45 protein-coding genes (1 of these 45 cut by a window edge) are annotated in these 41075 nt (G+C 35.9%); 21 read left to right on the top strand and 24 right to left on the bottom strand.

Annotated features, from left to right (window positions below):
* Positions 1-83: 83 nt before the first annotated feature.
* From IEV85_RS16465 to IEV85_RS16445, 5 genes are all read left to right on the top strand, one after another.
* A complete protein-coding gene (locus tag IEV85_RS16465) occupies positions 84-239 on the top strand; it encodes a hypothetical protein (RefSeq protein WP_188465416.1) in 156 nt (51 codons plus the stop codon).
* A 227-nt stretch (positions 240-466) separates the two neighbouring features.
* Positions 467-1081 (top strand): hypothetical protein, encoded by a 615-nt coding sequence (locus IEV85_RS16460; RefSeq protein WP_229712623.1) that lies wholly within the window; start codon positions 467-469, stop codon positions 1079-1081.
* Complete coding sequence (locus IEV85_RS16455) at positions 1082-1375, top strand: winged helix-turn-helix domain-containing protein (protein ID WP_188465414.1); 294 nt, start codon at positions 1082-1084, stop codon at positions 1373-1375. It abuts the gene before it with no gap.
* A gap of 49 nt (positions 1376-1424) precedes the next feature.
* Positions 1425-2777, top strand: coding sequence for a cell envelope integrity protein CreD (gene creD, locus IEV85_RS16450; protein ID WP_188465411.1), 1353 nt, complete (start codon positions 1425-1427; stop codon positions 2775-2777).
* A gap of 160 nt (positions 2778-2937) precedes the next feature.
* Positions 2938-3510: a pentapeptide repeat-containing protein gene (locus IEV85_RS16445; RefSeq protein WP_188465409.1), complete on the top strand. Its 573-nt coding sequence runs from the start codon at positions 2938-2940 to the stop codon at positions 3508-3510.
* Between the two features lie 245 nt (positions 3511-3755).
* Here the strand turns inward: IEV85_RS16445 and IEV85_RS24905 are convergent, their stop codons facing one another.
* From IEV85_RS24905 to IEV85_RS16430, 4 genes are all read right to left on the bottom strand, one after another.
* Positions 3756-4388, bottom strand: a complete 633-nt coding sequence (locus tag IEV85_RS24905; protein WP_229712622.1) for a carbonic anhydrase — start codon at positions 4386-4388, stop codon at positions 3756-3758.
* A 15-nt stretch (positions 4389-4403) separates the two neighbouring features.
* Positions 4404-5975, bottom strand: coding sequence for a SulP family inorganic anion transporter (locus IEV85_RS16440; protein WP_229712621.1), 1572 nt, complete (start codon positions 5973-5975; stop codon positions 4404-4406).
* 55 nt (positions 5976-6030) lie between these two features.
* Positions 6031-6387 carry a hypothetical protein gene (locus IEV85_RS16435; RefSeq protein WP_188465407.1) on the bottom strand — a complete coding sequence of 119 codons (357 nt, stop codon included), beginning with the start codon at positions 6385-6387 and terminating at the stop codon, positions 6031-6033.
* A 240-nt stretch (positions 6388-6627) separates the two neighbouring features.
* On the bottom strand, positions 6628-8094 hold the full coding sequence (locus IEV85_RS16430; RefSeq protein WP_188465405.1) for an SDR family oxidoreductase: 1467 nt from the start codon (positions 8092-8094) through the stop codon (positions 6628-6630).
* 145 nt (positions 8095-8239) lie between these two features.
* On the opposite strand from IEV85_RS16430, the gene IEV85_RS16425 reads away from it, so the two are divergent.
* Entirely contained in the window at positions 8240-8716 is a 477-nt protein-coding gene (locus IEV85_RS16425) for a hypothetical protein (RefSeq protein ID WP_188465403.1), read from the top strand.
* Here the strand turns inward: IEV85_RS16425 and IEV85_RS16420 are convergent.
* Positions 8709-9965 carry an aspartyl protease family protein gene (locus tag IEV85_RS16420; protein WP_188465401.1) on the bottom strand — a complete coding sequence of 419 codons (1257 nt, stop codon included), beginning with the start codon at positions 9963-9965 and terminating at the stop codon, positions 8709-8711. The two genes, IEV85_RS16425 and IEV85_RS16420, sit on opposite strands and share 8 nt — an antisense overlap.
* A 20-nt stretch (positions 9966-9985) precedes the next feature.
* Between IEV85_RS16420 and deoC the strand changes: the two genes are divergently transcribed.
* Positions 9986-10630, top strand: coding sequence for a deoxyribose-phosphate aldolase (gene deoC / locus IEV85_RS16415; protein WP_188465399.1), 645 nt, complete (start codon positions 9986-9988; stop codon positions 10628-10630).
* Between the two features lie 19 nt (positions 10631-10649).
* On the opposite strand, the gene IEV85_RS16410 is transcribed toward deoC, so the two are convergent.
* Both IEV85_RS16410 and IEV85_RS16405 read right to left on the bottom strand, forming a co-directional pair.
* A complete protein-coding gene (locus IEV85_RS16410; protein ID WP_188465397.1) occupies positions 10650-11153 on the bottom strand; it encodes a hypothetical protein in 504 nt (167 codons plus the stop codon).
* Positions 11154-11214: 61 nt separating this feature from the next.
* Positions 11215-11598 carry a hypothetical protein gene (locus IEV85_RS16405; RefSeq protein WP_188465395.1) on the bottom strand — a complete coding sequence of 128 codons (384 nt, stop codon included), beginning with the start codon at positions 11596-11598 and terminating at the stop codon, positions 11215-11217.
* Between the two features lie 204 nt (positions 11599-11802).
* Here IEV85_RS16405 and IEV85_RS16400 point away from each other — a divergent pair, with 204 nt between their 5' ends.
* Entirely contained in the window at positions 11803-12276 is a 474-nt protein-coding gene (locus IEV85_RS16400; protein WP_188465394.1) for a cytidine deaminase, read from the top strand.
* 19 nt (positions 12277-12295) lie between these two features.
* On the opposite strand, the gene IEV85_RS16395 is transcribed toward IEV85_RS16400, so the two are convergent.
* Complete coding sequence (locus IEV85_RS16395; protein ID WP_188465392.1) at positions 12296-13702, bottom strand: sensor histidine kinase; 1407 nt, start codon at positions 13700-13702, stop codon at positions 12296-12298.
* Between the two features lie 316 nt (positions 13703-14018).
* On the opposite strand from IEV85_RS16395, the gene recJ reads away from it, so the two are divergent.
* From recJ to IEV85_RS16380, 3 genes are all read left to right on the top strand, one after another.
* A complete protein-coding gene (recJ, locus tag IEV85_RS16390) occupies positions 14019-15725 on the top strand; it encodes a single-stranded-DNA-specific exonuclease RecJ (RefSeq protein WP_188465390.1) in 1707 nt (568 codons plus the stop codon).
* A gap of 69 nt (positions 15726-15794) precedes the next feature.
* A complete protein-coding gene (gene lptB, locus IEV85_RS16385; protein WP_188465388.1) occupies positions 15795-16526 on the top strand; it encodes an LPS export ABC transporter ATP-binding protein in 732 nt (243 codons plus the stop codon).
* Between the two features lie 4 nt (positions 16527-16530).
* Positions 16531-18054 (top strand): GH3 auxin-responsive promoter family protein, encoded by a 1524-nt coding sequence (locus tag IEV85_RS16380; RefSeq protein ID WP_188465386.1) that lies wholly within the window; start codon positions 16531-16533, stop codon positions 18052-18054.
* A gap of 56 nt (positions 18055-18110) precedes the next feature.
* On the opposite strand, the gene IEV85_RS16375 is transcribed toward IEV85_RS16380, so the two are convergent.
* The 3 genes from IEV85_RS16375 to galK are packed head-to-tail and all read right to left on the bottom strand — an operon-like array spanning position 18111 to position 22022.
* Positions 18111-19784: a sodium/sugar symporter gene (locus tag IEV85_RS16375; protein ID WP_188465383.1), complete on the bottom strand. Its 1674-nt coding sequence runs from the start codon at positions 19782-19784 to the stop codon at positions 18111-18113.
* 8 nt (positions 19785-19792) lie between these two features.
* Positions 19793-20833 carry a UDP-glucose--hexose-1-phosphate uridylyltransferase gene (locus IEV85_RS16370; RefSeq protein ID WP_188465381.1) on the bottom strand — a complete coding sequence of 347 codons (1041 nt, stop codon included), beginning with the start codon at positions 20831-20833 and terminating at the stop codon, positions 19793-19795.
* Positions 20834-20843: 10 nt separating this feature from the next.
* Positions 20844-22022, bottom strand: a complete 1179-nt coding sequence (gene galK, locus IEV85_RS16365) for a galactokinase (RefSeq protein WP_188465378.1) — start codon at positions 22020-22022, stop codon at positions 20844-20846.
* Positions 22023-22107: 85 nt separating this feature from the next.
* Between galK and IEV85_RS16360 the strand changes: the two genes are divergently transcribed.
* Positions 22108-22827, top strand: coding sequence for an NUDIX hydrolase (locus IEV85_RS16360; RefSeq protein WP_188465376.1), 720 nt, complete (start codon positions 22108-22110; stop codon positions 22825-22827).
* A gap of 283 nt (positions 22828-23110) precedes the next feature.
* Here the strand turns inward: IEV85_RS16360 and IEV85_RS16355 are convergent, their stop codons facing one another.
* The 5 genes from IEV85_RS16355 to IEV85_RS16335 all read right to left on the bottom strand — a co-directional run bounded on the left by IEV85_RS16355 (position 23111) and on the right by IEV85_RS16335 (position 26777).
* Entirely contained in the window at positions 23111-23539 is a 429-nt protein-coding gene (locus IEV85_RS16355; protein ID WP_188465374.1) for a hypothetical protein, read from the bottom strand.
* 69 nt (positions 23540-23608) lie between these two features.
* The gene (locus tag IEV85_RS16350; protein ID WP_188465372.1) at positions 23609-24205 is read right to left on the bottom strand and encodes a thioredoxin family protein; all 597 of its coding nucleotides are present in this window, start codon (positions 24203-24205) and stop codon (positions 23609-23611) included.
* A 5-nt stretch (positions 24206-24210) separates the two neighbouring features.
* Positions 24211-24696 (bottom strand): TlpA family protein disulfide reductase, encoded by a 486-nt coding sequence (locus IEV85_RS16345; RefSeq protein ID WP_188465370.1) that lies wholly within the window; start codon positions 24694-24696, stop codon positions 24211-24213.
* Between the two features lie 51 nt (positions 24697-24747).
* Positions 24748-25890, bottom strand: coding sequence for a hypothetical protein (locus IEV85_RS16340; protein ID WP_188465368.1), 1143 nt, complete (start codon positions 25888-25890; stop codon positions 24748-24750).
* Positions 25891-25898: 8 nt separating this feature from the next.
* Positions 25899-26777 carry an outer membrane beta-barrel protein gene (locus IEV85_RS16335; protein WP_188465366.1) on the bottom strand — a complete coding sequence of 293 codons (879 nt, stop codon included), beginning with the start codon at positions 26775-26777 and terminating at the stop codon, positions 25899-25901.
* Between the two features lie 123 nt (positions 26778-26900).
* Between IEV85_RS16335 and IEV85_RS16330 the strand changes: the two genes are divergently transcribed.
* Positions 26901-27929, top strand: coding sequence for an RluA family pseudouridine synthase (locus IEV85_RS16330; protein ID WP_188465364.1), 1029 nt, complete (start codon positions 26901-26903; stop codon positions 27927-27929).
* Between the two features lie 58 nt (positions 27930-27987).
* On the opposite strand, the gene IEV85_RS16325 is transcribed toward IEV85_RS16330, so the two are convergent.
* Entirely contained in the window at positions 27988-29145 is a 1158-nt protein-coding gene (locus tag IEV85_RS16325; RefSeq protein WP_188465362.1) for a 1-acyl-sn-glycerol-3-phosphate acyltransferase, read from the bottom strand.
* A 186-nt stretch (positions 29146-29331) separates the two neighbouring features.
* Here IEV85_RS16325 and IEV85_RS16320 point away from each other — a divergent pair, with 186 nt between their 5' ends.
* From IEV85_RS16320 to map, 4 genes are read left to right on the top strand one after another with little or no spacing between them, the layout of a single operon-like run.
* A complete protein-coding gene (locus tag IEV85_RS16320) occupies positions 29332-29559 on the top strand; it encodes a hypothetical protein (RefSeq protein ID WP_188465360.1) in 228 nt (75 codons plus the stop codon).
* Between the two features lie 46 nt (positions 29560-29605).
* Complete coding sequence (locus tag IEV85_RS16315) at positions 29606-29908, top strand: hypothetical protein (RefSeq protein WP_188465358.1); 303 nt, start codon at positions 29606-29608, stop codon at positions 29906-29908.
* Positions 29909-29910: 2 nt separating this feature from the next.
* On the top strand, positions 29911-30312 hold the full coding sequence (locus tag IEV85_RS16310; RefSeq protein ID WP_188465356.1) for a BT0820 family HAD-type phosphatase: 402 nt from the start codon (positions 29911-29913) through the stop codon (positions 30310-30312).
* A complete protein-coding gene (map, locus tag IEV85_RS16305) occupies positions 30309-31097 on the top strand; it encodes a type I methionyl aminopeptidase (RefSeq protein ID WP_188465354.1) in 789 nt (262 codons plus the stop codon). Before IEV85_RS16310 ends, map begins: the two co-directional genes overlap by 4 nt.
* Before the next feature lie 53 nt (positions 31098-31150).
* Here map and IEV85_RS16300 read toward each other — a convergent pair whose 3' ends face one another.
* Positions 31151-32023, bottom strand: coding sequence for a TraB/GumN family protein (locus IEV85_RS16300; protein WP_188465352.1), 873 nt, complete (start codon positions 32021-32023; stop codon positions 31151-31153).
* Positions 32024-32143: 120 nt separating this feature from the next.
* On the opposite strand from IEV85_RS16300, the gene IEV85_RS16295 reads away from it, so the two are divergent.
* Entirely contained in the window at positions 32144-32626 is a 483-nt protein-coding gene (locus IEV85_RS16295; protein WP_188465350.1) for an RNA polymerase sigma factor, read from the top strand.
* Positions 32616-33209, top strand: a complete 594-nt coding sequence (locus tag IEV85_RS16290) for a hypothetical protein (RefSeq protein ID WP_188465348.1) — start codon at positions 32616-32618, stop codon at positions 33207-33209. Before IEV85_RS16295 ends, IEV85_RS16290 begins: the two co-directional genes overlap by 11 nt.
* Here IEV85_RS16290 and IEV85_RS16285 read toward each other — a convergent pair.
* The 3 genes from IEV85_RS16285 to IEV85_RS16275 are packed head-to-tail and all read right to left on the bottom strand — an operon-like array spanning position 33206 to position 35437.
* Positions 33206-33604 (bottom strand): VOC family protein, encoded by a 399-nt coding sequence (locus IEV85_RS16285; protein ID WP_188465346.1) that lies wholly within the window; start codon positions 33602-33604, stop codon positions 33206-33208. The two genes, IEV85_RS16290 and IEV85_RS16285, sit on opposite strands and share 4 nt — an antisense overlap.
* A gap of 31 nt (positions 33605-33635) precedes the next feature.
* Complete coding sequence (locus IEV85_RS16280) at positions 33636-34694, bottom strand: lysylphosphatidylglycerol synthase transmembrane domain-containing protein (protein WP_188465344.1); 1059 nt, start codon at positions 34692-34694, stop codon at positions 33636-33638.
* The gene (locus tag IEV85_RS16275) at positions 34691-35437 is read right to left on the bottom strand and encodes a segregation and condensation protein A (protein WP_188465342.1); all 747 of its coding nucleotides are present in this window, start codon (positions 35435-35437) and stop codon (positions 34691-34693) included. The genes IEV85_RS16280 and IEV85_RS16275 overlap by 4 nt, the downstream gene beginning before the upstream one ends.
* A 182-nt stretch (positions 35438-35619) precedes the next feature.
* Here IEV85_RS16275 and dxs point away from each other — a divergent pair, with 182 nt between their 5' ends.
* Together dxs and IEV85_RS16265 are read left to right on the top strand one after the other, a co-directional pair.
* Positions 35620-37545, top strand: coding sequence for a 1-deoxy-D-xylulose-5-phosphate synthase (gene dxs, locus IEV85_RS16270; protein ID WP_188465340.1), 1926 nt, complete (start codon positions 35620-35622; stop codon positions 37543-37545).
* Positions 37542-38315 (top strand): alpha/beta fold hydrolase, encoded by a 774-nt coding sequence (locus IEV85_RS16265; protein ID WP_188465338.1) that lies wholly within the window; start codon positions 37542-37544, stop codon positions 38313-38315. Before dxs ends, IEV85_RS16265 begins: the two co-directional genes overlap by 4 nt.
* A 39-nt stretch (positions 38316-38354) precedes the next feature.
* Here the strand turns inward: IEV85_RS16265 and galE are convergent, their stop codons facing one another.
* The 3 genes in view from galE to IEV85_RS16250 are tightly spaced (at most 4 nt apart) and all read right to left on the bottom strand, a layout consistent with a single transcriptional unit that may run on beyond the window.
* Positions 38355-39386 carry a UDP-glucose 4-epimerase GalE gene (gene galE, locus IEV85_RS16260; protein ID WP_188465336.1) on the bottom strand — a complete coding sequence of 344 codons (1032 nt, stop codon included), beginning with the start codon at positions 39384-39386 and terminating at the stop codon, positions 38355-38357.
* Positions 39386-40378, bottom strand: a complete 993-nt coding sequence (locus IEV85_RS16255; protein WP_188465333.1) for a UDP-glucuronic acid decarboxylase family protein — start codon at positions 40376-40378, stop codon at positions 39386-39388. The genes galE and IEV85_RS16255 overlap by 1 nt, the downstream gene beginning before the upstream one ends.
* 4 nt (positions 40379-40382) lie before the next feature.
* Positions 40383-41075, bottom strand: the 3' portion of a protein-coding gene (locus tag IEV85_RS16250) for a UDP-glucose dehydrogenase family protein (RefSeq protein WP_188465331.1). The gene runs 606 nt beyond the window's last position; the window shows 693 of its 1299 coding nt (coding positions 607-1299); its start codon lies beyond the right edge, outside the window; its stop codon occupies positions 40383-40385.

Raw genomic sequence — 41075 nt, 5'->3', positions numbered from 1 at the left:
TAATGCAAAGATCAAAGCCTTTAGAGCTCAGTTCAGAGGGGTCAAAAACGTAGCTTTCTTCCTCTATAGACTCTCAAGAATCTATGCTTGAAATTACTACTCCCCAACTTTTCGGGTTGATCCCTAAAAAAGAGGCTATCATTGTAGAAAGGAAAATTAAAAGCTTTAAGAACAAAGCTACTATTAAGAATATAATTGAAAAAGGATGGCAAAAAGCCGAGCCTGGTGAGAGCAGCTGATCCCGTTAAACGGGAAGGGTCCTTGGTTCGAGCCCAAGAGGAGGAGCTAAGCCTCGCAGAAATGCGAGGCTTTTTTATACCTATCATTTTCCCTTGTTTAAGGAAGAAAATTTAAGAGAGACAAACATTCATAGTTTCATATTCAAACAATTCCCTGGCTATTTCACCACTAACGCTTGGATATTAAAATATATTAGGCTTACTTTGCTTTTCAAAGTGCTTTTACCATGAAAACACCTCAACAAGAACTATCGGAAATAAAAGCTATTATGGAAAGGAGCACCCGCTTTATTTCTTTAAGCGGAATATCCGGTGTAATGGCAGGAATATATGCCTTAATAGCTTCAGCTTTAGCTTACTATTGGGTATATTATCCAAACTCACCATTTGGCTTCAGGATATCCTATGTAAACAATGAGCTAATACTAATGAAGCTTGTGATTACAGCTATAATTGTGCTGGCACTTTCTGTCGGAACAGGAGTGTACCTCACTAAGAAAAAAACTCAGAAACTCAACACTAAATTCTGGAGCACTACCAGCAGAAGATTCCTTTTCGCCTTATTTATACCAATTCTTGTAGGTGGTTTTTTCACTTTGGCACTTATAATAAGAGGTTACCTTATAATAGTAGCTCCGGCCACTTTAATCTTTTACGGAATGGGGCTATTAAATGCTTCTCATTTTACACTGAGCGATATAAAGTACCTTGCCTATTGTCAAATAGCCTTGGGAATATTATCTGCTTTTTTCCCGGGTTATGGATTAATATTCTGGTCGCTTGGCTTTGGAGTATTACACATTGTGTATGGAGTAACTATGCATTTAAAATACGATAGATAATTGAAAGAACAATTCGATAAGGCTTTTGAAAACGTTGTACGACTTCGTATTATGTCCGTTTTGATGGTAAACGAAGAGTACGACTTCAACTCATTTAAAGAGCTTTTAGATGTTACTGACGGAAACCTTGCTTCACATCTAAAATCTTTAGAAAAGCAAGAGTTCATTATTGTCCGGAAATCATTTGTTGGCAGAAAAACACTGACAACTTACAGAGCTACTTCTCCTGGCAAAGAAGCATTTCAGTCACATCTTTCATTTCTTGAAAATCTAATTAAGGAAAACAAAAGCTAAAAAAATTTATCAACACACTTTGTTTTACAAAGTACTTTTAAATTAAAACATGAAAGAATCAAAATCAGTACAGGAAAAATTTCTAGAATGGACAGGCAAATCAGTAAGCCTAAAATTACTGACAATTGGTTTCATTATTCTATTACTACTCATCCCTCAATCTTTTATAAATAGTTTAATTAGGGAAAGACAGATACGTCAAATTGATGTAGAGCAAGAAGTCACAGAAAAATGGTCTCGCCAACAAACGCTTATAGGCCCCTACCTTTCTCTTCCTTTTTTTACTACCAAAGAAGTAATCATTGATAAAGAGGTAAAACAAATCAAAGAGCACAAAACAGCCTACTTTTTCCCTTATAATTTAAGTGTAGATGGAAAAGTAGATGGTAAAGCACTCCACAGAGGCATTTTTGATGTAGTCGTTTACAATTCCGATCTCCACCTGAAAGGAAATTTCAATAAAGCTAATATTGCGGCATTGGGAATAGATTCATCCCACGTGAGCTGGGACAAACTCAAAATGCATGTGAGTTTAAGTGACATGAGAGGGATAGGAGAAAATACAAATATTAAAATAAATGGGAAGGAAAAAGTAGCAGACCCCTACCATGACGACACCAACAATTTATCAGGTTTGGTAGTGAACCTGGAAGACAGTTACCAAAAAGAAGCTATTCAATTTTCCTGTAAAATAGCTTTAAAAGGAAGTAAAGGAATATTCTTCACTCCTGTTGGTAAAACAACAAATGTTACCTTAAAAGGAGATTGGAACTCACCTAGCTTTCAGGGCGAATTTATCCCTGAAAACCGAAATATTAATGAAAATGGTTTTGAAGGAGAATGGAAAGTATTGCATTTTAACAGACCTTTCGGGCAGGAATTCATTAATAAAATACCAGATATAGAGCAATCAAGCTTCGGCTTAACTCTCAATATGCCTGTGGATCAGTATCAAAAAAGTACCAGAACGGCCAAGTATGCATTATTAATTATAGTCTTGAGTTTTCTCTCAATGTTTTTAATGGAAATTATAGGCGGGAGTAAAATTCACCCATTACAATATATCTTAGTAGGGTTAGCTTTAATTCTTTACTATACTTTGCTGATTGCTTTATCAGAACATATAGGCTTTAGCAAAGCTTATTTAGTTTCTTCAGCTTCAACTATTTCTTTATTGGCACTTTACTCTCTCACTCTGTTCAGAAAAAAAATTAATACAGCCATTTTCTTTGTTATTCTTTGTGTATTTTATCTTTTCATCTTCATCATTACCAAAGAACAGGACTACGCACTGCTTATTGGCAGTTTCGGACTGTTTATAGCTTTGGCCACCACGATGTTTGTATCCAGAAAAATCGATTGGTATAAAATAAATATAAGTAGCAAGACTACAAACCAATAGCTGGTATTCCATAAAGACCAAAGAAACATCAGAATAAGTAATTAGAAACATTCTTACTTCTAATTGCTTATTCTACTTTTCTACATCAATCTCTAAATATATTTTCAAATCTTTCCCTGATTCCTAATCATTTGTTGCGAGTGATAATTAATTTTAGGTCATGGAAGATATTTACATAACAGAAAAATATTTTGATAAAATAGACTTTACCTCTGAAGCTTTGCAAAAAGGAGAGTATGAGCAATGCACTTTCACAAATTGTGATTTTTCAAATACTGATCTCTCAGAATTTAAGTTCCTATCCTGTGAATTTAAACTATGTAACTTAAGTCTGGCAAAGTTAAACCATACCAGCTTTTCAGAAGTGACATTTTCGGAATGTAAAATGTTGGGCCTTGATTTTGATGCCTGTAACCACTTTGGATTTACTGTAAGTTTTTATAACTGCTTGCTTAACAATTCTTCATTCTATCAGCTAAATCTAAAAAAGACTGTGTTTAAGGAATGTAAATTAGTTCAGGTGGATTTTACACAAAGCGACCTTAGTCAGTCACAATTTTTGAACTCCGATTTAGGCGAAGCTGTTTTTGACAATACAATCATTGAAAAAAGTGATTTACGTTCTGCTTTCAATTATTCCATTGACCCTGAACGCAACAGAATTAAAAAAGCAAAATTCTCGCAAGCAGGTATTCAAGGCCTTTTACACAAATACGATATCATTGTAGAGTAAAAAAATCATCCATCCTACCGGGACGAAACTTTAGCAACAAAGATGAATGGGGTTAAAACCTCTTAGGGATGGCATTTCATAAGAAAGTTCTCTAATGAATATTGAGAGACATACAATATCGTCCTTACAGGACTTTATAGTGAGTTCATTATTATCATAATAATGTAATACTCCCCACATTACATCCCTGCCATAAGGCTGTCTCAAAAGTAAGAGGGTCTCATCCTGCTTTGTTACAATGAAGATCACTCAATTCTGTACAGATCAAAATCTGGAAACATTTTCTCATGATCAATTTCGAGATCGTTCAATAAACCATCGCTTAAATCATATACCCAACCATGCACCTGTAATTCCTGACCGGCTTTAATAGCATTTTGCACATAGTTGGTCATGTATAGGTTAAAAACCTGTTCCTTCACATTGCTTTCAACCAGCCTTCTGTGTCTCATGTTGTCATCTTCTGCTGAGTCCACAAAAGCTCTATTCTTCCTATAGGAGTCTTTTATGTTTCTTAACCAGGTATCTATAAGGCCTAAACTTTTATTACTCATTGCCGCCATAACTCCTCCACAACCATAATGACCACACACAATTATATGCTGTACTTTAAGTACCTGCACCGCATATTGCAAAACTGACATCAGGTTCATATCCGTATGAACAACCATATTAGCAATGTTTCTATGAACAAACATTTCTCCCGGATCAGTACCCGTAATTTCATTGGCCGGCACCCGGCTATCAGAGCAGCCGATAAATAAATATTTAGGATCCTGCCCATTAGCCATTTTTTTAAAATAATCAGGATCAAGGTTCAGTTTATCGCTGACCCATTTTCTATTGTTCTCAAATAATTTTGAATATGTTTGTTGCATTGGTTTCTCTTTTAACTAATTATATTTTTCATAAAACTTTTCTATCCCTACCAATTCGACTTTAATATTTTTGTATTTCGCCCCCTCATTTTTAAATGTTGTAATTGCTTCCAACACATCGTAATCAATATAAGTAGAATTACTTGCATCAATAATTACAGTTGAATCTGCAGGTAGAGTATCTAAAGTTTTAATCATGATGCCTTTATTAAGAAATGTAACTTCTTCAGAAAGCATCAGCCTTACCGGATCGCCCTCTAAATAATCCTTTTTGTTGAATGAATAAGTGTTTCTCATGTTATTCAGAAGAATATTTAATATCCCAACCACAAGACCTATGATAATTCCAATTAGCAAATCCGTAAAAACTATAGCCACAATAGTTACAATAAACGGAATAAATTGGCCTTTTCCCGCTCTATACACTTGCCTGAATATACTAATATTTGCTAATTTATAACCAGTAACTAATAGTATAGCCGCTAAGCTGGCGTATGGAATCATATTTATTATCTGGGGAAATACTAAAACCGAAAGCAGCAAAAGTACACCATGTACAAGAGCAGAGAGTTTAGTCTTTGCACCGGCATTGATATTAACAGAACCTCTTACTATTACTGCCGTCATAGGTAAGCCCCCGATTAGTCCTGCCACAATGTTCCCCATTCCCTGTGCTTTTAGCTCTCTGTTCAAGGGTGTTCTTCTTTTTTGAGGATCCAACTTATCTACTGCTTCAACACTTAACAATGTCTCCAAACTGGCCACAATGGCAATGGTTACAGCAATTGTATAAACCTGAGGATTAGAAATAACGCTCCAATCTGGGAATGTAAGAAGTTCAGAGAATTCTGCATCTGCGCCCAAAATAGGTATAGTAACCAAATGATCCTGAGATAAAGCCATTCCATTACCTAAAACAACAAATAACTGGTTTAAACCTACACCAACCAAAACCACTAATAAAGGAGCTGGGATCGACTTAATTGTATTATTCTTTAGATAGCTCCAACCAATAAGCAAAACCATTGAAGCAATAGTAATAATCAAGGCAGTTAAGTTGATTTCAACCAATAAACTGTTTAAAATACTAAATATATTCTCCTCATTGGTTTGCCAAAAATCCAGACGCCCCAGATAGTCAGTATTATACCCCAAAGCATAAGGAATCTGCTTTCTAATTAGTAGAATACCGATTGCAGCTAGCATGCCTTTAATTACAGACGAAGGAAAGAAATTACCTATAGTGCCCGCCTTGAGAAACCCCATCGCCAATTGAATAAAGCCGGCTAGCACTACTGTTACCAGAAAACCCTCAAAGAACCCTATGTCCTCTATAGCATTAAGAACTATAACTGCTAAACCTGCTGCCGGACCGGACACAGCCAATTGGCTACCACTCAACATACTTACCAATATCCCGCCTACAACCCCGCTGATAATTCCTGAAAAAAGAGGGGTGCCGGAGGCTAATGCAATTCCCAGGCAAAGCGGCAAAGCCACAAGAAAAGCTACTATTGCTGCAAGGGAGTCGTTTTTTAAATACTTAAAATTAAGCCCTGTAATCTTATTAAACTTAGATTGATCCATACAAAAATGGTATTAGAAATTTAGATTTAAGAAATTTTGAAAGGAAAGTATTTAATTAGCCTAAATCTGGTGGAGGAGAAAGAGGGGTAAGAATTAAAGATGTATATTTAAAATAAGCCACACCTGAAACAAAAAACATAGGTGAATAATATAAAAATTGGAAGAAATGTTTTTCAATAAATTCTACAGAACTTTCTAAAAAACTATCTCTATCAAGTTGGTTATCTTCACGTGCTTCTTTAGACTCTTCCTCAGAAATGCGCGAACTTCTATTTACTGTTGGCAGATCAGCTTTTATCAACTGATTGAAAGGAAAAAGTACCTGAACTGTACTTGAAAAATACTGTTGAAGAAATACAACATTGAAGAGAGTTGTGATAAAAAACAGCGATATGTATTGAAATATCTCCATAGAATGAAACAAAAATACATCTTTTTATTGCAATTTAAGCTGTATTCAACAGATTATAAGTTACTGCAATTCCTTATAGCTGTGAGTTTGTGAAAAACTAAAATGAGCAACGTAATAATATTGGAGTTAAGAGACCATTATTAGGTCTGCTTTTTAGATATGAAGATTAAATAGACACTTATAGAAGGGCAATTTAATTTATTACGGCTGAAAATTCTCACAGCCTTGCAGGTAATCACTTTACGCAACAGTTTCTTCTTTACCGGGTTCTTTATAATTAATTATTTTATCTAACATCCCATTAAATATAAATTCATGAAATATGTAAATACTATACCAATAAAGCCTTCCCAATAAACCATGTGGCCTGAAAGTGGCTGTTTGTGTTAGCTTATTTTCACCTTCCTCTCTGCTAAATCGAAATTCCAGCCAGGCTTCTCCGGGAAGTTTCATTTCAGCATATAAAAGCAGTCTTCCCTCTTTCTTATCCGCTACTAAAACACGCCAAAAATCCAGAGAATCTCCTGCTACTAAATGATCAGGACTTCTTCTTCCTCTTCTTAAGCCTACACCACCTAGGGCTTTATCCATGTAGCCTCTAATTTTCCATAGAAAGTTCCAATAGTACCAACCACGTTCACCACCGAGGCTCCATACATTTTTTAGCACTTCACTTGTTGGTCGGTCAAATGTTTTTGAACGCTTATCGAATAAACAACCGTGCACCGGAATCTGTACAAAATCCAATAAAGAAGTATTTATTTTAGAACTTGCCAACGCGTCTTTCCAACTGGAAACCACTTCATTTTGAGCAATTCTATCGAAAGCTAATTGCACTGCCTCTTTATAACTGATTAGTTCAAGTGGTACAATCTCATTAATTCCTTTATTTTTCACTATTACTTCGTTCTTCATACTATCTACTAAGCTACTAGCTATCTTGTAGGAAGTAGAAGTAACAAAATGGAACCAATAGGAACTTAAGCGAGGGGTAAGTACCGGAAGCGTTATTATAAATCTTTTTAATTGACGGACTTCAGCAAAAGTAAGCAACATCTTTCTGTAGGTTAGAATATCCGGTCCACCAATATCAAACACCTGATTAAAAGCTTTTTCTTTCATGAGAACCCCAGAGAGATACTGAATAACGTTTCTGATAGCAATGGGCTGACATTTTGTTTTCAACCACTTTGGCGCTACCATTATGGGCAATTTCTCTACTAAATCCCTAATAATTTCAAAACTTGCTCCTCCGGATCCTATAATGATAGCTGCTCTTAAAACAGAGGCAGAGGCTTTAGCATTTTGAAGAATACCTTCAACATTTTTGCGGGAACTTAAGTGGTCCGAAAGACCTTCATCATTGGAAATCCCACTCAGGTAAATTATGTGTTTACAATCCGTTTTATTTATAGCCTCTACAAAATTAGTAGCTGTCTCCTTTTCCAACTTGCTAAAGCTTTTAGAAGAACTGCCTAATGAGTGAATCAAATAATATGCGGCATCTATATCTTTAGGAAGGTTTTCAAGCTGCTCAGAATACTGTAAATCAGCTTCATAAAACTCAACTTTAGAAGCCAGATTTTCCTCTAATTGAATTCTTCGTTTATCCCTTACCAGGCATACTACATTATGACCCTGAATAATTAAAACAGGTAATAACCTTCTTCCAATATATCCATTTGCTCCTGTTAATAATATCTTCATAATATTGTAACAACTACCAATCTCAAATGTTAAATAATCCGTTGAATGATAATAATTTCACCCATTTAAAAGTTAATTAGTTTATTCACTTTAATTGAGTAAATTTGAATATACTTATATAAAATATTGTTTTAATGCTGAAAGAATGAAAAACCTATCTTTAAATTATATAAAACCAAACCATTCGCAAGAATCAATTAGTGTATTATTGGTGGGTAATAATCCAATTGAGATGAGCCGGGTTTATGAAAGCTTGACCACTTTAAAAGAAAAAATCTTTAAGATTGACACTTCTTTTTCAGATGATGACACCATGAAAAAAATAGCTTCCTCAAACCCAAACTGCATCATTATTGATGATAATTTAGGCATTGCGTCACTAAAACACTTAATTGAGAAAATTAATCTTTTAGGGAAAGAAGCTTTATCAATCACCCTACTTAAAACCAAAAATTCACAAGAAGTACTTTATGGGGTGCAGGAATATTTAATGAAGGAATCTTTGACTCCTGATCGAATTTATTTTTCTCTAGTGAATGCACTTAGATTCAGAAAGACTCAAAAATATTTAAAGATTAAGTATTACGCAGGAAAGAAAAGGTTGAAAAGAATGTTTATATAAATTCTTCAAGGTAAAATTCCGTCTCAATAACCTCGTCATTTCTTTTTACCTTTATTTTTATTTTCTTTCCCGCTTTTTTGCTCAAAGTATTGTTGATCATATCCAGGTCCAAATTTTTACTTTTTGTATTATTTAATGAAAGTAAAATATCCTTAGCTCTAATACCTGCCTCATATGCAGGCGTACCTTTTCGTACTTCTTCAATTTCATAATACGGTTCAAGAAAAATTTCTCCTTTCGCTACAATTGTTAAACCACTTTTATCGTATTCAAATGGTTCTTTAAAGTTTTTGCTCCTTTTATAATAGAGTTTTTCATTCTGGTAGTCAAAAAATAATTTAAACCTTTTCAATATTCCCCCACCCAATGTACCTACTCTACCGGTACTTTTTATTACATCATTATAAGTACCGGAATCAGGAAAGTTACAAATCACATCGTCCAACATGTACTTCCCGATTGATAAATTGTCCACCCTGCCTACATGGCCTTCAATTGTACCTGCAATACCGGCTCCTAAAATATCTCTTATATTCTTCTTAGGAACATGGATGTTTTGGTTGCTATTTTGGTGTAACATCATTGAGTGCGATGCTCCGGTATCTATTAATAATTTTGCTGAAAGCTGGAAAGAATCCTTTAAAACAACCGGAATTGTAATGTAGGGTTTAGTATTTTCTACCTCCATATTCAGTTGAGAATACCATTTCAAACTTCTATTAAACTGTATTGGGTCGTAAAAGGAGAGCACTTTACTGGCGTAGTCAATTTTAACAATAAAATTTTTGAATAAATCATATCCTAAAATACCGTGAATTTTAACACCCAGTGTTTCCTGTAACTTTAAGTAATCTTCTTTTAATACTAATAAGGGAATATTATTTCCAACTATTTCAAAGACATTTATTGATATGCTGTTAACAATATATGCTTCCACCTCCTTGCCACCAGCTGCCCCAATCAGGCTTATTTTTCTGTCGGGCACAATATCCAGTATGTCACTGTAAACTTTATCAATTAAAACAGTATTGGTAACCCCTGTATCAACAATAAATTTTAATGGGATTACCCCCTGAAAAAGCACATTTACCACTATTAAATTGCTGTGAATATCGAAAGGAATAACTGCTTTTCTATTTTTATCCCGAATTTCAAATCCAAATTTTCGTGTTTGCCCAAGGGCATTGTATCTTTCTGAAAGAAACAATAATGCAGATAATAGAGTACATAAGTAAAACTTTTTAATCATACATGATTGAATTATAGGATATGAGAAATATACAAAAATTCATTGAACATACTAATCTGAAACCAACAATTACTTCCGATGATGTAGAGAAGCTTCTTAGGGAGGCACAACAAAACCACTTGTTTGGGATTTGTGTTCCTCCATTTTGGGTAAAAAAAGCAAAAAGGGATATAGGAAAATCAGAAGTAAAGCTAATCACTGTTATAGGCTTCCCTTTAGGTTATCAAATGAGCCAGACAAAGGAGGCAGAAACTCACCAGGCCATAAAAGATGGAGTTGACGAATTAGACATGGTAGTAAATATTTCTGCAGTAAAATCAGACATGATGTGGCCGAAAATAGAAATTGCTAAACTGGGAAAAATAGCTCATGAAAATAACAAAATCCTCAAAGTAATAATTGAAACGGCTTACCTTACTGAGAAAGAAATTGTATCACTTTGCAAAATAGCTGCAGATGCAGGGGCTGATTATGTCAAAACCTCAACAGGCTTTGCCTCCGAAGGAGCTAAAGTAGAAAATATTGCTTTAATGAGGAAATCTTTGCCCGACCATGTAGGAATAAAGGCTAGTGGCGGCATAAAAACTTACCATGAGGCCATATCACTTATTGATGCCGGGGCGGATAGAATTGGAACTTCAAATGGACCGGGAATTATAAGATAAGAAGAGCACCTAATGTATTTTAAGCAATCTTCATTGGCACTATGCCTTTGTACTTATAGATTTTAACCCCAAATTGTTCCGAGATAAAATTCTTTAACCTGCTGTAGGCCAGTTGAGATTGCCTGTCTTTCGGATAAAAAATAGCTGTTTCAAGTACAGCTTTAAGGAAATTCTTTGATTTAGAGAATTCTATAATCCAATTTGTAAAGGCAGCTTTCCAATCGTCTTTATATTTTTCCAGATGATCACGCCCATCAAAAAGCAACTCTAACTGGTTGGAGCTAAATTTATACCTATACACCCCGCACATTTCTTCGTAGAGTTCAGAAAGCTCTTCCAAATTAAACTCTTTGGTTTCTACAATCTTCTCAATTGAAGCATCCATTAAACCTAATGGATTATAACGCAAAAGGTATATTTCCTTCACCATATGCACTAACTGGTTTAATAAAACCGCTTTCATTTCCAGCTGAGCCTGCTCAAGCAAATAGTTTTTGTCGAAAGGAAAAAATTTACGCTTCATCAATAGAATTTTGACAAAGATAATGCTTAAATGTAAAAACAGAAGTATTTATATGAAAAACCTAGTGCCTGATGCCACACTCTTTGCAAAATTTCATTTTATCGGGAGATCTCTTCTTAGGCTTTTTCTTATGTCCAAAATAGGAGGGGTCAGAATACTGAGGTTTCTGCATTTCCTTTTCTCTTTTGCGAGCTTCCTTTGCATTCTCTTTCATCCTTTCTTTATATTCTACAATTAGTTGATCTCCAAAAGGCGATTTCTGTTTTTTCTTAAACAGCCCAAAGAAAACCCTTTGCTGCCTTTTTGGTGATCTTCCATAATTGGGATCAGCTTGACCAGGATTTAAGCTCGAAGGATTCTGATAAGAATTACCACTTTGGCTTATTGGCTTTTTAGCACAAGAGGCCATTAAAATAACTACTAAGAGAAAATAAATAATTCGCATAACATTTCTTTAACGCAATAGGCTGTAAATATTGTATTTTTATGAGGGCAATAAAAAAATTGAAACTTATATGTAAGGTAATTGTAGATTTAAATAATTTATATCCGTTGATGAAGATCTAATAAGATACGTTTAAACAAATGATACAGGAATTCGTTTCTCGGAACACATCTTTTTAAAATTTATAAGAAAGCATTTATCAGTTTGGAAAATTTAAATATCAATATACCCTATCAAAAATTCGCTTCTTTTGAAGATCTTCCTGAAAAGCATCAAATATTATGGAAGGAAGCTCTTGAAGCTCGAAAAAGTTCCTACTCACCTTATTCTAATTTCACTGTGGGTAGTGCCATTGAATTGGAGAATGGCGAAATTATAACGGGTACCAATCAGGAAAACGCTGCCTTTCCGGCTGGCCTATGTGCTGAAAGAGTAGCAATGTATCGTTCAGGCATTCAGGCACCTGAGCAAAAATTTGTTAGAATGGCTATTTGTGCCACAAAAGGTAAAGAAGAAAATTTACGAAGTGCTCCACCATGCGGAGGATGCCGTCAGGTAATGCTTGAGTTTGAGAAAAGGCACCAGCAAAGCTTTGAGCTTCTGTTTACTGATGCTAATGGCGATTTTATTTTAATAAATAGCCCATCAGATTTATTCCCTTTCTCTTTTGTATTTTAATACAATTAAAAATACGCAATTACTCAAAATCTGGCCATTGTATAATAAATTTCGACCCTTTTTCCCATTCTGATTCCAGCTTTACTATACCTCCTATTTTCCCCAATACATCGGAAACAATATATAGGCCCAGGCCAGACCCTTTTGATTTATTTTGAGTAACAAAGAACATTTCAAATATTTTTTCTTTGTGTTCAGGCTTTATTCCTATGCCATTATCAGAAATTTCAAGATGAATTTTACCCTCCTGCCGTTTAAGTTCTATTCTAATAAATTTATTTAACTTTCTTGAATCATGATATTTGATGGCATTGGAAACAAGGTTATTAACAATGATCATAAATCTTGATTTATCCATTTTCAATTGAGAAATTTCTATCTTTTTTTTGAAAGATATTTTTTTGGCATTCTGCATAAACTGATGGTTCTCTATTACCTGATCAATTAAAGGTCCCGGTTTAAATACAGATAATGATACCTCAATCCTTTTATTTCTGGAAAGGTCAATGATCTCACTAATAAAATTATCCTGTCGCTCCAATGACTCTGTCATCAATTTAAAATAAGTCTTTAAATTTTCCGGATCTTTCTCTCTGCATGCTAAATACACTAACCCTTTTAAAGAACTGATGGGAGCGCGCAAATCGTGAGAAGTACTGTACACAAATTTATCCAGCTCGTGATTAATAATTTTGAGCTTTCTATTTTGATTGTCCAGTCTTTTTAAAATAAAATAAATTACTACCAGCGTACTGAACAGAATGATAATAATAACAATGAAATTAAAATACAATAGGTATTTTTCAACTTTTCTTCCAACCTCCGCTAATGTGGCTGAAAATTTATACTGTTCAGAAGAGAGCTCTGTATTTAAGGAGGATAGTTTACCCTGATAGAATTTTTTTTCATCCTTGTTGGCCAATTTACCACCCTCTGTTTGGGAAAAAATATCATCCGCTAATCCACTTAACTCCTCAATATTTGAGTCTGCTTCAATCCATATTTTAAGTATCTCCTGGAAAAAACCAACTTCATTGAAGTTTTTAAATAACCATATCATGTTATCTATATCTTCCGGATGGTTATTACCCTGTATAAAATACTTACGCACCAATTGCTCATCGCCATCATTTTCCAATATTACTCTGGCCATTTTATCTCCAACAGGAATAGATATAGCCTTTTGATATTGTGAAATGTAAGAACTATCTGAGAAATAAAGGTATTTACTCAGGTAATACGTTGCGTCTTTTTGGCCTTTGGCATAGAGAGATTCACCATTAATATAAGCCCTTATAGAGGCATTTATTTTTAATGAGTAATAATTTATGGTAAGAATAGTGACTGAGGCTGTAAGAATTAGGATCATAAAAAGGATGAGTTTTCCTTTTATCACATTAAATTTCATCATTACAGAACTATTCATTCTAACTTCTTAATCAGCTTTAAAATAATTAAATACAACATTTATTTTAGAAATGTGTAGTACAACCCTTCGGGCAAAAATTATAATCTCATTAATTTGTGAAAAATATACCACTTAAGCTAGATATTTTAAATTATATAGCCTATCCATCCTGTTTTGCAGATAAAAACTTTAACTCTATTAACTTCAAGCAATCTTTTCTTGATGCTTTACAATCACGCGGGTATTATGTGAGTTTCCCATGAATAATATGTAAATTCATTTTTATTCAAGCTTCAAGGCTTCAATTTATCATTTAGCCTTTTAATTTTGCTACATGGAAGTCAAAAAATGGATTTTTTCTCAAGTTTCAGAAGCTAATAAAATAGAAAGTCTCTCTCATCAGATTAACGTTAACCCAGTACTCACAAACATCCTGTTACAGAGAGGGATCGATACTTTTGAAAAGGCTAAGAACTTCTTCAGGCCTGAACTTGACCAGCTTCATGATCCTTTTTTAATGAAGGACATGCAAATAGCAGTGGAGAGAATTCAGCTGGCAATTGAACAGCAAGAAAGCATTTTGGTATATGGTGATTATGATGTAGACGGAAGTACTTCTGTAGCTATGATGTACAGTTTTCTATGCTCTATTTATGATAAAGTAGGTTACTATATTCCTGACAGATATGCAGAAGGTTACGGAGTTTCATCTCAGGGTATTGATTATGCTGCTGAAAACGGATACAAGCTCATCATAAGCCTGGATTGCGGCATTAAAGCGATAGATAAAGTAGCTTACGCTGCCGAGAAAGATATTGACTTCATCATTTGCGACCACCATTTACCAGGTGAGACTTTACCAGCAGCTAAGGCTGTACTTGATCCTAAAAGAGCTGATTGTGTTTATCCTTTTAAAGAGCTTTCCGGTTGTGGAGTAGGTTTTAAGCTTATTCAGGCTTTTTGCATAAGTAATAACTTACCAGAACATAGAGCTTTCGAATTCCTTGACTTAGTTGCTGTAAGTATTGCTGCTGATATTGTTGCCGTAACGGGTGAAAATAGAATTCTGGCATTTTATGGATTAGAAAAAATCAATTTCAACCCACGACCAGGAATTAAAGCATTACTGGACTCTGCAGACTTAAAAGGAAAAATCACTATTTCAAATCTTGTGTTTCAACTAGGCCCAAGAATTAATGCTGCAGGAAGAATTGACCATGCTCACCTGGCTGTTAAACTTTTAGCCTCTATAAACGAGGATGAGGCTGCCATCATTGCCACGCAGGTAAGTGAAAAAAATAACAGAAGGAAAGATTTTGACCAGAATATAACCGCAGAAGCTATAGAAAAAATTAATTCAGATGAGGTGCTTAAGTCTGCCAAATCAACAGTACTTTATCAGGAAGGTTGGCACAAAGGAGTAATTGGAATCGTAGCTTCCCGATGTATTGAACAGTTTCATCGCCCTACCATTATTCTAACAGAATCAAATGGAAAAGCTACCGGATCTGCACGATCTGTAAATGGATTTGATATTCATGCGGCCATAGAATCCTGCGCTGAATTACTTAGCCAGTTTGGTGGCCATACACATGCTGCAGGCCTTACCATGCCTATAGAAAACATTGCCGCGTTTACTGAAAAATTTAATTCAGTGGTAACTTCTACTATTACTGAAGAACAACTACAGGCAAAAGTCCATATTGACAGTTATGTTGAACTTGAGCAAATCACCCCCCGCTTCTATAATATACTCACACAAATGGATCCTTTTGGGCCGGGTAATATGCAACCTGTTTTTGCGGCCAAAAACCTGGAGCTGTGTGAAAGCGTGAGAATTTTGAAGGAGAAGCATTTGAAAATTACAGTGAAAGACAAAAATGGCGCTAAGAGTTTACAAGCAATAGGCTTTGGAATGGCACATTTTAAGGAGCAGCTTGAAACTTCGGAGAACTTTCAATTAGCTTTTACTATTCAGGAAAATGAGTACAATGGCCATAAATCTTTACAGCTTTACCTGAAAGATATCCGCTTTCAATAATTATTTTTGTTACTTTGCTTAGTCAGGTACGTTTGTTGCTTGGTTTGCTGGTAAAAATAGAGAACACTTATGATTTTAAGAGCTGATAACCTTGTTAAAAAATACAAAAGCAGAACTGTAGTTGATCATATTTCTGTAAGTGTAGAGCAGGGAGAAATTGTAGGACTATTAGGGCCAAATGGAGCCGGTAAAACTACCTCTTTTTATATGATAGTAGGTTTGGTAAAGCCTAATGCAGGTGAAATATTTCTGGATGAGCAAAACATCACCAAATTACCGATGTACCAGCGCGCCAAAAGAGGCGTAGGCTATTTAGCCCAGGAGGCATCTGTTTTTCGTTCCTTAACAGTGGAAGAAAATTTAATGGCTGTGTTGGAGATGAGGAAAATCAGCAAGAAAGACAAGGTGGAAAAAATGGAATCCCTCCTGGAAGAATTCAGCCTGACTCACGTAAGAAAAAACAAAGGGATGGTGCTTTCCGGTGGTGAAAGGAGAAGAACAGAAATTGCCAGGGCACTGGCCATGGACCCTAAATTTGTATTGCTGGATGAGCCTTTTGCGGGTGTGGACCCCATAGCCGTGGAAGAAATTCAAACAATAGTTGGCAAACTAAAACAGAAGAATATTGGCATCCTAATTACAGATCACAACGTTAATGAAACTTTATCCATTACCGATCGAGCCTACCTTATGTTTGAAGGTAAATTGCTGAAAGCGGGTTCTGCTGAGGATTTAGCAAATGATGAACAGGTAAGAAGGGTTTATTTAGGAAAGCATTTCGAACTGAAACGTAAACTGTAATACTATGGAATTTCTGAATTCTATCATGACATGGGTAATGAAAAAGAGGATCCACGAAGTGGAGCTTTTTATTAAATATCCTCATGAAGTTCAGAGTGAGCTACTTAACAGGCTCATCTACAGGGCGCGAAACACCAAATTTGGCAAAAAATACGATTTTGAGGAGCTTAAAAGCTATGATTCTTTCAAAAACACAGTCCCCCTTCATACTTATGAAGAAATATTTCCCTATATAGATGAATTGCTAAAAGGAGAGCAGAACATTTTGTGGCCTACGGAAATCAGATGGTTTGCAAAATCATCAGGCACCACTAACGATCGCAGCAAATTTATACCAGTTTCCGATGAAGCACTGGAAGACTGTCATTTTAAGGGTGGTAAAGACTTACTTTCCATTTACCTCAATAATAACCCTGAATCAAGATTATTTACTGGCAAAAATCTGAGTATCGGAGGCAGTCAGCAGGTAAATCAGTTTGATAACAATTCCAATTCCTTTTATGGTGATGTTTCCGCAGTAATCATGAAAAACTTACCTTTCTGGGTACAAATCATCCGGACACCAAGTCTGGAAATTGCTTTGATGGATGAATGGGAAAGCAAAATTGAGGCCATGGCACAGGCTACATTAAAAGAAGATGTTACCAGTCTTTCGGGTGTACCTACCTGGACAGTGGTTCTGCTTCAAAGAATCCTGGAGATTACAGGAAAAAGTGACATTTCAGAAGTATGGCCCAACCTTGAGCTTTTTATGCATGGGGCAGTGTCTTTCGTCCCTTATAAGCCTCTTTTTCAGGATTTGATTAAGTCACCAAAGATGAATTATGTTGAAACCTACAATGCTTCAGAAGGCTTCTTTGGCATCCAGGATCAACTCAATTCTGATGAAATGTTGCTGATGCTGGATTATGGGATTTTCTATGAATTCATAGCTATCGAAGATGCCGCAGACGAACAACCTAAAACCATTCAACTGCATGATGTAAAGCTGAACCAAATATATGAGATGGTAATCACTACTAATGCTGGTCTATGGCGCTACAGAATTGGAGATACTATAAGGTTTACCTCTTTAGATCCGTATAGAATAAAAATTAGTGGTAGAACCAAACACTTCATTAATGCTTTTGGAGAGGAATTAATGATAGAGAACGCTGAAAAAGCAATTGCAGAGGTTTGTAAAAGAGAAAGCGTAACAGTAGACAATTTTACGGCTGCTCCCAAACATCTTTCGCATAATAAAAGTGGTGCGCATGAGTGGGTAATTGAATTTGGGAAAGCTCCTGCTAATACTGAGAGTTTTGCTGATCAGTTAGATGCTGAGTTAAGAAAAATCAATTCTGACTATGATGCCAAACGGCATAAAGATATTGCGCTACAGCGGTTAATAATTCATGAAGTACCGGCAGGTACTTTCTATAACTGGATGCGTAAAAGAGGTAAGCTGGGTGGGCAGAATAAAGTACCCAGGCTTTCCAATAGTAGAGAATATTTAGAAGATCTGTTGGAGATGGCTGCTATAAAATAATAAAGATATAAGCAACAACTCCAACTATTATTCAATCTCCTTTTCACTTTATTGCTTTACCAGAAAAACCAGTAGAGCGCTATTAAAATCACAATAATTATCCAGGCATTTATGTTGAATGATTTACTGGTTTTAAAGAGCTGGGAACTGATTAATATACCCTTTTCATGATCTTTTCCTTTCGTTTCAAACCAACTAATTATCATAATGAGTACTGAAGAAAGAATCCAGGTGATCATCATCTGATGCATGAATGGGAGGGTAACGAACAATTCACTTTCTAACCATTCATTCGGACCTACTTTAAAGTAAAGTGCAATCGGAATAGATAAAACAACACCCCATATTGCAGCCTTATCCGTAGTTTTACGCCAGAACAATCCTAACATAAATACCGCCAGTATTCCCGGACTCACCACTCCTGTATACTCCTGAATATATTGAAAAACCTGTTCCAGGCTCTTCAATTGAGGAGCCAATACAACAGCAACCATCAAAGCTAAAGCTGCAGTTACCCTTCCTACATTTACTAAATGATTTTCACTTTTCTGCTGCCCAAAGTAGGGTTTGTAGATATCCATGGTAAAAATTGTAGCAGTAGAATTTAACATTGAGGCCAATGATGAAACAATGGCTGCAGCAAGGGCAGCTAAAACCAGACCTTTCAACCCATTAGGAATAAAAGACTTGATCAGCCATGGTGCTGCATTATCATTAATAACCCCACCTGCAGCCTTGAGGAAAGAAGGATCAGCAGTTTCTAAATTTACGCCTGAAGGGCCCGAATTCATCACAAAAGCAATGATGCCGGGAGTAACGACAATTAAAGGAAGGAATAACTTTAAAAAAGCCGCCAGGACTATCCCTTTCTGCGCTTCCTTTAAGCTTTTTGCAGCTAAAGTCCTTTGAATGATATATTGATTAAATCCCCAATAATATAGATTCGCTACCCAAAGCCCTCCAATAAGCACTGCTAGCCCTGGCAAATCCCACCATGCATCTTTTCCATTAGGTGTAATCAGCTCGCCTTTCTCTAATATCATAGAAAATTTCTCCGGCACCTTTTCGTAAATAGTTCTTATACCGCCTAAAAAAGACCCATCAGGATCAACTGTTTGCAATGCGACTACCGTAGTGATTATTCCTCCCAGCAATAGTAAAACCACTTGTAAAACATCTGTCCATGCTACAGCTGACAAACCACCATACAAAGAATAAGCTGCAGCAAAAATAGCCAGTCCAAAAATGGATATCATAAAAATATTACCCGAGCCATCTCCTAAAATTGTATCCAATGCTATTGCTCCCAGGTACAACACCGAAGTTAGGTTAACAAAAACGAAAAGTGCGATCCAAAAAACTGCTAAAATTGTTTTAAGGCTTTTGCTAAATCGCTTTTCAATAAACTCCGGAATAGTGTATAGCCCTTTTTCAATAAAAATGGGTAGAAAATACTTCCCTACAATAATAAGAGTAATCGCTGCCATCCATTCGTAGGAGGCAATTGCAAGACCAATAGCAAAACCTGAGCCGGACATACCTATAAATTGCTCAGCAGAAATGTTAGCTGCAATGAGTGAAGCTCCTACTGCCCACCATGGAAGTGATTTACCTGCTAAAAAATAATCCTCTGAGGTTTTGCCTCTTTTGCGGGAAACCCAAAGCCCAATGCATACTATAAGCAGGGCATAGGAAATAAAAATGATGGTATCTAAAGTGGAAAAGCTCATGTGAAATCTTATTGAGTTAGTTTATAATGCTGAGTAGGAAGTGACGCTAAAGTTTCTACTGCTGTTTCCGCAGTAATATCCCTCTGGGGATTGGCAAACATTTCATAGCCGACCATAAATTTTTTTACTGTAGCTGATCTTAGTAGCGGAGGATAAAAAGAGTAATGGAAGTGCCATCCTTCATACTTCTCTCCATCCGTTGGCCGCTGCTGCATACCTGCGGAGTAAGGAAATGAAGTTTGAAATAAATTGTCGTAGCGCACAGTTACCTCTTTTAAAATCATTGCAAAAGATTGCTGCTCTGATTGGTCCATCTCAGCAATAGAGGAAAAATGTCTTAGAGGTATTATCATAATTTCATAAGGCCAAACAGCCCAAAAAGGTACTAAAGCTACAAAATGATCATTTTTAGTGACAATGCGTTTATTTTCAGATATTTCCTGCTTTAAATACTGTGATAACAGACTCCTCCCATGCTTCTGAAAATAAGTTTGCTGCGTTTCTGTTCTCTTTTGTATTTCCAGAGGTATACTATTTTGTGCCCATATTTGCCCATGCGGATGAGGATTACTGCATCCCATAATAGCTCCTTTATTCTCGAAAATCTGAACATTGTTTACAGAAGGTTTCTCAGCTAATTCTTCAAATTGAGCTTTCCATGTAGCCACTACCTCTTCCAAAGCAGGTACGGACATTTCAGCCATGGTAAGAGAATGGTCCGGAGAAAAACATATCACCCTACATTCACCGGTTTCTGCTTCCGCTAAGAGCAAGCCCTCCTCGTAGCGAGTTTGATCTGCTGTAGTGGGAAGTAAAGCAGCAAAATCATTATTAAATACAAAGGTACTAGTATATTCTTCATTCTGCTCACCTCCATTACGGGTATTTCCTGGGCACAAGTAGCACTGCTCATCATAATTTTTTCTCTGCTCTACTACAGAATCCTCCTGCTTACCCTGCCAGGGCCTTTTATTTCTGTGAGGAGATACAAGTACCCATTCATTGGTGAGTATATTTAGCCTTTTATGTGGAGAATCGTTCAATTTCATATATCTGATTTTATCGGGAATAGAGTTGCACACCATCCCCTATTTCTAAGTCAAGAATAGATAAATCTTTTTGCCATCTGTTGCTATAAGCTTCAGATATCTCGCTTTTGAACTGATCTACAAATTCATCTTTAACAATATTGATAGTACAACCACCAAAACCACCTCCCATCATGCGGCTTCCTTTCACCTGATCTAGGTTCCTGGTATAGTCCACAAGAAAGTCAATTTCAGGACATGTTATTTCATACTCATGCTGCATTCCACTATGTGCATTGTAGAGTAAATTTTCCAGTTGGTCTATATTCTGATTTTGTAAGGCTTCACAAAATTCAATTACCCGGTCATTTTCTTTAGTAATATAAGCGCACCTTTTGAAAACTACCTCAGAAAGGCTTTCCTTATTTTGAAGCAAAAATTCATAGCTCACATCCCGAAGGCTTTTAATTTCCGGATTTACAGACTGCAATACAGCCACTCCTTCTTCACATTGAGCTCTTCTTTCATTGTAAGCTGAAGAAGCTAACTCATGAGTAACGTTTGAATTGCAGATTACTATTTGATAACCAACAAGTGCACAAGGGAAATATTTTATATCCAGAGAGCGGCAGTCTAATAACATTACATGGTCCTTTTTCCCTCTTAGGCTGGAAATCTGATCCATAATACCACATTTGGTACCAACAAAATGATGCTCGGCTAGCTGGCTAATTTTTGCCATCTCCTGCCAGCTTAGATTCAACTCAAATAATTCATTTAGTGCAAAGCAGAGTCCACATTCTAAGGCAGCTGAAGAAGAAAGCCCTGCCCCTAAAGGCACATCTCCACCAAACGATAAGCAGAAGCCGGGTAGATTACCTCTTACTTTTATTATTTCGGAGACTACCCCCAAAATATAATTCTGCCATGAACCAGCCTCAAGTGGAGCTAAATCGCGATGTTTAAATTGAATTTCCTGTTGTACATCGATTGCATAAACCGTACTAACTTCTTCAAGTTGAGACCGATTAACAGAAAAATAGATCGCCTTATTAATAGCGGCAGGTAATACAAATCCCAAATTATAATCTGTATGTTCCCCTATCATATTAATGCGGCCCGGTGCCTTTACTGAAAGCCTGGGTTCAACACCGAAATATTTACGATGTTGCTCTAAAAAATATTTGTTAGTTTCTTGTGGTGATTTCACTTTATTAATTTTGTAAACGTAAACTTAACGTTTATTATTTATTATACAAATAATCTTTAATATCTTAGTGACCGAAACTTTTAGTATGAAAAAGAAAACAACTATAAACCTTCCCACTTATAGCCAGGCATTACCCATTTTAGTGGCCGTTGATTGCATTATTTTTGGCTTTATCGAAAACCAGATAAAACTTTTAGTATTTAAAAGAGAGGTTGAACCATATGCAGGTAAATGGTCATTGCCAGGAAGTTTTGTTGACAAAAAAGAAAATATTTCCACTGCTGCAAAAAGAATTCTTTTAGAACTTAGTAATCTGGAAAATGTATTTTTAGAACAAATGCACTCTTTTGGAGATATTGGTAGAGATACCGGAGACCGGGTGATTTCCGTGGCCTATTGGAGTTTAATTAAACCTGAAGAAGGAAAAAGCCAAACAGATATCGTAATAGCAAACCACATCACGAAATGGGTAGATATTAACCCTCTGCCGGAACTTGTTCTTGACCATACAGAAATGGTTAAAATGGCACTTCAAAAGCTGAGTGAAAGAGCTAAATTTAAACCTATAGGACTGGAATTATTACCCTCAGAATTTACTTTACCTCAACTTTTAAAGGTATATGAAGCTATTCAGCAACGTACAATAGATGATAGAAACTTTAGAAAGAAAATATTAAAGAGCAAGCTGCTCATTCAACTGGATAAGAAAGATAAAAGCTCTTCTCGAAAGGGGGCTTATTTATACAAATTTGATTATAATAAATACAAGCAGTTACAGAATGAAGGATACTTATTCGAAATTTAATCTGGTTAGGATATTTCAATTTACTTCATCTATAACTGCTTCTAATTACTTTCTTAAATTAAGCTATAGAATTTAGCAAGTATACTACTAAGCTAATTGCTCCTAAAGCTAAGTAAGAAAATAACTCCCCTTTTAATGTAGTTGGTTTATTCATGGTTGTGGCATTTATTTACTGTACAATATAAGCTTTTACGTTGTAAAATAACAAGAAGTTTAGTACTTTATTAATATTCTCTATCAAAAATAGATAAGGATCAAATATTCACCACTCACAAAGCACCAACTAAAATTGCAGCTCTTCCAACTCTGCACTAAATCTCGCCTGTACCTTCTGGTATAATTCTCTCTCTTTAGCTCTAACTAGTCTATCTAAAGTATAGCCCAATTCATTTAGTTGCATACTACTAATAGCATTTTCCTCCTTTATTGATTTACATATCATAAGTACATCATCTTCCCACTGCTGAATTTGCTGTAGTAAAAGCTCATCCTGAAAACCCCATTGAATAATAGCTGGATAGAAAATATTTCTATGGTTAGCAAAATTCGGCAGGATAACTTCATTAAATTTCTTCAGCAAGTATTCACGTTTTCCCTCAATAGTTTTTGGCAATCCTTCATAATCAGGAACATCAGCCTTTAATAAATGAGCCAAAACAAGTATTTGATGATGTTGCTTGCTGAATGGTATTAAAGTTGCATGTCTTCTCATAAAATAAAAAAAGCCCATGTTTCTCATGAGCTCCTTGGTATAAATTAAGAAATTTAAAATTTTCAATAATTACATTGCCCACTTAATAGTGCAACCAATCGCTTTAGTTTCTTTAACAGGCACTTCTTTTTCTGCCAGTAAAGCATTTACCGCATCCTCAACATATTTCTTATCCGCATCTTTTGCACTTTTGGTGTTATTATCGATAGCACCTATATATTTTACAGTCCGATCGGCATCAAGAACATATACGTGTGGAGTGTTTGTAGCTCCGTACGCTTTTGTAATTTCCTGAGTTTCGTCATACACATAAGGAAAGTTAAACATCTTCTCCTTAGCTCTTACCTTCATTTCTTTAAAAGAGTCTTTAGGGGATCTCTTATCATCATTAGGGTTGATAGCTATTACAGGAAATTTCTGCTTAGCATATTTAGTTTGTAACTCAATAATACGGTCCTCATAAGCAATAGAATAAGGACAGGTATTGCAAGTAAAAATAACTATATAACCTTTCACATCTTCAAAATCTTTAAGAGAAACCATTTCCCCATTTACGTTTTTAAGAGAAAAATCTGTGGCAGTATCGCCCACTTTGTAACCTTCTTTCTCTGAAGTAAAACCGAATGCAAACAGTAATAAAAAGCTCAAGAACAGGTAATTTTTCATGGTATTTATAGTTTATATGTTTCTTTCAATAACTCCTTCAGCTCTCCTTGCTGAAACTCTTTTTCATAAAGCTTTTTCCCATTGGGGGTTACAATAAGCGTAGCAGGAATAGCTCCAGACCACTCACCAGAAACTTTATCGATCCATGCATTGTAGTCCACATCATCAATCAGTACCATTTTACTTTTGTTAAGCCCTTTCTTTTTACCAAAGCTTTCCGCTCTGGATGCGTTTTCTGAAAAATCAAGACTAACAAAAACAAACTCTACTTCAGGAAAATCCTGCTGAGCTTTCACAAAATAAGGTATCTCCTTTATGCACGGCTTACACCATGTAGCCCAAAAATTAATCACCTTTACTTTGCCCTCTTCAGACTTAATAAGTTGTTCAAGTTCGGGTACTTTAATAATCTGTAAAGGTTGGCTCTGAGCTATTGCTAATTGTATTTGAACTGAAAATACAATAAGATATAGTAATGTAATTTTTTTCATTATGAAATCTTAATGCTCTTTAAACATAATAAAAGAGCGGAAGGTTTTGAGTTATAATAAATTCACCAACTCTTCTTTGGGTATTTTCAAAAGATTAATTCTTTGTCTTACACCTGCAATAGTTGTTTTTGATAGAATTACAATTCCCTGATCTTCTGTTGCTTTAATTGCTGCCAATTCAAGTGGATCATTATCACCAATATACTCAATAGCCGAAAGCTCTCCTGAATTAGCTGAATACAGACTTAATTTTATCCGCCCATCAACGGTGGTATAGGCATTTAGCGTATAAGGAGTAGTTGAAAGTTCAATTGGCAACACTAAAGCAGGTTTATTACTCATTCTATCGGGCTGAAGTTCTCCATTCAGTTCAGAACTGAAAATAGAATCATTATTTCTAAGCGTAAGCTGTGGAGAAAATAGTGATTGACCGTTGGCTACATAATTAAAAGCTCCCTGACCATTACTGGTGGTTGCTATAGAATTTATACTACCCTGGTTAGCCGGAGCAATCCTCCCTGTTTCAATCCCCTGATCATCAGTAAAGGTAAAAGTAAAACCCTCAGGCCTTAGTGTGTTGAAATACAGAGTTGCTCCATTATTATATGCACCAACAAAAAATTGAGGTGTATTACTTATCAAATAATTATCAAGCTTTGCATTAGTATCCGTAATTTTATCAAATGCTCTTGCCCATTCCATTGCAAAACCTTCCTGTATTTTACTTAAAACTGCCCCTATGGTATCATTATTAGTAAGTAGCAAATAACTGTTAGGGTTTAGATAATCGAAAGCCAGAGGTCTTCTATAACCTGTATACTCTCTGATAGGCTTTAAAGTCTGCTCCAAATCATCTACTTCTACTAAAACAGCTGTTCTGTCAGAGATAGTTTGAGCTACGAAATAATAATTCTCCTGATTTCGAATCCAGTTACCTATTGGCTGAATATATGCTGAAGACATAGTTTTACTCCAAAGAAACTCTCCTCTCGAACTTGCCTTCAATACAAAAATCTGCTGGCTGTTGGAAGATGCTAAAATGAGATAGCCTCCGTCTTGCGTTTGGATAAGATCAAGAGGATTATATGCAACTGCTTCGGAGGGATTGTCAAAAATACTATTAAATTTTTCAGTAGGAAGAAAAGCCTCTGTATCCTTTTGGCACGAAGTAAAAACCACTAGGATAAAAATCACAAAAAATCTCATATTTCAACCGGGATAAATTCTCTTCTACTTAAATATTTTATTGGAACCAAAATACCTACTACGAATTCAAATGTTTGAAAGCTTTTATCATCAAATACATCGTAAGCATTGTTTACAAGGTTTTTATTAGCGAACCTCCTGTCTGTATCTGTTACGTTAGAAAAGCCCTGCCTGAAATTTGCTTCAGTAGTGAGATAAACATTTCCTAATCGGAACCGAAAGCCTCCTCCTACAAAAATTCCGGCTGTTACAGGATTTAATAGTTCATTTACATTTTCTGTAAACGAAAACCCCTCAGCCTCTATTTCCCCCTGTCTGATACTTTGTGTTACAGTTTTCTCCGCATCAAGTAAAACGCTGAAATTGATACCGGCCTGTACAAATGGAATAATACCAGGGACCTCAGGTTTCCTGGAGGAGCGATTCCAAAAACGATTGATGGTCGGCCGGATCATATACCTAAAAAATATAGGGACATCCAGGTATTGAAAATTCTGTTGATGAGAAAAAGTAATGCTATTGGCTTCTCCCGGCAATTCCTGATCATAGCTAAACCTGATTTGTCCAACAGAAAAATTAGTACCCACAACAAATTTTTGCTCAAACTGAAACATAGCAGTTAAGCCATATATCGCACCTATATTTTCTACTGTTTGATACTTCTTTTCATAAAGCTCCTGATCAGCATTATCAGTTGGCTTTATAATTCCAAAACGATTGATTGGGGTCACTATAGTATAATTAGCTCCTCCTCTTAAGCCTACGTACCACTGTGTTTGCTTGAATGGGTTCTTATTCAGCTTATCAAAAGTTGATTGTGCCTTTACACCAACACTAAAATTTAGTAAAAACAGGCATACTATGAGTCTAAACATTATTTTTTAATTCATACACGGGGATAAATATCCTACTTTTTAACCATCTATCAAAATGTATGAACTTTTATGGGTGCTTCATCTCGTGGTTCTTTTTAGTATCTTTGCATCGAAAATCAAATCATGCAGGAAAAGGAAAATTATACTGAGCTGGACGAAAGTCTCTTTGAACACTACAACATTAAAGTAGATCCTAAGCAGGAACTTATGCGAATTGATAAGTTTTTGATGGACAGATTACCAAATGTTACCAGAAACAAAGTTCAACAAGCCATAAAAGACGGCTTTGTAAAAGTGAACAAAAACAGCATTAAACCTAATTACAGGGTTCATCCTCAAGATGAAATCAGAATAGCACTACCTGAACCTCCGCGTGACACTGATGTAAAACCGGAAAATATCCCATTAAATATTATTTATGAAGATTCCGAACTGTTAATTGTAAATAAGGAAGCCGGAATGGTAGTACATCCTGCCCACATGAATTGGGAAGGAACTTTAGTAAATGCTTTAGCTTACCATTTTCAGCAACTTCCTGAAATGGAAGGCAATGAAGGCCGGCCAGGATTAGTACACAGAATTGATAAGGACACTTCGGGTTTGTTAGTAATTGCTAAAACAGAAAAAGCGATGACCCACCTGGCAAAACAGTTTTTCGATCATAGTATTGAGAGAACTTACTATGCTTTAGTTTGGGGAGAATTAACTAATGATGAAGGTACTATTGACGTAAACCTTGGCAGGAGTTTTAAAGACAGACGTATTACAGATGCCTTCCCGGATGCAGATTTCGGTAGAACAGCTATTACGCATTACAAAGTATTGAAAAGGCTGAGGTATGTAACGCTCATACAATGTAATCTTGAGACTGGCCGTACACACCAGATCAGGGCACATATGAAATATCTGGGACATCCATTATTTAATGATGCTACTTATGGTGGTGACAAAATTTTAAAGGGAACCAAATTCTCCAAGTATAAATCCTTCGTAGATAATTGTTTTAAAATACTTCCAAGGCAGGCATTACATGCTAAATCCCTGGGTTTTAAACACCCTGTAAGCAATAAGCAGATACAATTTGACTCAGATCTCCCGGATGACTTTCAACAATTATTGGAAAAATGGGAGCATTACCTTCAATTCAATTAATTATAGCTAAAATTGATACTACCACTTCCTTTTTCAGATAAAGTGGTAGCTAAAATAATCAGAGATTTTTCTCAAAAATACCATCAACCTTAAGCTTATTTTTTACTGGGTTTGCATACATAGCCAGTAATGGGTGGCGAAGAGATTGAAAATCACCTGAGAACGTTTGCACCTGATTCCTCAAATAGTTTTCAAATTTTTCTGCTTCTTCTTTGGTATAGTGATCTGAAAATCTTTCCTCAATAAGCCAATCATAAGCGATAAAATTACTTGGCCAAAGTTTATAGCTTTTATGAATTCTTTCATCTATTAAATCCGCTAAAGCCTGCATCTGATCATTTTTGTTTTTTATGGTTTTGATCTCTCTCAACTTTTCATCAACAATTTTTCCGATTGACAGATGCACACGACCTTTTATACCTGTTATACCTGCAATCATACTTTTAAGGTCGTCACCAGGAGATTTCTCCATGATTTTCCCTTCCATTTTATATTGAATCTCGCGAGCCTTTAGTACATCGCAAGGGTCATACTCATAAGAAATAGCCATTGGAGCTATTCTGAGTGGTGCATAATTTTCATAAAAATCATCTCCGCCATTCAGGCCAATCATTTTTAACAGTCCTTGCTGAGTCTGGTCATCTCCATCTTTAGTTCGTCCCTCTCTTTGGGCAATCCAAACAGAAGTATTTTTCTCTAATAAGGTAAACCTGATATATGCAGAAAGTATCAGTGAGTAGGAATACATTTCCCTTGGAGGCACATTTCTATTAACGATGAAGTTTTTATTAAGCTTAGCAAAATCGGTAATCCAGTCGTTCACCAATAAATTATTCCCGATGGCTACCTCAGTGGTTCCTAACTGATGCTCAAAAAGTAACACGTTTAGAATAGCTGAATCTAAAACAATATCTCTATGATTAGAAATAAAAAGATAAGACTTATCGCGGTTGAGTTTTTCGAACCCTTCATATGTAATTCCATCAGAACTGCTATCCAGTACCGTTCTGGCAGCAGGATACATCATTACGGATTGAAAATCCTGAATAGATTGAATAGATGAAAGTCTTTCCTTTAATTCCTTAATAGGCTTATCAGGAAATAACCTTTGGGCAATCTGATCAAAAAAAGGATGATTTATAAATCGATTAATTGCTGCTTGTACTTCGGCATCATGATAGGGTCTTATATTCTCAAATGCTTCTGAATACTTCATAGTTTAGAAAATAGAAATACGAAATAAGGCATTTTTAAGCTAAATATGGTATAGAATACGAAAAAATAGCCGAAAAGCTCCTTGGTATAAATTAAGAAATAAAAAATTTTAATAATTGAATAACACTGAATTAACATCTTTCACGTTACATTTACCTACTTTTGTTACATAAAAGATTAGAAAATTATGCTAAAAGCTACTCCAACCTATCATAAAGGAATTAACTTCATTCAAATCTCTTCTCTCCCTTTAGAGCAACAGGAGCTTTTTCAGGAATGGGTACCACAATCCTGTATTATGGAGATTAAAATCAATAATATAGTAATGGATGATTGTGTAGAATATCAGGATTATACTTATTGGTTCAACTTTCAGTTTGCTCAAAGCAATACTTTATTAGATATCAGTCTTTAATACTCTTTTTAATATTTTACCTTTGTGGCAAAAGTAAGATGTTGTCATGAGCCACTCTCCTGAATTTTTAGTGTTATCAGAAAAATTATTACCTGATGTCAATTTTTCTGCTGAAGCACACCATAAAGCTGAGTTTATTCAGCAAGCCTCTCCTTACATTTCTCACCTTCTTGACTCTGATTTTCAGAAACTGGTACAGATAATGTATCGTATTGACGTGTCAGAAAAAGAATTTGCCTTAACTTTGCAGCCTGCAAGTAACAATGATATAACGAAGTCATTGGCAGAATTAATTTATGACCGGTTACTGATTAAAGCCCAGTACAGAGCAAAATATAAGGAAAACTAGAAATGCTGAAAATTGCTGTTGACTTTGATGGTACTATTGTAGAGGATAAATTCCCGGCAATAGGCAAACCTCATCTATTTGCTATAGAAACCCTTTTAGCATTACAAAAAAAAAGGCACCAATTAATATTATGGACTGTTCGTGAAGGAGAGTCACTGAAAAAGGCAGTTGAGTTTTGTGAAAGTCATGGTATAGAGTTCTATGCAGTAAACAAGAACTTTCCTGAAGAAGTATTGGAGCCAGGCCAAAGCAGAAAAATCAATGCGGACATCTTTATTGATGACAGAAACGTTGGTGGATTTATAGGCTGGAGCAAAGTATGGGAACTATTAGGAGATAATTCGGTTGATTATAAACTTCCTGAAAAAGATTTTTGGGCAAAATTTAAAGACTTATTCAAATGATCCATTTAAAGACAAAAGAAGAAATTGAATTGATGAGAAAAAGTGCGCTTTTGGTATCAAAAACGCTAGGCCTTATGGCAGAGCTGCTTGAACCGGGCATTTCTTCATTAGAATTGGATAAGAAAGCAGAAGAATTTATTAGAGACAACGGTGGTGTGCCGGGATTCTTAGGAATGTATGATTTCCCTAATACTTTATGCATGAGCCCTAATGAACAGGTGGTACATGGCTATCCTTCCAATGAGCCATTAAAAGAGGGAGATATCATCTCAATTGACTGCGGTGTTCTGATGAATGGATTTTACGGAGACCATGCTTATACTTTTACAGTGGGAGAAGTTAAACCTGAAATTGAAAAATTACTGAAGGTAACTAAAGAATCTTTATACCTGGGTATTGAGCAATGTAAAGCAGGAAACAGAACAGGAGATATAGGGTTTGCTATTCAGCAGCATGCGGAAAAAAATGGTTATGGTGTAGTGAGGGAACTTGTAGGTCATGGTTTAGGCCGTGATATGCATGAAGCTCCGGAAGTCCCCAATTTTGGAAAAAGAGGAAGAGGAGTGAAGCTTAAAGAAGGAATGGTGCTTGCTATTGAGCCAATGATTAATTTAGGCGGAAGAGGCATCAGGCAATTAGCTGATGGTTGGTCCATTATCACTGCTGATGGAAAGTATTCAGCACATTTTGAACACGATGTGGCAATTGTGGATGGCAAGCCAGATATACTTTCAACGTTTGATTATGTAGAAGAAGCTTTAACAAAAAAAGGTGTAGCCATCTAATAATATAAATGTTCTGCTAATCCATTGAAAATTAGCAGAACATTATAAATCCTTTACTTTACTGCTTCAACTGTAAACCCTTCTTTTCTTAGTAAAGCTATAACTCCCTCTTCTGAAGTTAAATGCCCTGCTCCAACAGCGTAAAATACTGATTGCTCTCTTGATAGTTTCTCAATAATTGGTATCCAGTTTTTGTTTCTCTGAACCAACAATTTATCGTTAAAACCTTCGAAGTCTTCGTTGTCTTTAATTATTTTACCAAGTTGCTTTAGGTCCTTTTCTGTGTAAGCGGCCATCATTTCATTCATCATTTTATTGCTTTCCTCTGGTGTTTCAATGGCTTCTATTAAGGCTTCTATTTGCTTTTCAGTGCTTAAATCATCAAATAAGCCTATCTGATATTCAACAGTTTCAAGACCAATTAATTCTTTTTCCTGAGCCGCAGCAAGTTTAACAAACTCTGCTTCAAACTGTCTGGTTTCACAGCTCATATTACCCAATAGAACCATGCTGCTTAACACAAAAGGCTTTAAAACACCCATTTGAGCTATCCCCTGCCCATATTTAGCTTTAAAATAATTATCTACCACCTCCACTTTGTCGGCAGGAATATGTTCCTGAATATTTTTCATTCCGGGATTAATTGATAACTGCTGAATTTTAGCATTCATAGCAGGATCATCCATGTCAAGCTCAAGAGCTATTTTATCAGCATTCTCAACTGCCTTAAGCACGGCATCTGACATTTCATATTTATCTGCACAAATTAAATGGATAGTTCCGAATACATAAGATGGTTTTTCCAAACCATTTCCGGTCACCTTCCATAATAATGCTTTTTCTTTAGGTTGTTGTGCAAAAGCTACCTGAACAATAAAAATACTGCATAAAGCAAACTTCAAGATTTTAGAGATTCTATTTTTCATAATTCCATTATTGATATTTTTAAGTAAGTAGCTAAAAAGAGAAAATTATTACAATTATTTTAACTTAGTTGTAATAAAATTGATACCTCCTGCAACTAACCGGTTAGCCGGTTAAAAAGAATGAAAAAAGTTGATTTCAAAGATCTTTTAGAAGAAAATAAGCATATAATTTCGAAACTATGTAGGGCCTATTCAAATGACCAGGATGAATTTGAAGACTATTTTCAGGAAGTTTCTTTGCAAATCTGGAAAGCATATGACTCTTTCAAAGGAGAGTCAAAAATCTCCACATGGATTTATAGAATCACCTTAAATGTGTGCCTTTCGGAAATCAGAAAAAACAAGAGAAGAATAAGTACATCTCCTTTTAAACCAGATTTTGATGCTGCTGATCATCCTTCTGACCTGCATCAGGAAAAAGTAGACAACTTATACAATGCTATAAAAACCTTAAAAAAGGTTGACCGTGCTATTATTTTACTTTATCTGGAGGACAAAAAATATAAAGAAATGGCTGAAATCCTGGGGATTAATATTTCCAATATAGGGGTAAAAGTGAACAGAATAAAACACGAACTAAAACTGAAGCTCAATGGACAATGAACTAAAAGATTTGTGGAGCCTCAATACGAGTGATGTTGAGCTTTCAGAAAAGAAGATTGATACTATAGTGAAATCAAAAAGCACTACTTTAATTGCTAAAATAATTAAAACGATAAAAATTGAACACATTATTAATCTCATTTCTTTCCCTCTCTTCCTGGCACTAACAATTTATGAGAGCAAATTTATTTTATCAATATTCACGATAGTATTATTTGTCCCTTTTCTAATTTACTACAATAGGTTGCTCATTAAATTAAAACAGGCTAAAATCGAGTTAAATGTTCACGACTATCTCCTCAAATGCTATAAAAATCTGAAAGCATTTGTTTTACATTACAAGATTGCCTCTACTAGCCTGGCTGTTATTTCCTTTTTTGTAAGTTTAAGTTATGACTTCCACAAGGGGGAAATAAAATCAGTTGAAGAACTTCGTCTGGAAAATAGTAATTATCTAGTATCTATTTTTGCAATAGTTATTGGCCTAATAATTTTATTCGCAGTAATGTGGACGATCATCCATCTGCTTTATGCGGGGAAAATGAAGAAATTGAAAAGAATGATAGAAGAACTGGAAAACTAATCTACCTTATCCCATAAACCTTTGGGTACGATTTCCAACACATGTCCTTCAGGGTCTTCAAAATAGGCAGATAATTTACCTGTGGGCCACTGATGTTCGTAAGTAATTGCTATGCCTTTTTCCTTTAATTCGTTCTTACAACTTTCGTAGGCTTCTGCTTCTACTTCAAAGGCAATATGCTGTTTACCCGTGGCATAATGAGGAGGCGGAACATTTTGTACACCGCTATAATCAGGGTTAAAACACAATAAAACAGAGCTCCCACATCTAAAAAATATCAATTTGTCTGGCACATCTGATATAACAGGAAGCCCTAATTTGTTATGGTAAAATTCTCTGGCCGCGTCAAGGTTCTTAATATATAAGCAAGTTTCTTTAATCTGATTAAATTCCATATTTCAGGCAACGTAAATTTTAGAACCCATGTTATTTTTTAGTCTTTTTCTCAAAGAAAACCCTTCTGATCCACCTTGGCAGGATCAAAGCACCTAAGAACAAGTAGGGATAATAAGTCATTAACCGCCAGAAAATATTGCTTATAAAAGTAACAGCCCCCAAATCCTCACGGAAAAACTGTGTGAAGATAAATTCTGCTGTACCGCTACTTCCTGGTGTAGGAGAAATTAACATAGTAATCCATATAATTACCTGCCTTGCAAAAATCACTAAATGCTGTCCAAAGTTCTGGTTGGTAAAAGCTTCAATAACGCAATTAAGCATAGCGTACCGCGCGGTCCAGATAAATAATGTAGACAGTGTGATTTTTATCCAATAAGAGTATTTCTTTCCGCGCAGTTCCTTACTGGCCATCATAATTTCAGCTCCCTGCTCGTAGGCATAAGGCCTCCATTTACGCAGCCATTTTATAGAGGTGATCCTTAGCAAAATCCATTTGAACCACCGTGGGTTAACCAGCACAGCAAAGGCCATTACCAAAGTATAAGTAGCGATAGCTCCATAGCTGATAAAAAAAAGGACAGGCAAGCTCTTACCAAATTGGCTATCAATAGCAGAGTTTTCTGGAAAAATCTCACCACCTGCTATTAAGAAAATTAAAGGGGCAACCAACACAAAGTAAAGATTGTCGAAAATTGCAGTTACCATAGTATAAGCCAAAGCCTTTCCAAGTTTCAGCCCCTCCTTCATCAAAATAAAAATTGCTACAGGTGTACCTCCCACAACTGAAGGCGTTACTGCTGAGGCAAATTCCCATAGTATTATCACATAAATACTGCTTTTCCAGCTTAATTTCTCACTTGTTATGGTTCTGATTCTATAAACATAACCTACATCACGGGCAAACAATACCAGGAACGCCAGCATTACAGGAACAACCTTCGCGGTAAAAATGAGAGACAAATTATCAATCGTTACAGTATCGTCCTGATAGAAGAGAAAGGCCACAATACCTACTCCAATCAAAATAGGAATCCACACTTTATTGGGATTCAGCGTTTTAAAAACTTTTTCCTTATCTACCTTCATTCAGCAACCTTTTCAAGTCTCTCCAGCCAAAAATTATTAAACCCCTCTCCTAAAATAATGGTAATCTCCGCATTTTGGAGCAACTCCAGAATGGCTAAAAAATTAAAAATAACAGCAATTTTATTCGGATCTGTATCAATTAATTCTGCAAAAGAAAGCCGTGCCCCCATTCCTAATTTAGTTAAAATAAAATCTTTCTGCCCTGTTATGGTATAAGGGTATTGTACTACTCTGTGAGTGGGCTTATTCTTTTCCAACTCATATTTCGCCATTACTTCCCTGTAGACCTTCAATAACTTGTACAAGTCAACATTTTGAAGTTCTGCTTCCACATTAATAGTTTCTGAAAGTGTTTTAACTTCCTTTTTAGCATTTCCCCTCTTCTCTTTATCGAACATTCCAGCCTCCATATCGGCCAGTTGCTGTAATACAGATTTGTATTTCTTGTATTCCAACAGGTGCCTCACCAATTCTTCACGAGGGTCAATCTCATTGCCTTCTTCATCAATTTGAGGGCGTGGCAATAACATCTTAGACTTAATACGCATGAGAGTGGCTGCAACCAAAATAAATTCACTTGCCACTTCTATATTTAATCTTTCAAGGTGTTTGAGGTAATCAAGGAAGTCGTTAGAGATTTTAGAGATAGGAATATCATAAATATCCAGCTCGTCCCTTTCTATAAAAAAGAGGAGTAGATCAAAAGGCCCTTCAAAAAGTGGTAGTTTAATTTCGAAACTCAAAGCAATAAATTAAGATGTGCGAAATAGCCCAAAGATAATTTATTTCTAAAAGATTGTAACCAACCACAGTGATTTTATTAAAAATTTGCCTTTATCTGCTAAAAAATTCAGTAATTTGTAGGTCGGAAACATTTATTCAGAATAATTGTTTCCATTTCGAAATACATGAAGTTAAGTAGATTATGCTCATACAACCTGGAGAACTTTTAGCGAAAATAAATAGTCCGGCAGATTTAAAAAAATTAGATCAGTCTCAACTCGTTCAGTTCAGTAAAGAATTAAGACAGTTTATTGTAGATAATGTATCCATTTATGGTGGCCATTTTGGTGCCAGCTTAGGAGTAGTAGAACTAACTACTGCTTTACATTATGTTTTTAATACTCCTGAAGACCAGTTGGTATGGGATGTAGGCCATCAGGCATACGGCCACAAAATTATTACCGGCCGAATGAAGGAATTTCATAGCAACAGAGTTTATAAAGGCATCTCAGGATTTCCCAAAAGGAAAGAAAGTGAGTATGATTCTTTCGGAGTGGGGCATTCTTCTACTTCCATTTCAGCTGCATTAGGGATGGCAATTGCTTCCAATATTAAAGGAGAGCATAAGAAACAACATATTGCTGTGATAGGTGATGGGGCCATGACAGGCGGAATGGCCTTTGAAGGGATGAATCATGCAGGTGCTTCAGATGCAAACATGATAATCATTCTGAATGACAACTGCATGTCTATAGATCCTAACGTAGGCGCCCTTAAAGAGTACCTGACGGATATTTCCACCTCACACACCTATAATAAAATGCGTGATGATGTTTGGAAATTGCTTGGTAAGGTAAGTGGTTTCGGAAAAAGTGCTCAGGAAATAGTAGGCAAACTTGAAAATTCTATCAAATCTTTCTTACTAAAGCAGAGCAACCTTTTTGAATCATTGAATTTGCGCTATTTCGGCCCTGTAGACGGGCATGATGTAAATCACCTGGTACATGTATTAAATGATTTAAAAAACATTCCAGGACCAAAAGTATTACATTGTGTAACTACGAAAGGTAAAGGTTTTGCCCCAGCTGAAAAAGACCAAACCAAATGGCATGCTCCGGGGAAGTTTGATAAAATTACCGGAGAGATACAAAAGAAGCCGGATTTAACCCCTCAAGCTCCAAAATATCAGGATGTATTCGGTCATACTTTAGTAGAACTGGCCGAAAAAAATGATAAAATTGTTGGCATCACACCTGCAATGCCTTCAGGCTCTTCTTTAAATATTATGATGAAGAAAATGCCTGAACGTGCTTTTGATGTTGGAATTGCCGAACAACATGCAGTTACTTTTTCTGCTGGCTTAGCAACACAGGGGTTGATTCCATTTTGTAATATTTACAGTACATTCATGCAGCGTGGTTACGACCAGGTAATCCATGATGTATGTATTCAGGATTTACCTGTTAACTTCTGTCTTGATAGAGCCGGGTTTGCCGGAGCTGATGGACCTACCCATCATGGTAACTATGACATTGCCTACATGAGATGCATTCCTAATATGGTGGTAGCCTCTCCTATGAATGAGGCTGAATTACGAAACCTACTGTATACTGCTCAACTTCCACGGGAAGGAAAGGCAATCAGTATCCGTTACCCTCGGGGAAAAGGCGTAATGCCTGAATGGCAAACTCCTATGGAAGCCGTAGAAATAGGCAGTGGGAGAAAGCTTAAAAAAGGTAAAGATCTTGCCATTCTTTCAATTGGCCATATAGGAAACTACGCAATGGAAGCTGCTGAAAAACTTGAAAAAGAAGGTGTTTCTGCTGCAGTTTACGACATGCGTTTTGTAAAACCTTTAGATGAAAAACTGTTACACGAAGTTTTTTCTGAGCATAAAAAGGTAATTACCGTAGAAGACGGATGCCTTATGGGAGGTTTTGGTAGTGCTATACTTGAATTTATGGCAGAAAATGATTATTCTTCGAAAGTAAAACGTTTAGGAATACCCGACAGGATTGTGGAACATGGTGAGCAATATGAGTTACACGCGGAATGCCAGTTTGATACTGAAGGGATTTTCAAGAATGCTTTATTGCTTTTGGAAACATCATTATCAACTAAAGTATGATCATACACTCTGAAGAGACAGGCAAGGGCTATCCGGTAGTTTTATTACACGGTTATGGCGAAACACATCATATCTGGAATAATTATACGAATAAGCTATCCCCAAAATACAGGGTTTTGACACCGGATTTACCTGGGTTCGGAAAAAGTGATGCTTTGCCATACGATCATTCTTTAGATGTAGTTGCCAACTCTATTTATGACTGGCTCAAGAAAAAGAATATATCAGAATGTATAATGATAGGTCATTCTTTAGGAGGTTATGTGACGCTTGAAATTGCTAAAAAGTTTCCAAATATCATTTCCGGGATTGGCCTTCTACACTCTTCTGCTTTAGCCGATACGGAAGATAAGAAACTTGGCAGAGAAAAGAGTATTGAGTTTATCCAAAAACATGGTGTACCCAAATTTATTGAAAGTTTTGTTCCAATGCTTTTTATGGAAGAAAACAGAGCGGCTTATTCAGCAGAAATTGATAAATTAGTTGAGGAAGGCAAGAAAATTCCTGAAAAAATCATGACTGACTATATGCTTGCTATGCGAGACAGAAGTGATAGCAGAGATTTTTTGCTAGAATTTGAAAAGCCTTTACTTTTCATTTTTGGAGAAAAAGATACGAGTGTACCACTTGCAAGAAGTAAAGAGCAAATCAAATATATACAACAGCCCTATTTAAGGAGTTTACCTGACACAGGGCATATGGGAATGTTTGAAAAAGAGGAAGAAGTATATAAAGCCATTTCAAAATTTATTGAAGTAACATTAAAATAGAAAATGTTACTTCAATAAAAGCATAAACCAACAGAGCCCTTATTTTTCTTTTGCTAATGCTTGCTCCCAGTCCCAGGCAGATTTAAGCATATCATCTAAAGTTTTTCGTGTTTCCCAGCCAAGTATTTTGTTGGCTTTTGTTGTATCGGCATATACAGCTTCTACATCACCAGGCCTTCTACCCACTAATTCATGAGGCACCTTCATTCCTGTAACTTTCTCAAAGCTCTGCACCATTTGTAAAACAGAATAGCCATTTCCGCTGCCGATATTAAAAACTTCGAATAGATCCTTTGCTTCGTCTTTATTCATTGCTCTTTCAAGCGCATAAATATGTGCAGTAGCCACATCACTCACATGAATATAATCTCTGACGCAAGTTCCATCAACTGTATTCCAATCGCTACCGAAAATTCTCAATTTTTCTCTTTTACCCAGTGCTGTTTCAGTAATATAAGGCACTAAGTGATGCGGAGCGCCTTTCTGAAACTCTCCAATTAAAGTGGATTCATGTGCCCCTATAGGATTAAAATATCTAAGTGAGATAATGCTTAATTCATGAGCCTTAGCAGCATCGGCCAAAATATCTTCACATATCTTTTTGGTATTTCCGTAAGGGGAAACAGCCGGCTTAATAGAAGCATTTTCTGTTACAGGCAACTCATCAGGGTTACCATACACAGTACAGGAAGAAGAGAAAACCATTGGTTTTACCTCAAATTCCTTCATGCATTCCAATAAGTTAATAGTAGAAGTAAGGTTATTATAATAATAATGAAGTGGCTTTTCGACAGATTCTTCAACAAGCAAAGCAGCTGCAAAATGTATTACTCCGGAAATATCATTGTTGTTATTCCAAAAAAGCTCCTGAAGCTGTTCCTTATCTCTCATTTCAACTTGCTGAAATAATGGTCTTTTTCCGCAAACCTTCTCTAATCTATCCAGAACGCTGAGATCTGAGTTGGAAAGGTTATCGATGATGAGAGGTTCATATCCTTGCTTAATCAGCTCCACTACGGTATGAGAGCCTATATAACCTAAACCACCAGTAACTAAAATCTTCTTACTCATTATTTCTTACTATATTTTTCGAAATCTTTATGCTCCGTCTGAAAAAGCTTTTCTCTGTCTAATGATTTAAAATAATCATATGTAATCTTCAATCCTTCAGCACGATTTACTTTAGGAGACCATTTTAACAACTCTTGTGCTTTTGTGGTATCAGGTTTTCTTTGCTTAGGGTCATCTTTAGGTAAATCCTTGTAAATCACTTTCTGAGCAGTTCCTGTAAGCTTAATTATTTCTTCAGCAAACTCACTTATGGTTATTTCATCCGGATTTCCAATATTTACAGGATAAGCATAATCACTTAAAAGTAACCTGTAAATCCCCTCAACCAAATCATCCACATAGCAAAATGAACGGGTTTGGGATCCATCTCCAAAAACTGTTAAATCCTCTCCTCTTAAAGCCTGACCAATAAAAGCAGGCAATACCCGACCATCATTCAGACGCATTCTGGGCCCGTAGGTATTGAAAATCCTGATGATTCTGGTTTCCAGTTTATGATAAGTATGGTAAGCCATTGTAATTGACTCCATAAACCTTTTGGCCTCATCATACACTCCCCTTGGCCCAATAGGATTTACATTACCATAATATTCCTCAGTTTGGGGGTGAACCAGTGGATCACCATATACTTCAGAGGTAGAGGCTACAAGTATTCTGGCTTTTTTATCTTTGGCTAACCCTAATAAATTATGGGTGCCATGAGCACCCACTTTCAATGTTTGAATAGGAATTTTGAGATAATCAATCGGACTGGCCGGAGAGGCAAAATGTAGTATATATTTTAAATCTCCGGAGATATGGACATACTTTGTTACATCATGGTGGTGGAATTCAAAATCCTCTTGCCCCATTAAATGAGCAATATTATCCATAGAACCGGTAATCAGATTATCCATTCCGATGACATAGTAGCCTTCTTTCATAAAGCGATCACATAAATGTGATCCTAAAAAACCAGCTGCTCCTGTGATTAATACTCTTTCTTTACTCATTGAATTATCGTCCTATGCTAAAATATGTAAACCCTTCTTCCTTCATTTGCTCTGGCTCATATAAGTTTCTACCATCAAGAATAAGAGGAGAGCTTAACTTTTCTTTAATTATTTTGAATTCAGGAGTTCTAAATACCGGCCATTCAGTCATTATCATTAAGGCATCTGTACCCTCTAAAGTTTCATACTCATCTTCACAATAAGTAACTTTATCTCCTATTACCTCCTTCACATTTTCCATAGCCTCTGGATCATAAACGCGTACTTTTGCGCCTAGTTCCAACAAAGCGTTAATATTATACAAGGCCGGTGCTTCACGAATATCATCAGTATAAGGTTTAAAAGCGAGACCCCACATGGCAATTGTTTTTCCTTCTAATTCGTTTTTAAAATATCCTTTCAGGTGATCTATCAGTCTGGTTTTCTGTCTTGTATTGACAGCCATTACTGATTCAAGTATCTTAAAATCGTAATTAACATCTTTAGAAGATTTGGCTAGTGCCTGAACATCTTTTGGAAAGCAACTTCCTCCATAACCTATTCCCGCAAACAAGAACCTTTTACCAATTCTGGTATCAGTTCCTATTCCCTTTCTTACCATATCTACATTGGCTCCTAACCTTTCACACAGGTTTGCAATTTCATTCATAAAGGTGATTTTTGTGGCCAGAAAAGAATTAGCTGCATATTTTGTAAG

This window comes from Marivirga lumbricoides, assembly GCF_014636295.1.
Lineage (GTDB): Bacteria > Bacteroidota > Bacteroidia > Cytophagales > Cyclobacteriaceae > Marivirga > Marivirga lumbricoides.
The sequence above is the reverse complement of the archived record's forward strand: the minus strand, read 5'-3'. Positions and strand labels throughout refer to the sequence as shown.

Bases quoted from the DNA above. Each gene is read 5' to 3' on its own strand.
- IEV85_RS16465 (WP_188465416.1), top strand. From the start codon at position 84: ATGCTTGAAATTACTACTCCCCAACTTTTCGGGTTGATCCCTAAAAAA.
- IEV85_RS16460 (WP_229712623.1), top strand. From the start codon at position 467: ATGAAAACACCTCAACAAGAACTATCGGAAATAAAAGCTATTATGGAA.
- creD (WP_188465411.1), top strand. From the start codon at position 1,425: ATGAAAGAATCAAAATCAGTACAGGAAAAATTTCTAGAATGGACAGGC.
- IEV85_RS16445 (WP_188465409.1), top strand. From the start codon at position 2,938: ATGGAAGATATTTACATAACAGAAAAATATTTTGATAAAATAGACTTT.
- IEV85_RS24905 (WP_229712622.1), bottom strand. From the start codon at position 4,388: ATGCAACAAACATATTCAAAATTATTTGAGAACAATAGAAAATGGGTC.
- IEV85_RS16440 (WP_229712621.1), bottom strand. From the start codon at position 5,975: ATGGATCAATCTAAGTTTAATAAGATTACAGGGCTTAATTTTAAGTAT.
- IEV85_RS16435 (WP_188465407.1), bottom strand. From the start codon at position 6,387: ATGGAGATATTTCAATACATATCGCTGTTTTTTATCACAACTCTCTTC.
- IEV85_RS16430 (WP_188465405.1), bottom strand. From the start codon at position 8,094: ATGAAGATATTATTAACAGGAGCAAATGGATATATTGGAAGAAGGTTA.
- IEV85_RS16425 (WP_188465403.1), top strand. From the start codon at position 8,240: ATGAAAAACCTATCTTTAAATTATATAAAACCAAACCATTCGCAAGAA.
- IEV85_RS16420 (WP_188465401.1), bottom strand. From the start codon at position 9,965: ATGATTAAAAAGTTTTACTTATGTACTCTATTATCTGCATTATTGTTT.
- deoC (WP_188465399.1), top strand. From the start codon at position 9,986: ATGAGAAATATACAAAAATTCATTGAACATACTAATCTGAAACCAACA.
- IEV85_RS16410 (WP_188465397.1), bottom strand. From the start codon at position 11,153: ATGAAGCGTAAATTTTTTCCTTTCGACAAAAACTATTTGCTTGAGCAG.
- IEV85_RS16405 (WP_188465395.1), bottom strand. From the start codon at position 11,598: ATGCGAATTATTTATTTTCTCTTAGTAGTTATTTTAATGGCCTCTTGT.
- IEV85_RS16395 (WP_188465392.1), bottom strand. From the start codon at position 13,702: ATGAATAGTTCTGTAATGATGAAATTTAATGTGATAAAAGGAAAACTC.
- recJ (WP_188465390.1), top strand. From the start codon at position 14,019: ATGGAAGTCAAAAAATGGATTTTTTCTCAAGTTTCAGAAGCTAATAAA.
- lptB (WP_188465388.1), top strand. From the start codon at position 15,795: ATGATTTTAAGAGCTGATAACCTTGTTAAAAAATACAAAAGCAGAACT.
- IEV85_RS16380 (WP_188465386.1), top strand. From the start codon at position 16,531: ATGGAATTTCTGAATTCTATCATGACATGGGTAATGAAAAAGAGGATC.
- IEV85_RS16375 (WP_188465383.1), bottom strand. From the start codon at position 19,784: ATGAGCTTTTCCACTTTAGATACCATCATTTTTATTTCCTATGCCCTG.
- IEV85_RS16370 (WP_188465381.1), bottom strand. From the start codon at position 20,833: ATGAAATTGAACGATTCTCCACATAAAAGGCTAAATATACTCACCAAT.
- IEV85_RS16360 (WP_188465376.1), top strand. From the start codon at position 22,108: ATGAAAAAGAAAACAACTATAAACCTTCCCACTTATAGCCAGGCATTA.
- IEV85_RS16355 (WP_188465374.1), bottom strand. From the start codon at position 23,539: ATGAGAAGACATGCAACTTTAATACCATTCAGCAAGCAACATCATCAA.
- IEV85_RS16350 (WP_188465372.1), bottom strand. From the start codon at position 24,205: ATGAAAAATTACCTGTTCTTGAGCTTTTTATTACTGTTTGCATTCGGT.
- IEV85_RS16345 (WP_188465370.1), bottom strand. From the start codon at position 24,696: ATGAAAAAAATTACATTACTATATCTTATTGTATTTTCAGTTCAAATA.
- IEV85_RS16335 (WP_188465366.1), bottom strand. From the start codon at position 26,777: ATGTTTAGACTCATAGTATGCCTGTTTTTACTAAATTTTAGTGTTGGT.
- IEV85_RS16330 (WP_188465364.1), top strand. From the start codon at position 26,901: ATGCAGGAAAAGGAAAATTATACTGAGCTGGACGAAAGTCTCTTTGAA.
- IEV85_RS16325 (WP_188465362.1), bottom strand. From the start codon at position 29,145: ATGAAGTATTCAGAAGCATTTGAGAATATAAGACCCTATCATGATGCC.
- IEV85_RS16320 (WP_188465360.1), top strand. From the start codon at position 29,332: ATGCTAAAAGCTACTCCAACCTATCATAAAGGAATTAACTTCATTCAA.
- IEV85_RS16315 (WP_188465358.1), top strand. From the start codon at position 29,606: ATGAGCCACTCTCCTGAATTTTTAGTGTTATCAGAAAAATTATTACCT.
- IEV85_RS16310 (WP_188465356.1), top strand. From the start codon at position 29,911: ATGCTGAAAATTGCTGTTGACTTTGATGGTACTATTGTAGAGGATAAA.
- map (WP_188465354.1), top strand. From the start codon at position 30,309: ATGATCCATTTAAAGACAAAAGAAGAAATTGAATTGATGAGAAAAAGT.
- IEV85_RS16300 (WP_188465352.1), bottom strand. From the start codon at position 32,023: ATGAAAAATAGAATCTCTAAAATCTTGAAGTTTGCTTTATGCAGTATT.
- IEV85_RS16295 (WP_188465350.1), top strand. From the start codon at position 32,144: ATGAAAAAAGTTGATTTCAAAGATCTTTTAGAAGAAAATAAGCATATA.
- IEV85_RS16290 (WP_188465348.1), top strand. From the start codon at position 32,616: ATGGACAATGAACTAAAAGATTTGTGGAGCCTCAATACGAGTGATGTT.
- IEV85_RS16285 (WP_188465346.1), bottom strand. From the start codon at position 33,604: ATGGAATTTAATCAGATTAAAGAAACTTGCTTATATATTAAGAACCTT.
- IEV85_RS16280 (WP_188465344.1), bottom strand. From the start codon at position 34,694: ATGAAGGTAGATAAGGAAAAAGTTTTTAAAACGCTGAATCCCAATAAA.
- dxs (WP_188465340.1), top strand. From the start codon at position 35,620: ATGCTCATACAACCTGGAGAACTTTTAGCGAAAATAAATAGTCCGGCA.
- IEV85_RS16265 (WP_188465338.1), top strand. From the start codon at position 37,542: ATGATCATACACTCTGAAGAGACAGGCAAGGGCTATCCGGTAGTTTTA.
- galE (WP_188465336.1), bottom strand. From the start codon at position 39,386: ATGAGTAAGAAGATTTTAGTTACTGGTGGTTTAGGTTATATAGGCTCT.
- IEV85_RS16255 (WP_188465333.1), bottom strand. From the start codon at position 40,378: ATGAGTAAAGAAAGAGTATTAATCACAGGAGCAGCTGGTTTTTTAGGA.